A 57,671-nucleotide genomic window follows, 5' to 3' on the forward strand; every position below is an offset into this window, starting at 1 on the left:
CTATACTCATATTACTTATAAAAGAATTGCTGGTTTATGTTAATATCTTCTGTTTAATTTTCAAAGACCATTTCGTTATCGCCCTTAAGCGACTTTCTCATTTTAACATCTTTAAGAAACTTTGTCAACAACTTTTTTCAAATTTTTATTTGATATTTTGTTGCCGTGTCTCTTGCTGACGAAATTTATCTTACCATTTTAACCATATTTAATTTAATACTTTTCTCCGTTTTAGATAAAATATATTATTATTTCTATATTTTTCTTTAAAATACTTACTTTTTCCTATATAGATACACTAGGTAAAGTGTTTTAAATAAAATTTACATTCAATATACTTTTCTGTAGAATATTGTATTATTTTATACTATATTTTTAGATTATATAAAAAATACGCTTACATTTTGCATACAAAAATAGATTTTCATATTAATTTATATATAATTTTCTCTATGTTTTTTAATTGATTAGTAAAAGTATATTAAAGTGATTAAATATAACTTACTAAATAATAAATAAAAAACACTTATTTACTATTAAATATAATCACATAGATCTATTCTCCAACTAAGTTTAAATTATTAGCAAACTCCTCTAGACTATATTGAGTATAGTCTGTGTTAATTGCTTTTTTACCTATATCAGTGTAGTAAGAAGCATAAACTGATATTATTAAAAATGCAAATAAAGAAAAAACTACACTTTTCCTAAAATACTTTATAAAGACTACTCCTACTAATACAGATATGGCTAACCATAAAATTTCTGAAGACACATCTATCTTTAATGAATTTATAACTACCATGCATTGCATTATGCAAAAAAATAAAATTATACCAGCTAATAATAAAAATACTGTTATTATAGCTGAAAATAGATATGCTATGACCATATTAAAATAAGAATTACCTGTAAAGTCCTTTTTAGTTAATATATAAGAAGCAACAAATACATTTATTATTGCAAGCAAAGTTATTCCTTTATATGTTTCTAATATGAAGTTACCAAAAAAATTAACAAGACTCTCTAAAAATAGTGTTGCTGTAATATCTCCATTGTAAATTCTAGCCTTAGATAATTCATCAAACTCTATCCCTGATATTTCACTCATAAAGTTTAAAACTACCATTCTCATTATTATCATAATTAAAACAAATAGTATTATTTGAGCATTTGCCTCTTTTAAATATTTTTTAGATGATTTTCTAGCCATAAGAAATTCCCCCTCTTTTATAATTCACTTTAATTATTGACAAGCAGTATCAATCTTAATCACTAAAACATATAATCCAAAAATATATTTATATTGATTAATAAAACTCTAAATTAATATTTAGGTAACTATTAATGAACATATCCCTAATTTAAAATAGGCATATTAAGATTATTTAAAATTAATCTTAATATGCCTGTATAAAATAAATTAATATGAGGTAGCTTTTAATCAATTATCTATTTGCCTTTCTTTTTTTGTGTTGATATTTAAAATTTCTAATAGTCTAACAATAATTTAATTATATTAAATTAAATTTTATCTTAAACCAAGTCTTAGTTATTATTCTAAACAAGTTAAGAATAAGATATATACTTAAAAATCATCCATATATTTAAATTTACATTTTGCATTTATATTTAAAATTTGCAAAAAACCTTTACATAAATATTATATTGATTTCTTTAATAATAAGAAATATCTTATTTATACTTATTGATGTATTAATTTTACATATATTGTTCCTTTTGTAATATAATAATCTTTTTTTACCATTTGTTAACCCTTTATTTAAAAGTTAACTTAAAATTTTCATTTTTTTTGTGGATATTACTAAGGGTTTTAAGGTATAATTTGTTGAAATTACTATAAAACTCTCGAAAAATATATTAAAGATAGGTGATTAAATGAACAAACTTAAAATTGTATCTTTGTTTATGAGTAGCTTTTTAATGATTAGTGCTTTTTCAGCACCATTAATAACCAAAGCAAATCCCGAAGTTAATAAATTACAAGAGGAGAAAAAACAAATTACAGAAGAAAAAGAAATTAAAAAGGGAAAGCTCGATGAAATTAAAGATAGCATTGACGCTAAACAAGCTGAGCTTAATTCAGCTCAAGCAAAAGTTACTGAATATGAAGAGAAAATAAAAACTTTAAATAATGAAATTTCTTCAACTGATTCAGAAATAAATAAAGTAAAAAAATCAATTGAAGAAAATACTACTGAAATTGAAAAAGCTAAAAAAGAACAAGAATTAAAGCAAGAAATATTAGGTGAAAGACTTAGAAATATCTATAAATCTAATTTAAGCGATAAGTTTCTATATATGATTCTTGAGTCTAAAAACTTTGGAGAATTATTCTCTAATATAGCAAATATAAAAACCCTTGTTAAAACAGATAACAAGCTTATTGAAGAGATTGAAGCTTTAAAAAATGAACTTGAAGTTAGACAAGCTGAACTTGAAACTTCTAAATCTACATTAGATAGAAAAAAGGCAGAACTTCTTTCTAAAGAAAAAACTCTTAATGAAGTTAAATCTGAACATGAAAATACATTAAATACTTATAAGTCTCAATTAAGCGAATTAGAGGAATTAGAAGCTGAAAAAAATGCTGAACTTAAAGCATTGGCAGATAGAGAAGATGAAATTGAAAAGGAAATTCAATCATATTTTACTAAAACTCCAAGCACAGCATCTACAACCAGTAATTCATCAAGTGGATTTATAAGACCAGTTGCTTCTTCTTCCATAACTAGCTCATATGGTCCAAGAGTTCATCCTGTAACTGGTCAGTATAAAGTTCATACAGGTGTAGACTTTGCTGCTTCAACAGGAACTCCATTTGTAGCTGCTAAAGACGGGATTGTAACCGCTGCTGAATATCATCCTGCTTATGGAAATATGGTTATAATAGATCACGGTGGTGGATTCAGTACTCTATATGCTCACGCATCTCAATTAAAAGTTTCTGTAGGTCAAAAAGTAAAACAAGGACAAGTAGTTTCTTTAGTTGGCTCTACAGGATATAGTACAGGCCCTCATGCTCATTTTGAAATAAGAATTAATGGACAACATGTAAATCCAATGGATTATATTTAATAGAAAAGATAGTCATTTGACTATCTTTTTTTTTATTTACATAATTATTAATTAAATTTCTATAAGAATAATTTTACATATCAATTATTGATTATTAAAAGATATATATTATTGATTAAACACTTGATTTTAATGGAAACATAAAATATAATGAAAGCGTTAACACATTGATAACTATTTTAATATTCTATACATTTTTATGTAACAAACGAAAGGATGAGGTTATGAGAAACTCAAAAATTACAGCAATTATATTATCAGCAATAATAGGTATTGGTGTTGGAACTGGAGGTACCTTAGTTTACGAAAATAATCAAGAAGCAAAACAAATATCTAAGTTAGAACAAACAACAAAGGCTAATGCAGTTGAAGAAATTGTTAAAGGAAATGTTTTAGCAACTTTATGGCAACAAAATTCTGGAGAAGTAAAGGCTTTAAGATATGAAGCATACAACTCTGGAAAGAGATATGTTGATGAATTAGTAAAAGAACCTACTGCTAAACCCTATGCAGTTACCTTAGATATTGATGAGACAATAATAGATAATTCACCTCATGCAGGGTATGAAATAAAACATAATGAATTATTCTCAAAGGAAAACTTTGGTGAGTGGGTACAAATGGCTGATGCAGCCGCAATAGATGGAGCTAAAGATTTTACTGATTATGCTAAAAGCAAAGGATTTGAAGTTTTCTATGTTTCAAATAGAAGTGAAGAAAAGGAACTTGATGCAACTATAAAAAACATGCAAAAATTAGGTTTTGTAAATTCAGATAAGGATCATATACTTTTAAAAACAGATACAAATAGTAAAGATGCTAGATGGAATAAGATAAAAGATAATTATAATCTTGCAATTTATTGTGGAGATAACTTAGGTGACTTCCCTGATGGATATGATAATAAGTCTAATGAACAAAGAAGAGAAATAGTAGATAAAGAAGCTCAATTCTTTGGAACAAAATACATAGTGCTTCCAAATCCAACTTATGGTGATTTTGAAAATGCCGTTTATGGATATGACTTCAAAAAATCTCCAGAACAAAAACTTGAAGATAGATTAAATAGTATAAAATCATTTAAATAAACTTTAATTAATTTAAAGAAGTTTAATTATACATATTATGAATAAAAAATCTATATTACTGATGTAATATAGATTTTTTTATTATAATATATGTTAACAAAATCAAAGTCTTAAGGCCCTTAAAATTAATTGTAATAATCATAATTCAATTGTTTTTCATAATTTAGAGTTAATAATATTTATATGCTTTATAACTTTTGAAATTAGATATTATTTTTTCTTGATTTATAATATTCTTTTAGTCTTTCTCTTTGCTCTTTAACTATAATTTCATCAATTATATTACTAAGTTGAAGAACCTCTTGAGTACATCCATATTTCTGATATAAACCTGCTAATAAATCTTTTAACTCATTTGTAAACATCTTATCATACTCTCCCTTTTTAATCTTTAATACCATCTCCTATTAAAACATTATATTTCTTACCTATAAAATTTTAATTATTTAGATAATTTATTAAAATCATTTATATTTAAAGAGAAACCATAACTTAAGATAATAAATCATCCTTTAACTATATTCTAAAATCATTTAACTAATTAGTAAATAATTTTAGAATTACAAAATTCGACCATGAATATTTATTAACTTATTATGAGTTTTTGTACTATTTATCCTTTTTTAACCATAACTTATTAATAAAATATTAAATTACTCTTTCACCTTTTTAATTATATTGTATATTTTCCCAATAATAACCACATTTTTATCATATAAAAAAGTCTTAATTTTAAAAAACCACTTAACATTGTAAAAAAAATACACTTTTAATTTAAAATTTTAAAACATTTTCTTTACAATATTAAAATCTATATAAAATTAGTACGAACTTTTAAAAAAATAAATTTTTATATAATTATTCTTATACTAAAATACCATTATAAATTAATAAAAGACCTATACCAAATTAATTTGGTATAAGCCTTTCTTGCTTAATCTAACTTAAATATTAATCATTAAAAATTTTGTTTTTCCAAGAATTTATTGTCTTTCTAGCCTGTCCAATAGTTAAATCTAATTCATCAAATACAAATCCATCCTTTTCTTTTAAAATCTCCATAAGATGTCCGATTCTAGGTAATCTTAAATTAACTTTTCTTATAACTTCTTTTTCAGCGAATACCTCTTTAGGATTTCCTTGTAATATTACTCTTCCTTCTTTCATAACAAAAACATTATCACAATATAAAGGAACAATATCTATATCGTGAGTTGCTATTATTATTGTTATTCCAAGCTCCTTTTGCATTTCTACTAATAACTTCATTATCTCTGAAACGCCCATTGGATCTAAACCTGCCGTTGGTTCATCTAGTATTAAAACCTTTGGCTCCATAACTAATACCCCTGCAATGGCTACCCTTTTCTTTTGACCAAAGCTTAAACAATGAGTTGGCTTATTTTTTAAGTGTTCTATACCAGTTCTTTTTAATGCATTATCTACTCTTTTTCTTATTTCATCTTCTGGTAGTTTCATATTAACAGCACCAAAGGAAACATCTTGGTAAACACTTGCTGAGAAAAGTTGATTATCAGGATCCTGAAAGACAATTCCTATAGATTCTCTAAGCTTCATTATTCCTTTTCTTGAATAATCTATAGGTTTATTGTCAAAAAGTATTCTTCCTGAAGAAGGTTTTAATATACCATTAAAGTTTTGGAACAAAGTTGATTTTCCAACACCATTTCCACCTAATATAGCCGTAACCTCTCCTCTTTTTATATTCATATTTATACCTTTTAGAGCATGAGTTCCATCTGAATAATTATAATTAAGCTCTTCTACTTTTAATATATAGTCTTCCATAAAATCCTCCTACTCTACTTAATAAATATAGCTATTCCTATAAAAATAAGATTAATTATTATAGTTATAATGTAAATGTAATTTCTTTTTTGAACCTGTTCTTCTAAAACTTTAAGTTCTCCATTATACCCTCTGGCTTCTAAGGCAGTATATAAATCATTAGCTCTCTTAAATGAACGTATAAATAGTGTTGATGCAAGAGCACCTAAGGATTTATATGATGTTTTTATATCTCTATATCCAAGTCTTGAATTTTGCGATATAAACATCATTTCTGAAGTTTCTAAAATTATAAATATAAACCTGTACACTAAGCTTATTAACTCTATTAAAAAACTTGGTACTTTAAGCTTAGCTAAAACTGATATTACATCTATAATTGGAGTGGTTAGGGATATAAAGTATAAGCAACTTAAAGATCCCATTACCTTAAGGAACATATTAAGTCCTTGAATAATTCCACTTTTTGAAACTCCAATCCATCCATTAAAAAGCTTAAATGATACTAAAAATGTATCCTGTTTTAATGAATAACTCACAACAATTGTTAGGATACCAATTATTAAAAAAGCTATTGGCACCATCATTAACTTTATAAAAACTCTTATTTTTGTTCTTCCTACTTTGGTTATTAAAAAAGTCATAATACTTATTATAAGCATAGAAACAATAAAATTATTTGCCCAAAGACAAACGCACAAAGTAATTAAGGCAAAAAACATCTTTTCCGCTGGATTAATATTTTTTAACTTAGATGCATAAGCATATTTATCTATGTTTATCATTTACTTCGTCGTTCACTTTCTTTTTGCCTTTTAGATATCCTAATCCAAAGCCAATTACCCCTGCACCGATTGCAGCTTGAAGAGCAAATAATAAACTTTCTATTTCTCCACTAGCTGGTTCAAATAATGGTGAGAACCATGGTTCATAGTTTTCATCAATTTGTGTTATTGCTTCTTCTGCTTGATCATCAGATCCACCAAACTCTCCATTTTTAGCTACAAAGAAAGGTATTATTGTAATAAATACAACTAATAATAGTAATATCACATTAGTTAACACTCTTTTATTTTTCATTATTTTACCCCCTTTGAAAAAATGTTAAGTTCCATTAAATCTTCTTTTGCATAATTTTCTATTGTATTAAAGATTATGACTGTTAATATTCCTTCACTTATAGCTAGAGGAACTTGAGTAACAGCAAATATACCCATGAATTTCATAACTGATGCCATAACTCCTCCAACCTCTGCTGGGAAGGCTAGTCCTAATTGAACTGAAGTAACCATGTAAGTTGCTAAATCTCCAAGAGCAGATGCTAAAAATACACCTAACCATGTTGGCCCATTAAGTTTTTTTACTAATTTATAAAGACCATATGATACTAAAGGCCCAACTACAGCCATTGAGAAAGTATTAGCTCCAAGAGTAGTAAGACCACCATGAGCTAAAAGTAATGCTTGGAATAAAAGTACGATAAGTCCTAAAACTGATGCTGCTGTAGGTCCAAATAATATTGCCGCAAGACCAACCCCTGTAGGATGTGAGCAACTACCTGTAACTGATGGAAGCTTTAATGCTGAAAGAACAAAAGCATAAGCTCCTGCCATAGCTAACAAAATCTTTAGTCTTGGATTATTTCCAACCTTGTTTTTAATAGAGAATAATCCTAATACTATAAATGGTATAGTTATAACTCCCCATGCTATACACCATTTAGGTTGTAAAAATCCTTCCATGATATGCATAGCTGAAACACTTCTTGGTATTAATAAGAACATTAATAAAAATCCTATAAATACTTGATTCTTTTTTGACATAATAATTCTACTCCTTAAATTATATTTTTATTTTGTATTCCCATTTATCATCTTTTTATTTTAAGATAAAATTTGATTTAACTATTTCCGCATCAAATAAAACAATATGTACTAAAAATATTTCCCTTTATAACACTTAATCTAAATATGAATAACTTTAATTTCTAGTTAAATCAGAACTTTAGTCTTAGAAATAAAAAACCCCTAGACATTGCGTCTAGAGGTTATAAAAATTCTAAAAAAATATAACTTACCAAAGCACAACACCTCCTATTTCCCGTAGGATTTTGATGTTTTAAAAATAGGCAGGTCTTCTGGCTCAAGCATCATCACTTTTTGTGGCCTTCCCAAAATATTATATTTCAGTGACTTAAAATACAAAAAGCTCCTCTATTACAGCGGCGGGACCGCGTGGGATTTAAACCCAACTTCCCTTTTAATATATAGTTACAAATGTAACTATTTAACCTATTTCTAAATATTTAATTTTACAATACTTTAACATTATATAGCATATGCATTGCATTTACAATTAAACTCTATAGATTTCTCTAGAAAATATGCTATATATAAGGCTTTCAGTAATTTTTAAACATATACTCTATGTTCATATATTATTATAAAATATTAATTATTAAAAACTTATCTGTTTATCATATAAATTTAATCTTAGAATTTATTTTAAATTAATCTGACTCTAATAATATTTTAAAAAATTTTTATTAAGCTATGTTTTAAATTAAAAGGAATCATATTAGATACAAATAATCATTTTAAAATACTAATCTTTAAAATTCTTAGTATTTTAAATTTGATGTTAAGCATCTTTATGATTCCTAAAAAATTATAAATCTAATTTATCCTTATTAAATTATCTTAATTTAGTATTCTATGATTTATAAAGCTTATCTCATATTCATCAATAGAGCCATCTTTATTTAAATCAAGAGAAGTGTTAGTAGTACTTCCATAGTTTTTAGATACCATTGCTAAGTCTCCTATATCAATCTTTCCATTGCCATTAAAGTCTCCTGTACTTTCTTCTATTAATAAAGAGTTAAATCTTGCTATTGCACCCTCTAAAGATTCCTTAGCTAAATTTATTTCCTCTTCAGTAGCATCTTCCTTGTTAAATACTTCTTCAACCTTATTAATTTCAACTGTTAATCCATCCTTAGCGCCTTTATGGTATTCACCAACATTAAATCCTTCTACAGATTCCTCTAGTAAAGATTTACCTTGATTTATTAATTCACCTAAATTTGTCTTATCAACCTCTGGTGTTTCCTTTACTAAAGCTTTGATTGAAGCATCTAAATCAATTACTATTTGATTTATTTGATCTTGAGTGTAATCAGCTTTATTTTTGTTAGCTTCATTAGCAACTTCTAACACTTCACTAAATAAAGCCCATGACTCAGCTGTATATTCTTCTTCAACTAAAGAGTTTCCTAAAGTTAAAACTTTATTGAAATCTTCAAAATCAGTTGCCCTTAAAGCTAATCCTTCTTCTGACTTATTTAGCTTTTCTAAAGCCTTATCTATTTTCTTCTGAGATGAGTTAGAATCATCTAAAATACTCTTAGCTTCATTTAATGCTTCTTTTAAAGTTTCAAAGCTACTTAAAGTGTATTCATCTCCACTTAGATTTATAAGCTCATCATATTTTGCCTTTAAGGAATCATTTACTGGGAATTCAAACTCTTGGTTTAAAGTTATTATTTCATAAATATTTGGTGCAACATCTGTCCATTCAATTTTTATCTCATAGATATTATTGTAATCACGATTAATAAATTCATTTAAACTATTGCTTAATGTTCCTAATTGAACCCATTGATCAGTTACACTTTCACTGCCATCACCAACTCTAGCCATAACCTTAGCATTTGAAATTGAACTTCCACTTTGAACTATTGTAACCTTTCTAACATCTGTTTTTTCTGATAAACGATAAGTTATACTTCCTTCAGAAACCTCACCATTATTAGTATTAGGCTTATATGAAGTTGTTAAATTTCCATCTCTTAAATTACTTGGGGCAAAGCCTCTTTCCTCAATTGGATTTGAAATATAAGTTGGATCATTTACTGTAGATATATATTCTCCATTGTTTATCATAAGTTCATTTATAACTGTCCAACGATGTCTATATGGTGCAGTAAATAATATTCTTACATATCTAGCCTTTTGATTTAAATTATCTCCTTCAACATAAGCACTATCTATTGGAACTATTCCACCTGATTGGTTTCCATGTTTATATCCATTTTTTAATGGTGTAGAGAACATGTCGTCTACTCCATTTTCTACTCCATCTCCAATACTAATAGCGTCTGTCCAAGTTTCTCCGTCTAAAGATAATTGAATTTTACCATCTCTTACATGGTCAACTTCAGTATCTAATACAACATATTTTAAATTATCCACAAGAATTTCTTGTCCTAAATCATAGACTATAGTATCACCTGTACTAGGTGCACCTAAGAATTTAACTCTTGTTTTTAAATCTCCATCTACAGCTTTTTTAGCTCCATCATCTCCAACATAAGCATCTACTAATGATGGTTCATAAACTTCATTAGAATTAACTTCAAACTTAGTTAAATTAAAATTAATAGTTTCATTGCTTGTATTAATTAGCCTTACATATCTACCGTCTTCTAATGTATTTTTATCTGTTATATCAATCCACTCAACACCATTCATAGAGCTTTGAAGTTTTAAGCCTGTGTCATTTGAAATTTCAAGATTAATATTACTTAAATCTTTAATACGATTTAATTTAACCCCAATATATTCTCCATGATTTAAGCTTATGTCATCTATAGGTATCAACTTAGTTACATCTTCTTTAGCTAAAGATAATAAATCTAATTCTGTATTTGTATATACATTCTCTTTATTTCCTGCACTTTCTAATTCATCACTAACTATTGCAAACTCTGAGAAAGTAAGCCACTTATTGATATTTTCCATATTAGTAAGTCTTATATATTTAGCTGAAATAGGAGTTTCAAAGGATTCTTCTATAATATCTTTTCCTGCTGGAGCGCCTGTTTTATCATATTCTTTTATAGTTGTCCAACTTTTATTATCTAATGAATATTCTAGTTTGAACTTATTCCATTTATCAGAGCTTCCTCCTCCATTTTTACCTATTACAAATCTAATTCCATCAAGTTTTATTTCTTTTCCTAAATCTAAACCTATGAATTCTCCTGCTAAAGATGTATCTCCATTAAGAGTTTTATACCATACACCAGTATTATCATCTCCATCTAAAAGATTAGCTTCATTTCCTTCATAAACTTGCCAAGATTCACTTCTTATTAAACTTGGATTAAACTCTACACCTGAGTTTGAATCCTCTTTCTTATTTACATTAATATCTCTAACACCTAGCCAAGTATTCTCTCTTGCCTCTGTAGCTATTAAACGAACTCCTCTAACCTTTAAATCTAAATTTTCTACTTTTATAGCTCCAGGCATTGTATATTCAACACCCTCTTCTAAATCAATCCATTCTCTTCCGTCAACTGTATATTGAATCTTAGCCTTTTGCATTGTATCGTTAGGATTTGAATTTGCTCCCATTAAGAATTCAACATTATTTAAAGTTATAGGATTACTATATTTAACTCCTACATAAGTTCCAACATCTATTCTATTTGGATTTTTATAAACTAATTCAGTACTAGCATTATTATCAAAAATATTGTCAGGATTTCCTGTTGGGGCATCTTGTCTATTACTTATATAAGTTGCTATTATTCTATTTGGATCAACAATAGAACCTATAACAACTGATAAGTTTTGACCCATACTCTTTATAAATGGAACGATATGTTGAACTCCAACCTCTGCATACTCAGTATGGTCTACATAGTGAAAACCATAAGTTTTTGATTTTTCAAAGGCACTTTGTGCTTCTGAATAATTAGCCCAAGCAGCTTCATCATCTCCTTCTTCTATTGCAATTGCTGATTTTAAATATCCAATAGCAGCATCCATAGTGTCTTCCCAGCAATTTAACCAATAAATTATTTGATCTCTTGTTCTCTCATTTCCTGGATTATTTTTATAATACTCTGCAGCCTTTTGAAGGTTTGTAAACTCTTCTATTAATTCTAAAGCATCTTCCTTAATACTTGCCCCACTATCATACTTTTGCTTAAATGCATCTAATTTTGGTGCTAATTCAACAGACTCTTGTAGTGGTCTAACTCTGCTATCCATATTTTGATTTATCATATGCTTACTTATTTCTCTTAAAGCAAGTGATGAATTTGTTTCCTCAGCGGTTCCATGATCCATATACTTAAATGAGTCATTCCAGTTTTCATCGGCTTCTTCTTTATTGTCCCATATATTCCAAGCATAATCTGCTATAGCGAATAAAGCTGACTTATTAGCTTCTGCTTGTTGCATTGGGTTTAAAACTATACCATCTATCTTACTTGGATCAACTCCTGGATGTAAGAATGTATCATTTCCTCCCATTATTAAATGTTGTTTAGAGTTATCTGAACAAGGCCAGTTAATCCAGAAGAATGGAGCTCTTCCTGGGTGACCCTCAGTAGAAATATTATTCATGAAATTATTTGCAAAATTTTCATCTACTTCTCCCCAAATTCTACCTCCAGTCATAACTATACTTACATTATCTTCAGCTTTATTTAACTCTTTTAATTGTGCAGAACTTCCATTTCCATAGTAATCTGATGGACAGAACATTAAATCTGTTTTTAAATCTGGATAAGTTGATTGTTGTTCTTCTAACCATCTTGTTAAATCTGTAAGAAGCTTAACATACATACTAGCCCCTTGAGCTGGTGCTGAAGCATCATCAGCTAAAATGGCAAACTGTCTAACATCATTCTCTAAAAGTTGAGTAAACTTTGCCTTTATTACTCCTAAATCATTTTGATAATTTTCTTCAGTATCAAACCTAACTGGATTATTCATAAATGGATGTAAGGCATATACATATCTATTTTTAGTCTCATTCCCCACCTGAGCTAACTTTTTAATTTCAGATAATTTTTCTTCTGGATATAAATCTCTCCACTTGCTATTATGATAAGGATCATCTTTAGGTGCGAATACATATTGATTTAGTTTGTAATCTCCACCAAATTTCATAAGTTCTGCCCTATCTTCATTAGACCAAGGATTCCCATAATATCCTTCTATAAATCCCCTATGAGCAACTTCTGCATAGTCATCAGCTCTGAAATTCTTAATTTCATTTCCCTCTTCTAACTGATTAAACACATGTTTTAAAGTAGTAACTCCATAGAAAGCACTATCTGTATCTTCCCCAATTACTCCAATTACCCCATCCTTAATACTTACTATATTTGCATCCATTTTTTCATCAAAAAAACTTTCATCATGAGGAATATTTTTATTAAAATAATTATCAACAACTCCTCCTGATTCATTAATACCTACTAGAAAATTTGTCTTTCCTGGCACTATTTCATTTGAAACAGTGGCTTCTAAATTACTAGCTTCTAAAACTTCATCAACCCGCTTTTTAGTGTAAGTATCAATTCCATCATCATATACAATATTTATTTCATCACTTATTTGAAATTCTCCACCACTATAGCTTATTTCTTGTGGCTTTGGATATATTTCATAAAAGTTTTCTGTAATACCATCTGTGGCAAAGACAACTAAATTTGATGGCAAAACACTAATTGTCATAGCTGCTAATACTGTAGATGTAATAATCTTTCTAATATTCTTATTCATAAACCTTCCCCCTAAAGCTCCCCATATTACATATTATACTTAAATTGTAATTGTTTCCCAATAAATAGTACATGTATTTTATTTACTTCTTATTAATTAATCTAAATTTTTAATAAAAGTCTTTATTTTTTCTTTAGAAAGATTTTAGATAAATTTAATGTCTTTGTAACTCACATGTCATCCACTTAAACTATTTAATTGTTAAAATTTTGTGTATAATCATATTATAGGAAAGATTAAAACAGGGGGGATTAAATTGAAAAAAGGAAATGTACGTACTTTAGATGGAATCATTTACTCCTTATTTATTTTTATGACTATAGTTACACTCTTCATAATATATAGGGATATTCCAAGTAAGGCAGTTCTTAATTTTGTTACAGCTTACGCCATATTTGCAATACTTATTCCTTTATACATATTAGTAAGAGTCCTATTTACAGTTAAACATTTTACTTTTGAAGAGGTAAAAAAAGAAGGAGTTAAATTCTTAATGTTTTTTATAGGAATCATGATGCTTAATTTAGTTGGTGATTTTTTATTACCATTGCCAGACTTAAAATTAAGTAAAATGTTACCTTCCTCATTAGGCTTTGCTTTTGGAATAACTTGTTTTGATATAGTTTTATCTAAAAGAACAAAGTAAAATAGGTCACAGCTTTATTACTGTGACCTATTTTTATTCTTATTTTTAATTAAATTAACTTTAATTAATATCCAACTAAACTTTTTATTTAACTTTAAATAAAAAACCTTGTATCTCTTATAAACTATAGCTGTTACTAAGATACTAGCCCTCTTACAAGCTTATCTTAAGTTCTTAATTCTTTAATAAGATACAATTTTAATCATTAAGAATTGCACTGGTAGTTTTTATTTTCTTTTCAACAGCCTCACTAAACATTTCTTTAATCACTTCTGTATATAATAAATCTAATAAAAATATTTGTGGTATTTTTGATGATATTGATCCTGTTTCAAAAATTGTTTCAGCTGATGTATATGTCAATTCATAATCAGATAACATTCTTAATGGATTATCACTATCTTCTGTTAAAGTTATTATCTTTGTACCATTTTCTTTAGCTTGTTTTACAGTTTTTATTACTTCTTTAGTAGTACCTGAGTTTGAAATAGCAACTATTACATCATCATCATTTGTTATAGATGACATAATAACCATTGTATGGCTATCAGTTACTGGTACTGTTGTAAATCCAATTCTCATAAATTTATAGTTTATATCTGTAGCAGCTATTCCTGAATAACCTATACCTATGAAATAAACTCTCTTAGCATTCATTATTAAATCTCTGCATTTGCACATTAAATCTAAATCAATCTGCTTAACTGTTTGCTCTAATATATTAATAGATGATTTTAACATCTTATTTGCAGTTTCTGTTACACTTTCATCCCTATGAACATGCAAATTTATAATACTTGTATTTTTTTTATTTGAAATCTCCTTTGCCAAAGTAACCTTAAAGTCTTGGAAGCCATTAAAGCCTAACTTCTTAGTAAACCTTGTTATGGTAGCTTCTCCTACTCCTGATTCCTTAGCTATTATAGATATTGATTTGTATATAATATTGTCTAAATCTGACTTTATATATTCAATTAATGTCTTTTCTGACTTAGTTGCTTTAAATTTTGAATTTTCTAATTGTTCTAATATTCCCATAAAGTACCTCTTACTGTTTTAATATTTTGACTCAATTCTATGGTTATATTAAATACTTATAAATAATTTAAAACACTCTAAAACTAAGTCAAATATAATATTTTAAGTATATCATTCTTGTCATATAAGCTCCATAATTTATATAAATTATATTATTATCTATGATTTTAAGTAAGATTACAAAAGATAACTACTTATTAAAATTCTCTTTAAAGTTATAATAAGCGCCCTTCATTCCAGCAGTATTTTTAAGCTTTGCAAAGGCTATTTTAGTATTATTATAAACTGACTCTATTAAGTATTTTCTTAAGCTATTTTCTATTAAAGGTCTAAACACCTCTTCTCTAGCCATTATTCCCCCACCTAAAACTACCACTTCAGGATTTATTAAATAAACAATATTTGAAATTCCTAAAGCTAGATTATCAGCTAATTTTTCAACTTCCTCCTTGCATATTAAATCACCATTTTCATAGTTATCTAATATATATCTTCCATCTATACCACTAGGTTCAACACCTTTTCTAAGTGCTACATTTCTAACTAAAGCACTTGCTGATGCAATATCTTGAATATGCTCTCCATTAACCATCATATATCCAATTTCTCCAGCCGAATTACTAAAACCATGTAGTACTTTTCCATTTATGATTAAAGCTCCTCCAATACCTGTTCCTATTGTTAAACAAGCCATTGAATGAGTGCCTTTACCAGCCCCCCCAAAGAATTCTCCTAAGGCTGCACAGTTTACGTCATTTTCCACAAAACAAGGTAAATTAAATTCTTCTTCTAATATTTTCTTAACTTCAACACCAGTATAATTAGGTATTGTTGGACCAGCATAAACAATTTTACCTTCCTTAGGACATACCATCCCTGCTGTTGATACCCCTATTCCACTTATGTCATTATTAATCTTAAGCTCATGAATTATATCTTTAACTTTATCTATTATACTAAGTCCACCTTTATATGCTTCAGTGTCTCTATCATTAGTCTCTAATAATGTTCCATCTTCATTTATAACTCCGTATTTTATACTAGTTCCACCTATATCTATAACTGCAAATAAACCCATACATATCACCTCTAATAAAATTATTATTCTCTAAGTCTATTATAAACAATAAAGGTTGCATCAAAAATAACTTAAAATAAAAATTACAAACCTAAATAATTCTAACTCCTCGGTTTATTACTTTAAGCTTTGATACAACCTCATAAAATAAAATACTATAAAATTACTTTATAAATAGCTTTCTTTACATCTGAAGGCTCATTATCAGCCTTTAAACAAGTCATGTGTATATCTTCTGGATAACAGATAAGGAAATCTCCCTCTTCTAAAACAACTGTAGAATTTTCTTTACCATCAAAAGATAAGAAATCATCTTTTTCAACGAACTCTTTAAACTCTAAATTTTCTTTAAAGTTAAGATCTATTCTTTCTCTTCCACTAAAAACTACATGAACATCTATATATTTCTTATGACCTTCCCAAAAACGATCTTCCTTATTTTTTGTAGTGTAATTAACTCTATTAAAGAACAACTCTTCGCCTTTTATTTCATGAGTACCTGGTTCAAACTCTATTACATTATTATTTTTTGCATGTAGTAAAGCTTCCTTAACAAGTTTTGGTAGATAATCATAACTTTCTAAGTTTATTAAATTGCCGAATATCATTTCATTCACCTCTAAAACATTCAATTTTAAAGTAGTGCTGATCTTCAGATAATTTTAAATCTATCTAAAAATCAACACTTACTCTAATTAAACATTATTTTTTATTTATATTAACTATTAGCTATTTCACTTTCATTGTAGTAAACTGTTGCTTCATTTAAAGTCTTCTTATCAACTAATTGAGATTGAGTCATTAGTGAAACTATCATTCCAACTATAACTGAAACACCTATTGATATGATTGAGTATGACCAGATACTTACATCGAATCCGCCATATTTACATACTACAACAGCTATTGCTGATGCTATAAATCCAGCATATGCACCTGCTTTTGTAGCTTTTTTGAAGAATATTCCTAGTACGAAGATTCCTGCTAAAACTCCAAGAACAAGTCCCATAAATCCGTTAAACCATTCGTAAGCTGAGTTTACTCCACCATTTGCAAGGATTACTGCCATAATTATTGAAGCTATACCAACACCTAATGATATATATTGAGCAACTTTTGTTTGCTTTTCCATTGACATATCTTTTGTTATAAAGTTTTGGATATCTAAAGTCCAGCTTGTTGCAACTGAGTTTAATCCAGTTGAAAGTGTTGATTGAGCTGCTGCATATATAGCTGCTAAAACTATACCTGTTATACCAACTGGTAATTGGAATGCTATATATGATGCAAAAATTTGGTCTTGTTGAGCAGTTTGTAATAACTGTGGATTTTGATTATAGAAAACATATAAAGCTGTTCCTATTAAATAGAATACAGTTGCTACAAATAATGATAATACTAAGTTACCATAAGTCATTTTCTTTAATTGTTTTATATCTGTAGTAGTAGTAAACCTTTGCACTATATCCTGACTTGAGATATATGATGAGAAAGTATTTAATCCTCCTCCAACTATTAATAGGAATACACTTGTTTTAAATATATTTGCATTGAATATTGGCTCTTGTGAAGATAGGAATTTTCCTCCTTCAGTTAATTCGCTCATAATAGCTCCAAATCCACCATTGATTGTTGAAATTAAGAATATTAATGAAAAAACGATACCTGCTATAAGTACACAACCTTGAATGAAGTCTGTCCATAAAACTGACTTTAATCCACCTGTGTATGAGTAAATTATTGCTATTACGCCCATTGCTACTATAAGTAAATAAACATTTATTCCTGTAAGATTTGCTAATACCATTGATGGTAAATACATTATGATTGCCATACGTCCTATTTGATAAATAATGAACATTATAGCTCCAAGAATTCTAAGCCCTTTATCTTTATATCTTATTTCTAGATATTCGTAAGCTGTATCTATATCTAGTCTACTATAAACTGGTAAGAAATATCTTATTGTAAGAGGTACTGCTACAAACATACCAAGTTGAGCAAACCACATTATCCAAGTTCCCTTATAAGAGTTACCAGCTAGTGATAAGAATGAAATTGGACTTAATAAAGTTGCAAATATAGAAACTGAAGTAACCCACCAAGGTATAGTTCCGTCACCTCTGAAGAACTCTTTACCTTTCATTTCCTTCTTAGAGAACTTTAACCCTGCGTAAAGAACAGCTCCTAAGTAAACAACTAGTACAACTAAATCAAACTTCGTAAACCCTTGCATACCAATTCTCCCCTCTTTAATTTTTTATGTAGGCTAACTTTTTAAGTTAGCCTACTATTACATTTCTCTTAAAAACTCACTATACTTTAAAACTTTTAATTCTTAGAAATATTTTTTATTAATTTCCTTAGCTTTTGCAATCATTTCTTCAGTAGCTTCTTTCATAGGTTGTCTACAATATCCTGCATCAACACCTTGCTCTTGAAGAATTAATTTTATTGTTTGGTAAAGACCATTATTTAAGATATCAGTTATTAAATCATTAGTTACATGTTGAACTTCTAAAGCAGTTTCAATGTCACCTTTTTGAGCAGCTTCAAAGATTTGTCTTGCTCTAACACCGTTTACGTTGAATGTTGATCCTATAGCTCCATCAACACCAAGTACTGTAGCTGGTAACATCATTTCATCGAATCCAGCAAATATTAATTTATCTGGGAATGCTTTTCTCATACGTTCTAATAAGTAGAAGTCTGCCGCTGTGAATTTAACACCGATAATCTTATCGTTTTCAAAAAGTTCAGCAAATTGCTCTATTGACATATTTACTCCTGTTAAGAAAGGAATTGAGTAAATTATAAGTTTATTGTCAACAGAATTTATTATTGTTTCATAGTAATGTTTTATTTCATTAAAATCGAATTTATAGTAGAATGGTGTAACTGCTGAGATTGCATCATATCCTAAATCTGTAGTAAATTTAGCTAACTCTACAGCTTCTTTTAAATTAACTGATCCTACTTGAGCTATTAATTTAACTTGTCCTTTTGCTTCGTCCATAGCAATTTCAAATATTCTTTTCTTTTCATCAGTTGAAAGCATGAAGTTTTCTCCAGTACTTCCTCCTACATAAAGCCCGTCTATTTTACATACATCAATATTGTGTCTGATTATTTCTCTTAATCCTTTCTCATTGATGTTTCCATCCTTGTCAAATGAAACTAATAATGCTGAATAAATACCTTTCATTGTTTTTCTCCTCCCAAAATCCTTTAAATATTTGATTTATTTTAAAATATCAGTAAATCTCTTAGTTATTTGTTGTGGTCTTGTTATGGCCCCTCCAACCACTGCTGAATATGCACCTAAATCAAGTGCTTTCTTTAGTTCTTCTGGAGTGTTTATTCTTCCCTCACAAATAACTGGAATTTTTACCGTTTTTACTAACTCTTCTAAAAGTTCAAAGTCAACACTGTTACTTTGCTTAGAATATGGTGTATATCCTGAAAGTGTTGTGGATACACAATCAAATCCTAATTTTTCTGCTTCAATACCCTCTTCTAAAGTTGATATATCAGCCATTGCTAATCTTCCTTTTGCGTGAATAGCATCAACTAAATCCTTTACATTTTCACCATTAGGTCTTTTTCTTTTTGTAGCATCTAATGCTATCATCTCACAATCTGTTTTTAAAAGCTCGTCCACTTCCTTCATAGTTGGAGTTATATAAATTTCTGAATCATCGTAATTTCTTTTTATTATTCCAATGACAGGAAGCTTAGTAACTTCTTTTATTTCATTAATATCATTAACGCCTTGTGCTCTTATAGCCGCTGCTCCACCTTGCTTAGCTGCTATAGCCATCCTTCCCATAATAAAAGAACTATGCAAAGGTTCATCTGATAAAGCTTGGCAAGAAACTATTAAATTTCCTTTTACCACGTCTAACATTTTATCACCTTTTTCTGAAAATTATTTTCTTTATGTTTTTATTGTAATCCTTTTCCCACAAAATTTCAATACTTTTTGAAAATATTTTTCTATTTTATGGTTCTTAGTTTTTCCAAATATGCCTACAACCTATGTTTTAAGCCATTTTTATTCATATTTTTTTCACTTTTATTCCTATAATTTTTATTTTTGAAAATTTATTTCATAAAAAAAGAGCATGTATCAAAATTTTTTTATTAATATATATTGATACAGCTCATTTTAATTTAGAAAATTATATACTTTATTCTACCCATTGAATTACTTCACTTTTTGGAAGTCTTGATTTCTTTCTGTTAGGTTCTTCTTTTCTATATCCAAAGGCTATTAAATATGTTAATTCATATTTTTCTTTATCTAAAAGCCCTTTTTTAACTAATATTTCTTCCACCTTTTCTTTATCAAATCCCTCAATAGCACATGAATCTATTTCTCTCATAGCAGCTGCTGTCATCATATTTCCTAATGCTATATAAGTTTGTCTTTTTGACCACTCAAGTAATTTTTCATTTGTTTCATCAGCTTCTAACTTTCCAACTTGGAAGTTTTTTAATACATCTTTTATTCCTTCAAAAAATTCTTCTGAAACACCTTTTGTATTAATCCAAAGATTCCTAATATAATCTGAATCATATTTAACTTCACTTCCTGCCTTTGTTAAAGCAATTACAATATGACTTGTTGTTGAAGCTTGTCTTTGAAATCCCCAAGATACTTCTGAAATTTCTTTAATTAATTCTTTATTTTCTACAATAAGAAACTTCCAAGGCTCTAATCCAAATGAACTTGGAGATAATCTAGCTGTTTCTGCAATCATCTCCATATCCTCTTTAGGTATTATTTCTCCTGTAAATTCCTTTGTAGCAAATCTAAAATTAAAAATATCTATAATATCTTTTCTATCCAATTTCATTATTATATCCTCCTATTCATGTTGATTTATTATTTTTATGTAATATTATTATTTTCTAATTATTAAGATATTATTATTTTATTTATTATACCATAATTCTTATCGATTTACTCAGGTATATAATTAAAAATACAATATCTAAATCATAGTGTATTTCTATTTAAATCTCTTTAAATTTCAATTGTAATTTTATTGAAAAAGAACTAAAATATAATAAGTATAATTGGTTAATCGTATTCAAAAGAAAAAAATTTTGCTTTTAATCAATATGCTAAGGGGAATTATTGAGAACTTTTTAGGAGGTGATTTTTTGATAAAAGTTGAAAATTTAACTAAGGAATTTAAGATTCGTAAAAAAGAAAGTGGACTTAAAGGAGCCTTTAAATCGCTTTTTTCTAGTGATTTTGATTCAAAAACAGCAGTATCAAATATTTCCTTTGAAATTAAAAGTGGAGAAATCGTAGGTTATATAGGCTCTAATGGTGCTGGTAAATCCACAACCATTAAAATGATGACAGGAATACTAACCCCATCCTCTGGTCAGGTGTTAGTAAATGGACGAGTTCCCTATAAGGAAAGAGAACAAAATGCTAAAGATATTGGTGTTGTTTTTGGTCAAAGGACTCAACTTTGGTGGGATTTAGCATTATCTGAGACCTTTACAATATTAAAAGACATTTACTCTATTCCAGATGAAGTATATGAAAAAAACATGAAATTTTTAAATAAGGTTTTAGATTTAGAAGAATTCATGACAAGGCCTGTTAGAACCCTTTCTCTTGGACAAAGGATGAGAGGAGATTTAGCTGCCTCTTTGATACATAATCCTAAAATACTATATCTAGACGAGCCTACCATTGGACTTGATGTAGTTGTAAAAGAAAAAGTAAGGACAGCCATAAAAGAAATAAATAAAGAATTTGGAACAACTGTCATACTAACTACTCACGATTTAAGTGATATTGAGGAATTATGTAAAAGAATAATAATCATAGACAAAGGTACTAAGATATATGATGGAAGCTTAGATGACATTAAGAAAAAATATGGTTATATGACAACCTTAGAAATTCAAAGTAAGAAAGATTTTAAAACCTTACTAAACATTAAGGAAATTTTAAAATCTGAAAGTAATATACCTATTGAAACCTTCTCTAGTGATGATTTAAGTGAACATATTGAATCTGGAAAGCTTATTATAACCTTTAATAAAAACAAAATAACATCTTCTAAAATTATTTCAAAGGTTATTGAAAGAGTTGATGTTTTAGATTTCTTATTAAAAGAAAGTAGCATTGAAGATATTATTAAGAAAATCTATAGAAATGAGGTGTAGCTATGGATTTCTTTAAAACAATACGAGTTTATAGTTCCTTTGCTAAGGGTACTTTTAAAGCTCTTTCATCTTATAAAGCCAATCTACTTATGGGACTAATAGGACAATTAATTATGATAAGTGTTACTTACTTTCTTTGGATAGCTATTTACAGTAGTTCTCAAGAAGGAATTATGAATGGATTTACCCTAAAGGAAATGCTTACTTATGTTATGATTACACTTTTAATCGGAATCGTTACCAGTAATGATATAAGCCAAGAGATATCCTTTGAGGTTAGAGATGGATCAATTTCTACAAATCTGATTAAACCTATAAATTATAGACTTAGAATAATCTTTATAGGCATAGGGAACTTTATATTTTTCTTTTTAACACTATTTTTGCCTGGCGCAATTTTAATTAGCACCTACGCAATATTAAATGGAATAAATATTAACTTAGCTTCAATATTAATATTTTTAATTAGTATTATTTTAGGATGTTTAATAAATATTTATTACTCTTATATTTTTGGACTACTATCTTTTAAGTTTTATAACATATGGGGAATAAGTCAAATTGCTAGAGCTATTATAATGCTTGTTTCAGGGGCAATGATCCCCCTTACATTCTTCCCTGAAATAGTTCAAAAGTTATTTAACTTTTTACCTTTTAGTTCAATTATATATACTCCAGCTATGATTTATCTTAACAAATTAAGTTACGCTCAAATAGCTAAATCCCTTGGATTACAACTTATATGGGTAGTAATTCTTATGGTATTATCTAAAATTATGTGGAATAAAGTAATTGATAAATTAACTATTCAAGGAGGTTAGAATTATGAAAAGATATGCTAGAATATATGTGCAATTTTTGAAGCAATACCTAAAGACATTACTTGAATATAAAGAGGATTTCATATATGGTATTTTAGGATTTTTTCTAGTTCAAGCTACCTCTATAATTTTTATTTCTCTTATATTTAATAATGTACCCACCCTTTCTGGATGGAGTTTTTACGAAATAATCTTTATATATGGATTTTCTCAAATTCCAAGGGGAATTGATCACATATTTACTGATTATTTATGGATTTTTTCTGGTAGAAGCATAGTTCGTGGAGAGTTTGATAGATATTTATTAAGACCTTTAAACCCACTATTTCAAGTAATAGCTGAAAGATTTCAACCTGATGGTTTTGGAGAACTTGTAGTTGGTTTTATTCTTGTGGTTTATTCTGCAATAAAGCTTAGTGTAAATATTACTCCCCTTTGGATCATAGGCTTTATAATTGCTGTTATGGGAGGAACCTTAATCTATACAGGAGTTAAGCTTGCTACAGCCTCCATAGCTTTTTGGACTAAGACAAGCTTTAGACATGTTCAAATGGCCTATGGATTAAGTGATTTTTCTAAGTATCCTATAAGTATTTACCCTGGTGCTATAAAATTTTTATTAACCTTTATAATTCCCTTTGCTTTTACAGGATACTACCCTGGAACATATCTCCTTGGTAAGGAAAGCTTCTTCATGGGAGTTATACTAACTTTAATAGTAGGTGTTTTATCAATAATTGTATCATACAGAATATGGCTTAAAGGGGTTTCATCTTACGAAAGTTCTGGAAACTAAAGATACTAAGCTATAGTTTAATATATAGATCTATAACTCTTATAAATAGACTAGGAACTAAAGCCAATATACTAAGCTCTATTGTGATTATACGCTATTTCATGCAGTTAATAACATAGTGCAAAACTTAAAAATAAACTTTAAGATTTTAAAATATAATTTATGTATCATACTTAAATATAAACAAGTAGCATAAGCTACTATATAAATTAGTTATTTCTCATATGATGCTTAAATAAACATAAAAGATAACTTTCAATAAAATTATCTTTTAGTATTCATATAATAAAAAGAGGCTTACCTTATAGCACATAACATGCTTTAAGGTAAGTCTCCTTTTTATCTCCATCCTAATTAAAGTTAAATCTATATTAAAAGCAAACTTAATTCATACTTTTACTATTATCATTTAAAAATTCAATTACACTTTTAAAGGTTTCTCTAGCTTCTTTAACTGAAAATTTAAATTGATATTCATGCCAAAGTCCTTTATTTTCAAAAAATCTTGAAACAACCTTTACTCCTAAAGCTCTTAAAGAAGATGCTAACTCTTTTCCTTGATCTACAAAGGGGTCAATATCTCCCACAGTTATAAAGGTACTTGGATAATTAGGAGTTATATATTTAATAGTAGCTAATTCATCTATTCTTTCATAATTTTCAAAATTGCTCTCTCCAGTTAATGCTTCCATATAAGTTTTTATACCTGGAAATTTAGTTGCCCTTAGAGAATCCATATTATATAATCCACAAAATAATATTACTCCCCTTAAAAACTTATTTGTTATACTTGGTTTTAAATTCATTTTATTAGATAGTTCCTCATTGCTTATAATTGCAGCTAATTGACTAGCCATCTGAGCTCCAGCGGAATCTCCTCCAATAAAAATATTCTCTCTATCCCCATTAAAGTTCTCTGCATTTTCAAAGACATATTTTAAAGCTTCATTACATTGAACTATTTGACTTGGATATTTATATTTGGGAGCTAAGGCATAATCTATATTAAACACAACAAAGCCTTTATTAGCCAAGGTCATCATATAATTCTTAACAGTCTCCTTACTATTAGCTATATATCCCCCACCATGTATCCACATTAATATTGGTGCCTTTTTATTAAGATTCTTAGGATAATATACATCTAACTTATTCCCCTCTAAAATTGATGATTCATAAGTTATATCTTTCTCTACTATTAAGTTCCTAGCTATTTCACTGAAGTTCTTTGGTCTTGGAAAAACTCCTAATTGAAAAACTGTTTTATAAATTTTACATGCTAAATCACATTTAGCTACTTTTTCCACAATACCTGATAATAAATCTATAGTACCTACATATAATTTCTTAAACCACATGTTAATCACCTTCTTAAGTTGCTTCTTACCTTGTAACATGTTTTACTTGCTAATAAAACACATATTTATTGTATTACATAATCAATTAATTTTAAATTTTCATTTTTACTCTTTTATCATCTTAAGGGCAAAATAGCTTTTATTTCTTTAGTAAAAAACTTAAAACATTTCAACTTAATTATAAAAAACTATATGTAACATAAATAATAATAAATAACTTTAAATTATAAATAGTAATTACTTAAATAATTAATCTTTTTTACTTATAGAAGATTCTAATATTTTTAAAAGGCTATATCAAAACAATTTAGTAGTTTTAATATAGCCCTTTAAATTTAAAAATATTATGTTTACTCTACATAAAATTTATCACTTATTCCATTTTCTAAAACCTGTTTTGCATGACTCTTAGCTAACTCTAGTGAATGTAACTTTGCACTTCCACATTGTAATTCATTTGCTGCTGTTATCTCTTCTTGCTCTAAAACCTTAGATAGTGAATACTCTAAAGCTTCTATAATATCTTTAACATCAATATCTCCAAAACTAGTTAAATAAAAACCTGTTTTGCATCCCATTGGTGATATGTCTATTACATCATCTAATTTTTCTCTCATAAAGCCTGCTAAAAAATGTTCTAATGTATGCATTCCTTTATCACTTAAAAGTTCTTTATTAGGTTGTACAAATCTCAAATCAAACTTTGAAACTATATCTCCTTTAGGTCCAATCTTTATTCCTGCTTTTCTTACATATGGGGCCTTAACCTTTGTATGATCTAATTCAAAACTTTCAACTTTAACCACTTAACACATCTCCTTCAAACTATTCTGTTTATATTTTTACTTATTTTATTAAACAATTTAAAATTCTATTTTCTTTAATATCTATTAAAAAAGATCTGTACTAAAATACCTATCTCCTCTATCTGGAAATATTGTTACTATATTGCCCTTATCTATTTTCTCAGCTAACTTTAAGGCTGCTGCAAATGCTGCTCCTGAAGATGAACCAACTATTAATCCTTCTTTTTTAGCTAATAATTTTACTGCATCAAAAGCTTCCTCATCATTTACTTTTATAACCTCATCTACTAAGCTCATATCCATAGTTTCTGGAATAAAATTGTTTCCTATTCCTTCTATTTTATAAGTTCCACATTGTCCACCACCAATAATAGAACCTACTGGATCAGCTAATATTCCCTTTACTTCTGAAATATTTTCTTTTAAGAATTTTAATACACCAGAAATTGTTCCTCCGCTTCCTGCTCCAGCAACAAAATAATCAATTTGTCCATCTAATCCATCATATAATTCTCTACCAGTAGTCTCGTAATGAGCTAATGGATTTGCCTCATTTTTGAATTGATTTAATGATAATGAATTAGGAATCTCACTTAATAATGAATTTGCTAAATTTATAGCACCTTCCATCCCCTCTTCTTTAGGAGTATTTATTATTTCAGCACCTAAAGCTTTCATTATCTTTTGCTTCTCTATAGAAAATTTATCCGGAACTATAAATATTATTTTATAACCTTTATTAATAGCTGCCAAAGCTATGCCAATGCCTGTATTTCCAGCAGTAGCCTCTATAATAGTGCTTCCAGGTTTAAGTTTGCCTTCTTTCTCAGCTTTTTCTACCATATATATTCCAACTCTATCTTTACAACTTCCCCCTGGACTAGTACCTTCTATTTTGGCATAAATATTTACTCCTTTTTTGGTACTTATATTATTTAATTTTAATATTGGAGTATTTCCTATTAAATCTCTTATATCATTATAATATTTCATTTTTATCACCAGCCTTTACTAAAGCTTTTTGTATATCTTCTAAAATATCCTCTTTATCTTCTATACCAACTGAAATTCTTATTAACCTATCTGTTATTCCTATACGTTCTCTAAGTTCTAATGGCATAGCTGCATGAGTCATAGAAGCTGGGTGACATGCCAAAGACTCCACTCCACCTAAGCTTTCCCCAAAGGTTATAAGTTCTAAATTATTAAAGAACTTCTCATAATTATATTTCTCATTTAGAGTGAAAGAGATTATTCCACCAAAGCCTGAAGCTTGTTTCTTTTGTATATCATGTCCAATATGAGTTTTAAGTCCTGGATAATATACATTATCTATTCCCTCTAAATCACCTAACTTTTCAGCTATAAAATTAGCATTTAATTCATGTCTATCCATTCTTACTGATAAAGTTTTGATTCCTCTTATTAGTAAGAAGCTATCAAAAGGTTGAAGTATTCCACCAGTAGAGTTTTGTATAAAGTGTATTTTCTCTCCAAGCTCTTCATCTTTCACAACTACAAGCCCAGCAACTAAATCACTGTGCCCCCCAAGATATTTAGTTGCTGAATGAATAACTATATCTGCCCCAAGATTTAATGGATTTTGAAAATATGGAGTCATAAATGTGTTATCTACTATTGTTAATAAATTATACTTTTTAGCTTTATCTGATGCTATTTTTATATCTATGACATCTAACAGAGGGTTTGTAGGCGTTTCTATATAAATAGCTTTAACACTCTCATCAATTTTTTCTTCAATATTTGTAAAGTCATCAATTATTTCATATCCTATCCCAAAGTTAGAGAATATCTTATCAATTACTCTAAATGTTCCACCGTAAAGATTATTAGTAATTAACAATTTATCTCCACTTTTAAATAAACTTAATACTGCAGTGATTGCTGCAAGGCCTGATGCAAAAGCAAATCCTCTTTTTCCATATTCTATATCTGCAATTAACTTTTCTAATGATTCCCTAGTTGGGTTTCCTGTTCTTGAATATTCATATCCACTATTTTCCCCAAAAGATCTTTGCTTGTATGTGGATGTTTGATATATTGGAATATTTACTGCCCCAGTTTTTTCATCTATACTTATGCCCCCATGTATTAATAAAGAATTCTTCTTCATAACTACATCTCCTTTTATTTATTGCTCTAAATAATATATTTAAATTAATTTTTTCACATACTACTATTTTTTAGCTATTGCCATAAAAATACCTGGTTCTATCACTTCCCCAAAGGATGATTCTCCACGGGCAACTAATCCTGTATTTTTTATACTTATATTTTTAAATCCCGCTTTTTCAAACCAATTTATTAATTGATCATAGTTAAAACCTAACCAAGTATCAAACATTTCCTCTCTAGCCCACTCTCCCTTGTGTTCTAACACATCAGTTATGACCACTTTGCCATTAGGCTTTAATACTCTATTCATTTCCTTAATAGCCTTATCAGGATTAGCTACATGGTGTAATGCCATATTCATAAAAATTAAATCTATGGAATCATCAAAGAGTGGAAGATTCTCAAGTTCTCCTTTTATGGGATAAATATTATTTATCTCATTTTCCTTGGCAGAACTATACAATTCTTTTAGCATGTTCTTAGATGAATCCAAAGAAAAAACTAAATTAGCTTTCTTTGCAATACCAAGACTTATAAAACCTGTACCTGCTCCTAAATCAGCAATAACTTTATTACTAATATCCACAGACTTTATTGCCATTTCTCTTAATTCATCCTTAAAATAGTCTACTCTCATTTTATTCCATTCTTTAGCTATGGAATTAAAATATTTTACTGAATTCATTTTATTAGCCCCCTAATTAAAATTTAAATAAACTATATTTTTTTAAATTGATTAATTTTCAAATAATATACTAGGATATATTTGCATTAAAACAACTATATAAAGCAAATTTAAAATAAAAAAACCTCGTCTCTATAAAAATCTATAGAGACGAGGTAACTCGCGATTCCACTCTAATTCAGATATAAAAGATATACCTGCACTCAAAATTTAGCACTAACATGCCTAATCACTATAACGGGTGATCCCGGAGAACCCTACTAAAAATTTCGGATTTCTGCTCCAAAGTGCACTTCACATTTCTTCTAAATAGAAAACTCTCACCATCATTTTCCTCTCTGTGATTTTCCAAAATGCTACTTTACTTTTTCAATGCATTTATATCCTAGTAATTCTATCTGAAAACTAGCAATTTTTATTAAATTTTAATATAATTCATGTTAAAAATCAATACCTTTTTGAATTTATTTTTAAAAATCTATTAACTCTCTTAAAATAAAATCTCTTATGCATAGATTTTTTATTATTACACAATATAAAATCTATATTTAATACTTTCTATAATCACTCTTTTAGAATAAGTTAACATAAATTATTAATAATTGACTTTCTATATCAACGTCTGTTACACTTTGTTTAATATTTTAATATTTTTTTAATTTTATCTAATAAATATCAATAAATACTTTATATTATATTAAATTAAAAAGGAGGAAAGAAAATGTGGAAAGAATTTAAAGAATTCGCTATGAAAGGCAATGTAGTAGATTTAGCTATAGGTGTTGTTATAGGTGGTGCCTTTGGAAAAATTGTAACTTCACTAGTAAATGATATCATAATGCCTATAGTTGGTAGATTAGTTGGTAAAGTTGACTTCTCTAACTTATACATAAACTTAAGCGGACAACAATTTAACTCATTACAAGAAGCTCAAGCTGCTGGTGCTGCCACTATAAATTACGGACTATTTTTAAATAACTTAATTAATTTTTTAATAATAGCATTTTCTATATTTATAGTAATAAAACAAATAAACAAACTAAAAGATTTTACTATGAAAAAAGAAGATGCTCAAGCTGAAGCTACAGAAAAGGATTGTCCTTATTGTTATACTAAAATAGACATAAAAGCTACTAGATGTCCTAATTGTACTTCTATTTTAGAAGAATCTAGTAATCAATCTTCATAAAAATACATAAAATATATTTTAAAATAAAATTCAAGGCTGTATCAATACTCTAAAACATAGAAATTATAAAACTATTATTTATGAAATCTATATTTTAGTTTTGATACAGCCTCTATTTATACCATTTTAATTATTATGTTATTTACTTTGTAAATTCACTGTGTAATTTCCAGTACCAGAGTTTTCAAATTGGTAAACACATAAATAATATTTACCTGGATTTAACTTGCAAGTGTTACTTAATTTATTTCCATCTGTATTAGCATAATCCACATAATTGCTTAAATCATCAGCTGAATATAATAACCAGTTCATCTTTATATTGTCTAAGTTTTCAACCACTATGTTTAAGTCACTTGGATTTTGTACATCTATGCTATAAATATCCTTAACATCATCATTGCTTAATGTTCCAACTATTTTGCTATTACTATCTACTTTCATAGCTTTATCAAAATCATTGTTATTTTCAACTTCTTTTATAGCATCCTTTTCTGTTTCTTTAACTTCATTTTTAAGGTTTCCTTTTACATTTACTGTATAAGCTCCTGATTGATTATCATAAGTATATACACTTAAATAGTATCTTCCAGGTTCTAAAGTCTTTTCACCCTTTAATTCTGTTCCATCATTTCCAGTTGCATATAAAACATAATTGTTTAGGTCTCCCTCTTTATAAAGTGTCCAAGTTATTCCTACTGAATTTAAATTATTAAGAGTTATTTTAACATTGCCTTTTTTAGCTACGTCAAAATAATATTTATCTGAATAATCCTCTTCTGATAAAGTACCCTTAACTAACATATTAGATTTAGCTATTTGGTTAGCCTTTTCAAAATCATTGTTAGGCTCGCTTTCATTTATAACTTCAACAGGTTTATCTTCTACTACTTTTATCTTTTTACTTTCAGTATTTATTCCACCGTTATTATCTGTAACTGTTAATTTTACTTCATATTCTCCAGTTTTATTATACTTATGAGTGGCTTTAGCCTCATTAGATTTTTCTCCATCTCCAAAGTCCCATTCATAAGCTTTGATTTCACCATCTTCATCCTTTGACTCTGTTCCATCAAAGCTTATTTCTTCTTCAACTATTACTGAAGAATCAGATTTTATAACAGCCTTAGGCTCTTTATTAACATGAACATCAGTATTTGTATCTGTGTTCATTCCATGGAATACAACATCATAAACATAGTTACCATTTTCATCTACTTTATGATTTACAAAGTATGCAGTAACAGTTTTATACCCATTCCAGCTCTTTTTAGATAATTCTTTTAATATATCATTTAACTTAGAATTCATATCTTTCCAGTCATTTTCTTCCCCTTGACTTCTTCCCCCTACATATGTTCCTCTCATATCGTAAGTAGTAAAGAATTGAGACTTTTCAACATTACTAGAAAGATCTTTTATATTTGAAACTTCTTTTATATCCTTAGTTATTTCATTTATATCCTTAGCTTCGTGTCCATTTACATATTCATCTGAAACTAAAGGAACATCTAAGTTATCAATATTGTTTAATAAAGAATCCATATAGTCTTGATATCTATCATTTAAACCGTAATCACTACTCATTGATGCAATATAATCTTTATAACCAGATACATCATTATTCTTTATGTAATTTGTCATCTTATTAAACATTCCCATGTTATTGTTGTACATGTAGTTTGATAGAGCAAATCCATAATTATAGAAATCCCATGAGCCATATTTAGCATGTAATACACCATATAAAGACATTCTATTATTTCTATCGTAAGCTAACCCTTGTGTAACTGATTTTCTTGGTTTTATTCCATCAGTTCTAGTTGAACCTGCAAAGAATTCTGCTGTTCCTTCTTCATACCAAGTTAAAACTCCCTCTTGATAGAATTCTCCTTGTCCCCACATTCCAGGAACTACATATCTACCTTGAAGATAGTGAGTAAATTCATGACGGAATAATTCTTCTAATGTATATATACTTTCCTCTGGTGTTCTTTCATAAGTAAAGAAAGTTCCTATGTTTTCAATATATATACCACCATTATCAGTACTAAATCCATTTATTATACGATTTAACTTATACTCTTCTGGTGAGTTATAAATAACAACAGTTAAAATATCATCTGGATTTCCCTCTTCTAAAGCCTTATCATTTTGAACTACTCTCATGAATTGAGCCTTAACTTCCTTTGAAGCCCAGTATAATCTTTTTATCTTCTCTTCTGTTACTTTATCACCAGCTTTTACTACAAATTTGCCATCATCAAAAGTATATGTTTTTGGAAGATATTTTTCCCTTGCATCTGCTTTTATCTTATTGAAATCTATATCATTTCCTGATGAATCTTTACCACCAAAATTTAAATCTAAATCATTGGCAGCTTCAATATATTGATATGATAAATAAGGATACTCTTTCATAGCTCTTTCTAAAGCTTCTTGAGATATTGATGGGTCTTCTCTAAACTTACCCATTCTACCTGTGTAATATAAGGCATTATTTACAAGCCAAGCATTATCATTATTTAACTTATCACCTATTGTACATAAACTTTCTAATCTTTCCATATATGGATCTATTCTATTATAAAACTCAGTGTTTTTAGCATCATATCCCTTAGTATTGTATATTACTGAATTAGTATAATAATCAATACCTTTCATAAGGTTGAATACTGCATTTCCCTTGCTATAGTTAGAACCATACTTATCTATATTATCTTTAAAATCACTTAAAACATATATGCAATTATTAATAACTTCTGGATCTGCTGAAGCATTACCTATAAGTCTTCCTAAAGCCTCAATAACTCCATCTTGAGCTTTTGTTCCTAATCTAAAATTACTATTATATTGAATCGCTTTCATAGCTGGTAAACACTCATTTTTTAACTGTGGTGTATTTAGGTATGATAATTGTTTATTGTAAAATCCTAAATAATATCCAGCTCTTAAAAACTCAACTAAAGTTGGAATTCCCTTATCATCATCTGCTGTATAAGTTCTTCCACTATCCTCTAGACCATATATTATAGCTTGTACACGATCTCTATTACTAAAGAAAGTATATGAACCATCATTAAAATTAAATAAGTCTGGTACGTTTTCATAACTTATTGTTTTTATTAATTCAACTAGATCACTATAATTCATTCTGTTAAGTTCATCGAATGTATAGATCTTGTTGTTTCTTGCTCTTGATGGAGCAATACTAGGTCCTAAGGGTCTATTATTGTCTGTAGCTACCTCATTATTTAATTCTGTTTTAGAAATCTGATCAGCATTAATTTCTCTAGTAATCTGTCCATTATTACTATTTTCTACTTTTTTATCAGCTGCAAATACTTTAAATGAGCTATTCAATGAAATAAATGCTGCTAAAGTAAAAATAGCCGACCATCTTTCAACTAACTTCAGTTTTGTTAGCTCTCCCCTTTTTAAGTTTTTCTTCATGTTTAAATGCCTCCTATATCTTAAATAATATTTATATAAATAAAACTTTGCTTATTTAAGCTGAAGTTTTCTTATATACATAATTTAAAATAACCTTACACATTTAAAAATCATTCACCATTTGTTATTAATTTAGTAACTTTTTTAATTATAACATAAAATTTGTAATTTTTTATATGTCATTTCTAAATAATCCTATTATTTTTCATTTTTGTAGTTATTTTTTTAATACATTAATAACTCAAATTAAATGTATTATTATTCCAGTTAATCACACAAAAAAAATATTACGGTAATTCAATGTACTTTATTGGCAACTCAGTAAATTACACTCTTCACCGTAATATTAAAAAGGTATTTTTTAGGTAATTGTTTAAGACTTTTTATAAACTAAAATATATTTGTATTCATTACCACTGTTAAAGTGTAAAAAATATAAAATATTTTAGTCTATGAATTTTTTGTATAATAATTAATTATACAATGCAACATTTAAGCTATTAATATTTATTATTAACTCTTTATAGAGTTAATTGCATTTAATTACACTCTTAAGTAATCTAACTCTTTGAATATCTGTTGTGTAGCATTAACACTTCTACACAAAACTAGAATATGATTTTTTTTTGCTACTGTTCCAGCTATTCTTCCATCACTAAGCCTGTCTATAAACTCTCCAATCAAACTAGCCATACCATCTAAGGTGTTAACTGATATGAAATATTCTTGCATAGATATACTTATTACAGAACTCTTGAATATATTTTTAAACTTTTTTATAAAACTATCTTCCTTTGTAACTATATATCTATGCTCATGATTTTCAAAACTTTTTCTAATTATATTCATTTCATGAAGATCTCTTGATAAAGTAGCTTGAGTTACATTTATTCCGCATTCTTTTAACTCAATTATTAATTCTTCTTGTTTACCGATACATTTGCTCTCTATTATATCTAATATTACTTTCTGTCTTAAAGATTTCTCTAAATTACTCATAATATCTCCTTTGCTACCCTTTAACCCTGTATGTATGCTATATAAACAATGAAATTAATATATATGGGCAATTCTATTTAACTATTTTTGTTCCTGATTCTCCTCTTAAAGCAGCTTTAGCATTAGTTAAAGATGCAATGATAGCTACTTTTTTGTCTCCGCTTAGTACAAACTTCTTACAAGCTTCAACCTTTGGAAGCATACTTCCTGGAGCAAATTGACCTTCTTCTATATATCTATCTACTTCTTCTAAATTGATTTCTTTTAAAGCCTTTTGATCTGGCTTGTTGAAGTTTACACAAACTCTATCAACTGCTGTTAAGATTAATAATGCATCTGCATCTAATATTTCAGCTAATTTTTCAGCAGCAAAGTCCTTATCTATAACTGCTGGAACTCCTTCTAATCTATCTCCATCCTCTACTACAGGGATTCCACCGCCTCCGCAAGCTATTACAATAAAGCCACTATCTACCATAGTTTTTATAGCTTCTTTTTCTACGATATCTACTGGCTTTGGTGAAGCTACTACTCTTCTGTATCCCCTACCAGCATCTTCTTTCATAGTATATCCTTTATCTTTTTCTAACTTTTCTGCTTCCTCTTTTGTATAGAAAGAACCTATTGGTTTAGTTGGATTTTTAAAACCAGGATCATTTTTGTCAACGATTACTTGAGTTGTAATTGTATCTACTGATTTTTCAATTCCTCTTTTTAATAGCTCCTCTCTAATTGTGTTTTGAAGGTGATAACCGATATAACCTTCTGAAAAAGCACCCACTACATCAAATGGGAATAATGGATTTCCATTATCAACTTGATGAGCTAATTCAATACTAGCTAATATTTGCCCAACTTGAGGACCATTTCCATGAACTATTGATACCTCATGTCCATCTTCTATTAAATCAGCTACTGAAATAGCTGTTTGTCTACATGTTTCTAATTGACCTTCTGCGCTTTTATCCTTTGAATCCTTTTGTAATGCGTTTCCGCCTAATGCTAAAACAATTTTCATCGTCTTTTCCTCCTTCATCTTTCTAACTTTAATCTTTAAGTTTTCATCTTGTTTTTATATCTAAATAGTTATTGTTCCGTTAAATAACATTACTATTGCTATAATTGCTATAACTAAAACAATTATTGCTAATACTTTTTCTTTTCCTACAAATACTTCTGCATCTTTATTATTTTGTTTCTTACCAATGTAGAAGAATATAATTCCAACTGCATATAATATGAAACATAATAATAAATATTTAAGTCCAGCTGCATAGCATAGCCATATAGCGTAAACGGTTGCTATTCCGCCAAAAATTTTATCTCTAGTTCTTCCTGTAGGATTTTTATCGTAAGTTTCACCTGTTAATGCTAACTTAAATCCATACATAGCACTTAAAAGATATGGTACCAATATAGCTGTACTAGCTACAGAGTATAAAGCTTGATAAGTACTGCTTGCTACTAAAGTTAATATTAAAAACGCTTGTACTAATAAATTAGTTATTATTAATGAACCACTTGGTGTTCCCTTTTTATTTAATTTAGCAAAGACTTTAGGTAATACCCCATCCTTCGCTGCTACATAAGGAATTTCTGCTGCAAGTAATGCCCATCCAAGAAGTGATCCAAATAATGAAATTATTAAACCTAAATTTATAAGAACTGCTCCCCATTTACCAACTGCAAATTCAAGAACATATGCCATTGATGGGTTTTCAAGACCTGAAAGTTTAACTCTGTCCATAACTCCAAGTGCCATTAATGTTATTAACATATATATTATTAATGTTCCTATAAGACCAAGTACTGTTGCCTTACCTACATCACTTTGTTTCTTAGCTCTTCCTGAAACAACTACAGCTCCCTCAATTCCTATGAAGCACCATAATGTTACTAGCATAGTACTCTTTACCTGTGTTACAATTCCGCCTAAATCACTTGTACCCCAAAATTGGAAAGTAAATTTATCAAAATTAAACATAAATAATGAGATAACTATAAATAAGAATATTGGAACTAACTTAGCTATAGTAGTTATAAGATTTATAAGTGCCGCTCCACTTACCCCATTTAATATTAGTAATGTAAATGCCCAAAGTAATACTGATGCACCAATAATAGATGCTACGTTATTTCCTGCACCAAACATAGGTAGGAAGTAACCTACTGCTCCAAATAGAAGTACTGAATAAGATACATTTCCTATCCATGCACTTAACCAATATCCCCAAGCTGAATTAAATCCTATGTATTCTCCAAACCCTGCTTTCGCATAACTATAAACACCACCTGTTAATTCAGGCTTTCTGTTAGCTAATGATTGATAAACAAATGCTAAAGCTATCATACCAATACCTGTTATAATCCATCCTATTATAACCGCTCCAGTACCAGCTCCCCTTGCCATATCTGATGGAAGGTTGAAAGCTCCGCCACCAATCATAGAACCAACTATTAAGGCTGCTAATTGAGCAAATCCTAATTTTTTTGGTTCATTATGTTGCTCTGCCATATAACTTCACCCACTTTCATATTATTAAAAACAGGGCAGCATTTATAATACAATGAAAGGAAAATTCAGTTATTAAAATTAAATAATTTAAATGCTAATTATTCCTTAGATGATATTATAAATACAGCCCCTTAAGAAAATTTATTATCTTCCAGCAGTTGCTACCATTACTGCTTTGATTGTATGCATTCTGTTTTCAGCTTCATCAAATACAACTGAATTTTTACTTCTAAATACTTCATCTTCAACTTCTCTTATATCAAGACCTAATCTATCCATCATATCTTTACATACTTCTGTATCTTCATCATGGAATGATGGTAGGCAGTGCATGAATAAAGTATTTTTATTTCCTGTTTTATTCATCATTTCTCTAGTAACTTTGTATGGAGTTAATAATTTAACTCTTTCTGGATATAAACTTTCATCTTCACCCATTGATACCCAAATATCAGTGTAGATAACATCTGCATCCTTAACTGCTTCATCAACGTTTGAACAGAATTCTATAGTTGCACCAGTTTCTTTTGAGTATTCTTGCATTTCTTTAAGAATATCTTCATCTGGTTTTAAGCTATCTGGTCCAAGAGCTACAAAGTGCATTCCCATTTTAGCTGCACCATACATTAATGCATAACTCATGTTATTTCTTGTATCACCAGTAAATACTAATTTGATTTCACTTAATGGTTTATGTGCATGTTCTTCTATTGTTAAGAAGTCTGCTAATATTTGAGTTGGATGGTCAGCATCAGTTAATCCATTCCATACTGGAACACCTGCATGTTTAGCTAATTCTTCAACAGTTGATTGTTTGAATCCTCTAAATTCAATACCATCATACATTCTTCCAAGAACCTTAGCAGTATCTTCTATTGATTCTTTTTTACCCATTTGTGAGTTAGTTAAGAATGTTACATGAGCACCTTCTTCAGCAGCTCCACATTCAAAAGCACATCTTGTTCTAGTTGAAGTTTTTTCAAATAGTAAAACTACATTTTTACCTTTTAAGCTATCTCCTAATATTCCAGCTCTCTTTTTAGCCTTTAAATCATGAGAAAGATCTAATAAATATCTGATTTCTGCTGGTGTAAAGTCTTTTAATGTTAAAAAGCTTCTTCCTTTTAAGTTAACTGCCATTTTGAATTCCTCCTAATATTAAATATTCTTATATACATTCTTTTGTAGGTATGAGAATATTAACTTTTTTTAAATTTCTAATAGTAAATTGCTAATTAAATATTATTTTATAAATCTTCTCTTATTAGAGGCATTGACATACATCTAGGGCCCCCTCTACCTCTTGATAATTCAGATGAAGGTATAACATGTAACTTAATTCCTTTCTTTTCTAAGATTTCATTAGTTACATAGTTTCTTGAATAAACTACAACCTCTCCTGGAGCAATAGCAAGTGTATTTGAACCATCATTCCATTGTTCTCTAGCAGCTATTATTTCATCTCCGCCACCACATTTTATTAACTCAATATCTCTCTTTAAGTATTTCTTTAATATATTTTCTAAAGTATCACATTCTTCAACTGCAATTAGTTGTCCATCATTTTCTGGATCCTTAGTTATGGCATAAACTTCTAAAGGTCCTACTATACCTGGATGAACTGTAAACTTATCATAATCTACTTGAGTAAATACTGTATCTAAATGCATAAATGCTCTTGATACTGGTATTTTAAATGCTAATACAGTTTTAAAACTTGTATCTGGATAGTAAAGTAACTTTTTAGCTAATTTTTCAACTGATTTTGAATCAGTTCTTTGTGATATACCAACTGCTAAAATTTCTTTTGAAAGTATTAATTCATCTCCACCTTCAAGAGAAGTCTTTTCATCCCTGTTGAACCAGAACGGAATATCCTTTCCTTCAAATCTTGGATGATGTCTAAATATGTATTTAGCAAATATTGTTTCTCTATTTCTTGTATCTGTTCTCATATGGTTTAATGTAATACCATGTCCAATTGTTGCAAATGGATCTCTTGTAAAATAAAGATTTGGCATTGGATCACATACAAATGGATATACATTATTTACTTGGTCATATAATGATTCTCTGTGGTAATCCTTAAGTTCTTCCTTTCTTACCCCAGCCATCATCTTATCAACCATTGCTTTATTATCACTAAATGAGTTGAAGTATTGAATTAATGCTTCTTTTAATCTTTCGCTTTCAACTCCAGCCTCATCAATAAATTCACTTATAAATTGTTGTTTAACCTCATCATTAGTTCCTATTGCCTCAGCAGCAAGAACTTCTAAATAAAGCACCTCTACTCCTGCTTCTCTTAAAGTTTGTGCAAAAGCGTCGTGTTCTTCTCTTGCAACTTTTAAGTATGGAATGTCATCAAATAGTAATCTATCTAATAGATCTGGTGTTAAGTTTTCAATTTCTTCTCCAGGTCTATGTAGTAGAACTGTTTTTAATCTTCCTATTTCAGAAGTAACATTTAATGCTCTGTCATCTCTCATAATATACCCTTCCTCCTTTTAACTTTTATGATTTTGTAGGTCGTTGTCCTTCCCACACCTATGTTATACACCCCTAACAAAACGATTTCAAACCATAAATTGGAAACAATTGTATATAACTTTTTATTTTTATTCAAAAAAAATACTATCTAATAAACCGGTTAATCAAGTAAATTTTGTAAAATCCATATATTGCAATTAATATTAATAATTACTTTTTATTGAATATATTATGTATAATTGATGAATAATATTTTAAAAAAAATTTAATGTTATGCTGTTTTTCTATAAAAGTTAGCTTTAAATTCAATAAAAATATTTTAAAATCTTATTGATTTTTCTATAAATTCTTATCTTAATAAGTAATAAAAGTTATAATTCTTTAGTTTAATTTCTGTTTTAAAAACTATTTCCAAAATAAAAACAGGCAAGTTTTCACTTGCCTGCTTCATATAAAAAATTCAATTTTCACTAAAAGTATTCAGCATTATTTTTTTCTTATTAACCTATTAAAGCAACTATAAATTATCTTTATAAGTTAATAATGCTTTAATTATCTTCTAACTATTCTAACTCCATAAGGCTCTATTTCCATTTCCTTAGTTACCTTTTCACCAGTTAGCATATCTGTTAAATCAAGATCTTTAATATCTATTGTTTTTTCCTCTGATGAGAAGTTCATTAAGAATACAAACTCGTTCTTTTCATCCATACGAACTTGAGCGTTAACTCCCTTTGGTAAATCAATTTCTATAGCTCTCTTTAAAGTTAACTTTTTAGCTAAGCTTGAGTAGAAATCTGATAAGAACTCATCATTATTTCTAAATGCTATATAGTAAGCTTGTCCTTTTCCAAAGTTATTACAAGTTAAAGCTGGCATTCCTTTGTAGAAGTCTGTTTTGTATGTTGCAAGAACTTCAGCTCCTTCTGAATGAATTAAGTCACAGAATATTCTAGCTTCATATTCACCTTTCATTCCTAAGCTATTGCCTTCTTCAACAGAAACATAGTTTACATCTTCATCATAAAGTGCATCTAATTCCTCTGCCCAGATTCCTGTAACTTTCTTTAATGGGCCAGGGAATCCACCTAAGAAACAAAGATCATTCTCATCAACAATACCACTCCAGTAAGTTGTTACTAAAGTTCCTCCATTTTTAACAAATTCCTCTAATCTTTCTCCAACACCTGGTCTTACCATATAAAGCATTGGTGCTACAACCAACTTATATTTTGAGAAATCGCAATCCATGTTTATAACATCTGTTGGAATTGACATATCCCAGAAAGCTTTGTAGTGCTTTTGACAAGTTTCAAAGTAATCCTTTTGCTCTATTCTAGGACCTTGAGCATCATTTATTGCCCAGTAATTTTCCCAATCGTAAATAACAGCTACTTGTGGCTCTACAGAAGTTCCTATTACATCATCAAGTTTTGATAAAATTTCTCCAACCTTAGTTACATCTCTAAATACTCTTGTATTTTCATGTCCACAGTGATCAACAACAGCTCCATGGAACTTTTCTGATGATCCTCTACTCTTTCTCCATTGGAAATATTGAACTGTATCTGAACCATGAGCTACAGCTTGAAGAGAAGATAAAACATGCATTCCTGGACGTCTAAGTTTTGCAACTGGTTGCCAGTTTGTTGAACTTGGTGAACTTTCCATCATCATAAATGGCTTACCATTTAAAATTGCTCTATTTAAGTCATGAACAAATCCAATTCTACTTCCTTCGTGGTCATCTGTTCTTTCACCATGCCAGTAAGGATAGTTATCCCATGATACAACATCTAAGTAAGGAGCAAATTTCCAGTAATCTATTCCTCTGAATAATGAAATATAGTCATGGAAGTTAGTAGTTACAGGAATATATGGTGTGATTTCCTTTAATATGCTTCTTTCATGCTTGTAGTAATCTAAAGTTTGGTGAGTAACAAATCTCATCCAATCTAAGTTTAATCCATGAAGAGCTGGCTCTCCATGAGGGGCTGGTGCCTCTATTTCATCAAAGGAAGCATATGTGTGGCTCCAGAACTTAGTCCACCAAGCTTTATTTAATTTATTTATGTCATTATCATATTTCTCTCTTAAGAAATCTCTAAAAGCTTGTTCACATAAAGGACAGTAACATTGACCTTCAAACTCATTTGAAATATGCCATAAGATTAAAGCTGGGTGATCTTTATATCTTTCTGCTAATAATCTGTCTATTATAGCAATTTTCTCTCTATATATAGGAGATGTATAGCAGTGGTTATGACGCTCTCCATATAAGTTTCTTACTCTGTTTGGAGCAACTCTTAAAGTTTCTGGGTACTTATGAGCCATCCATATTGGCTTAGCTCCACTTGGTGTAGCAAGTATTACGTGATTTCCATTTTTGTGCATTAAATCCATGATTTCATCTAACCATTCAAAGTTAAACTTACCTTCTTCAGGCTCTAACATTGTCCATGAGAATATACCTACAGCTACAACATTTGTATGAGAAAGCTTCATTAATCTAACATCTTCTCCCCATATGTTAGGCATATCAATCCATTGCTCTGGATTATAGTCTGCTCCATGAAGCATTTTTGTTATTTTAGAACTTATTGGTCCATAATTTTTCAAAATAATCCCTCCATTTTACCAAGTTAATCATTTTTTTCTCTTATTAATCTATAAAGTAAATTGTGTATTTCTAAATAAGTTTATAGTTATAGGAATAAGCTATATTTTTATAGCTTATTCCTTAATTAATATCTTTTAAAACCCTGTGATTACTGTAATTAAGCTATTTCTGAAACCTCTTCTTCGTTCCATTCATTAGCTACAGCTTTTCCAACTTTCTTTTCATATTTTCTCCAGCATATTTCAGCAAAACCTAAGAAGAATACTAATCCTAATACATTGTATAAAAGTATAAATACAGGATTTGTTGCTCCTTCTGCTAATGTTCCATTAAAGTAAGCTGCAAAGTCTTGTGGAGCTGGAATTGAAGATATTACAAATACGAATACGAATAAAGCAAGTAATAGTACTCCAATTGCTATTCCAAAGTTTTTAGATCCAACTTTAAATGATCTTTCCATATCGTCTTTCTTGGCTCTTAATACAATGTATCCAACTAAGAAGAATAATACTGGAATTAATGAAGTTGAAGCAGTCATGTTTATTAACATTTCAAGTAAGCTATCAACTGAACCTATTCCTAAAGCTGGTACTAATAGTAATACTGTTACTATTACAGCTTGTACATATAAAGCATTTACAGGAGTTCCTTTTTTATCTGTTTTAGCAATCCATTTACCAAAGATTCCTTCAGGAATTTCAGAGAATAATACTTTAACAGGAGCAGCAGTCCATAGAACTAATGAACCTAAAGAAGCAAGCATCATTATGAATCCAACTATGTTAGTTATTATGTTACCTACTCCATAGTTTGCACCTAATATTGCAAAGGCATCAAATAAACCATTTGAGAAGTTACCTTGTAATACTTCTGAAGGTACAACTAAACCTACTGAAACAGCTCCAAGTGCATATAAACCACCAACTATAGCAGTTGAAATTACCATTGTTCTTATGAATGTTTTATTTCCACCCTTTACGTCTTTAATATATACTCCTATACTTTCAGCACCACCTACTGCTTGTAAAATCCAAGCTAAAACCATGAAATATGACCAGTTAAACTTAGGCATAATAGTTTCTGCTGTAAATTCTTGAGCTGGAGCTTTTCCTAAGAATAAAATAACTCCGAAAGATAATACTATGAATCCTAAACCTAAAATTATTCTAGCTACACCAGATATACTTGTTATTTTTGAAATCCAAGCTACACCCTTAGTAGAAATTATAGTTACTGCCCAGAATAATACTATTGATATAACAGAAATTAATACTGTTTTTCCATCAAATACGTTTCTACCAACAAAGGTATAAGATGCGTAAATTAATATCTTAGGTAATAGTGAAGTAAAGAAGAATAAGTTAACAAAGAAATAAGACCATGATCCTAAGAAAGCCCATCTTGCCCCTAAAGATTTCTTTATCCAACTATTAATACCTGATTCTGAATCTGAACTAGCTGAAGCAAACTCACCAATCATCAAAGCAAATGGTAAAAAGTAAAATACTGTACCAAATATGTATGATGGTATTGTAGCCAATCCAATGTTTACACTACTATCAATTATGTTTCCGAATGAAAATACCGCTGTAAAAGTCATAAGCATTAAAGCTCCTGAACTAAGCGACCTTTTTCTCTCACTCATCTTAAAAATCCCCCTCATATTTCATATTTTAAGTATAAAGTTTCCTTAGGAAACGTTTTCTGACATTATAATATCATTTTTTGTAGAAATGTTAATGTACAAAATTTGAATATTTAGTAAAAAAACTATAATTTTACTAAATTATTTTACTAATTTATCCTTAGTTAAAATATTTTTAACATTAAGCATTAACCATAGTATTTATAAAAAGCTGCATTTTTTGATATATCAACCAAAAATACTATTATTTTTTAATGTTTTCTTAGTATTTTTTAAAATTAATTATATTATTAATAAAATGATAAAGAATAATCTTTTACTTCTTTAATTTTTTTAGTTAAAATTTACTCTTTATTATTTATTAGTGCATAAATATCATTTCTGTGAATTATATTGAAATTTAGTTTTTTATTTATTATTATCCTTAATAATTTATTACAATTTATATTTTTTGATTTTATTGGAAAATAATTTTGAAGAAACTTTATAATTAATTGTTTTTGAAGAGTTTATATAGAAGTATATCCCTATTAAACGATTACTAAAATTTTTACTTATTAAATATTTGCTATAACTAAAGAACAAACTTCTTTAAAAAGTATTTTTCTGGACTTAATGTGGAGAATTATTAGTAGACTAAAGATAGTTAAAAGTGAATTTTTAGAATAAAATTATATAAAAAAGATATGCATTAACTTTAATTAGGTTTTACTTACTTTAATTAAAATAAGTAAATAAATTTGCAATTTGAAATAAAAAAATAAAGCTATAAATTTCTATAAGATATCATAGCTCTATATTCTTTAAATTATCTCCCCTTGCCCCATCCTCGCTTATTATTAATAGTCATATGGTTGTAAATTGTAATTCTTAAATAGTACCCATGTAACTTGTTTGAGCATAAATTATAAAATAAGTATCTGCTCCTAGATACATATGTAACATAATTACCTTTTTCCCCAGGTTAGGATTTATGACCTCCTTAATAAAAGCTACCAACATTTAAACCTCTATTTAGTTAATCTATTGACTAGTTTAAACTAGGAATAATTAACTTTATAAATTAGCTACTTTTATTCCATTAAATCTATTGTCCAGTTTAAACCTTGTAACTTAGTGTCTAGTTCTCTATATTCCTTAGAATATTTATTTATTTCCCTCTGTAATTGATCTACTTTCATTGCAGAAAATATTTTTATTTCAGTTTGAGAATATCTATTTACTTTTACTGTAGCTTCCTCAGCTATTTCTTTTAATATACTTATCTTCTTTCCAAGCATATCTCTTTTTACAATTAAATCAGAAATACTTTCATTATTACTGGTTATGTAATTACTATTAGTTTTATTAATCTTTAGAATTAATTCCTCTAGTTCACTTACCTTTAACAGTATCTCATCATATAGTGTATATGGGTCCTCAGATGGTTTCTCACCTTCTTGAACTAGTAAGTTTTGATTTATTCTATTTTTTAAACTCATTAATTCTTTTTGTAAATCTGCTCTTAAAATCAATGCCTCAGCTAATTTCATTTTAATTCCTCCAATAAAAATTTTATTAAACTCGGCTTCATAAACACTTTTTAATTCAATACATGTAAACCAAATTTATTGTGTAGTAATATTTAAAATAAATCTAATATTTATTTTATTATAACTCTAAAATTTTAAATAAAAAACTGATTTTAGATAGACTAAAATTAGTTTTTTGCTTTAGTTTAATTGTAAGTAATACTAGATCTAGGGTATAAAGTAGTTCCCCATATTGAAACATTTATATTATTTGTTAATGGAACATCATATTCACTTATAACATCTCTCCACCATTCCCAAGCAAGTCCTGTACATTCTCTTGCTTTTATTCTTATATTTCTTGCATTAGCTTCAAGAGGTATAACTGTTGAATAATGAGCTGTTTTATCTTGATAATTTCCATTCCATGTTTTATGAGTTAAAACTTCATTTCCTTCTTTATCATATGAAACTTCATCCCATGCTACTTCAAACTGTGCAACATAGGCTCCGCTATGATCTAAGTTTATTTTCCCCTTAGAATACTCTGTGGAAGTTGTTTCTATGTAATCTGTTTTATTGTGAACAGCAGCAACTGAGTTATCTTTTAAGAAAACACTAGTATAAGATATTGGATATGCTGGATTTTTTGTGCTAAAAGTTGCATTCTCTTTAATTACTTTTCTTATTTCATCAAAGTCTTTAGTTACAACTTTATTATGTTCTTGTGCATCTCCCCCTAAAACCACTGCCGTAAATGAACTATTTTCATAAATATCTTTATATTGTTGACTATTTTTTATATCAGTGTTCTTTATAAGAGCTTTGAAAGCGGCTTGTACATCTTTACTGCTAGAAGTAGTTTCTAGTTTAACATATATAGTTCTTCCATACGCTACATTTGAAACCATAAGTGGGGGTGCTTCATTGCTTACTCCCTTTTGTTTTAATTCATTAAATGTAACACTGTCATCAAAAAGATCTGATGGATTCTTAGGTAAATCTGCACTTACTGTATAGAATATTTGTTTATATGCTAAAATCATAACTTTTTTCTCATTGTTTGCTACTGCATTAAAGTCTACTCCAAGTGAGTTTTCAAGGACTTTAGCATTAACATTAAGGGCACTTGATATTTGTGATTTACTATAAACCATAGATTCTGAATATTGAGTTCTTGCTGGTAAAGTATGTGTAGATGAATATTTTTCATTCCACTTAGATACTAATTCATCAATTGCTCCAGAAACTTTTCCATAGGTTGGATCATCAACCTTTATACTATTTTCACCCTTTAATCCTGGTAAATCTATATTAATGTTAATAGGCTTTCTTTTTACCATTAAGATTGTAGGTCTATTTTCCACAAATGCTTTATCTGCAAGTTGTAATGCTCCTGGATATGTACGGTCATTTACAGAATCAATTATTGATATGTCTACTGGTGATGTTGTAAGTGATCTTTTTTGACGTTCTACAACTATAAATTTATTACCAGTCTTTTTACCTTCCTTTGGAACAAAACTTTCAATTTTATCTCCATTACTAGCTAAAACTTCATTTCTATTGTAACTTAAACTTGATATTCCAGAATCAATACTTTGATTATTATCTGTTATATCTTTTGAGAAACTAATTACTGGTTGAGAAAACAGACATAAAGCCATTGCAATACTTGCTATTAATTTTGTTTTCTTAAATCTTATCATAATATAAATCCCCCTTTTTTTATTTTTCCCCTCATTTGTTAAGTTCATAAATCCTAAAAACTTTATACTGCTTTTAAGTTTTAAAAACTTAATAGGGTTTAAAAGACTTATTATTTTGAACTTCAAGTAAACATTTTCATTTAACTTTTTAGTAAATCTTAAGAGTTAAGAGTATCTTAAGAACATTATTTTTTGAGTAAACATAGCTTAAATAAACTCTAATTTTTTCTTTTCCCTAAACTCTCCTTAAACTTAAAATCAAGTTCAGAAAATATTCACTTAATATTCATTTGTAATAAGTAACCTTAATATATCAGAGGAAATAAGCTCATTCAATACTTTGTGCAGAACTGGGCTTTAATCGTGAACAACTGGGATTCTAATTATAATATGAGTTCCATTTATGGAATTTGAATCCACCAAAGTTTTTTCTATTAATTAAAAAAACCTTCAATTTTTCTGTTATATATATTAATAAAAAAATTTTTAAATTTTATTTTTTTTACTAAATTTAAGGATTAAATAAAAAAAGGGGTGAACCAAAATATATAAAGTTATTTTGATACATCCCTAATATTATATTTTTAATTATTCTAACTCTAAATCATTTCCACGTATCTCATCTACTGTATGTATTTTGTAGTTTTTAAATAATAAATACCCTAGGTATCCACTACCTGCACTTACAACTACACAGGCTAGAGAAGCCATTAATACCTTAAATGCTGGGTTATATGCAAACATTACAGCAAAACCAGCAATAGGGGTAGCTGTCCCTGGAGACATATTAGTAAGTCCCATTAAAACTATTATAATCCCACATAAAGCACCACCAATAAAATTAGTTACATAAATAGGTATAGGGTTAGCTGTTATTATATCAGCTTGCGTTAATGGTTCTATGGCAACTGATATTGTATCTTTTTTGCTTCCAAACTTCATCTTTTGGAATAAAACAAAATTTAAGAAGGATGAACCAAAAACTGATAATGCGCCTATTGCCATTGGTACTCCCGTTAGTCCAAGCATAGCTGTTAAGGCCATTGAACTTAAAGGTGCCGTAGCAACTACAGTTATAATTCCTCCAAGTATTATTCCCATTGTTATTGGATTAGAGTTTGCTGAGGCTATTAAAACCTGTCCTATTTTTAATAAAGTAGAATCAACTACTGGTGCTGTAAAATCACCTATTATTCTTGTAAGAGGCGTAGCCACAACTATTATTACAATTAAATCTAAACCACTTGGTAATTTTTCTTCTAAAAATTTAACCACAAATGACATTAAATAACCGGCTATAAATCCTGGTAATATTCCTAATCCTGAACATGATAGTCCTATTAAAACTGAATAAACTGGTGAAACTCCTAAAGCTAATGGTACAAGAATTGCCGCTGCAACTCCTCCTAAACTTCCATTGGCATCTCCAACCTTCTTTAAAAATTCTATATTTAAAACATTTCCAAAAAATGATGAGTGGAATGCCTCAACTAAAAAGCTTGCACAAGCGGCTCCTGCCAATGCTCCCATAGCCTTCATTCCATGTGGTGCCTTATAACTAAATAAGGTAAACAATCCTAAAACTATTAATAAAAGTCCTGCCCCAATTAAAACTTGCATAAATTTTCCTCCTTAGTTTTTAAAAACTTTTAAACGTTTACTAATTGATTTATAATAAGATTTATTATTAACTATTAAATTTTTAATTTTTCATAGATTATTTACTTTAACTTCTAACAATATTATTTTATAAAAATTAATTTTTAATATTATTTTACAAATTATTAAAGTTATTTTATATTTTATACTAAATCACAAAAAAATCAAATATTTTTTAATAAAATAAAATTTTAAATTATAATAGGATAAAAAGTAGTAACTTTCTTATATTCTATTATTTATCCTATTATTTAATTAAAATCTACTTGTATAATATTATTTATTTGAATTAACAAAGCACAAAACTTCTCTATTAAATTTATCTCTTTCATCATAGAATAATCCATGTCCACTATTCTCAAATCTTTTAAGCTTGCTATGTTTTATGAGCTTTTTCTGCTGTTCTGCTAATTGGAATAAACATACTTTATCATGAATACCATGAGTAATTAATGTTGGTTTATTTATTTCTCTCATATCTTGGAATAACTGCTCTTCACCAAGCCAAGTCTTAGCAATTTCTGCTGTTGACCACCCAGCAGCTTCAAAACCTAACTGCAAAAACCATTGTGAAAATGGATGGCTAACTTTCTTATAGAAAAAAATTTTTCCAAAGTTCTCTAGCATTTTAGGTCTATCATTATATGTTCCCTTAATTATATCTTCTACCGTTTCTCTTCTTATACCATACGGAAAGTAAGAACGTTTAATTAGGCTTGGGGCCGCTGCTGCACATAGTAAAAGTTTTTTCACTCTAAAACCTTTGTGTCTAGACATATATCTAATAGCTATTGCCCCACCTGTAGAATGTCCTAATAATGTAAAATCACTAAGTCCAAGGGCTTGAATAACACATCTAAGATCATCACTTAATGTATTATAATCATATCCATGTAATGGTCTGTCAGATTTTCCAAATCCTCTCTGATCTATTCCAATACACCGACAACCATTTTGTCCTAAATAGTCAAACTGATACTCAAAAAGCTTATGACTTCCTGGCCATCCATGCAAAAAAACTATGGTTTCCTTTCCTCCTTTATTAAGATCCTCTACATACAAATTTACTCCTGTTTCAACCTCAATATAATGTCCCATTATTTATCTCCTAAAATTATTCTTATTAATAATATATATTTCTATTCATTATTGTGACATTTTTAGGTATCTTAATAAAAATATTTATATGAGAGTAGGTATAACTAATCCTGTAACTTCTTTATAGTATAAATAAAAAAATACTCAGCAATTATAATACTTTCAATTATAAAATAAAAACTGATTTTGACTTATGTCAAAATCAGTTTTTAACTTTAAATTAATTGTAAGTAATACTTGATCTAGGATATAGAGTAGTTCCCCATATTGAAACATTTATATTTTTTGTTAATGGTACATTATGCTCATTTACAACAGTTCTCCACCAATCCCAAGCAAGGCCTGTACACTCTCTTGCTTTTATTCTTATGTTTCTTGCATTAGCACTTAAAGGTATTTCAGTAGAAAAATGAGCTGTTTTATCTCTATAATTTCCATCCCATGTCTTATGAGTTAAAACTTCATTTCCTTTTTCATCATAAGAAACTTCATCCCATGATACATCAAATTGTGCAACATAAGCTCCACTATGATCTAAGTTTATTTTTCCCTTAGAATACTCTGTAGAAGTTGTTTCTATATAGTCTGTTTTGTTATGAACAGCAGCAACTGAGTTATCTTTTAAGAAAACACTAGTATATGATATTGGATACGCAGGATTCTTTGTGCTATAAGTTGCATTATCCTTGATTACTTTTCTTATTTCATCAAAGTCCTTAGTTACAACTTTATTATGTTCTTGTGCATCTCCACCTAAAACTACTGCTGTAAATGAACTACTTTCATAAATATCTTTATACTGTTGGCTATTTTTTATATCAGTATTTTTTATAAGAGCTTTGAAAGCAGCTTGTACATCTTTACTATTAGATGTTGTTTCTAATTTAACATATATAGTTCTTCCATAAGCCACATTTGAAACCATAAGTGGTGGTGCTTCATTACTTACACCTTTTTGTTGCAATTCTTTAAATGTAACACTGTCATCAAAAATATCTGATGGGTTATTAGGTAATGCTGCACTTACTGTATAGAATATTTGCTTATATGCTAAAACCATAACCTTTTTTTCATTGTTTGCTACTGCATTAAAATCTATTCCAAGTGAGTTTTCAAGAACCTTAGAATTTACATTAAGTGCACTTGCTATTTGTGATTTACTATAAACCATAGACTCTGAATATTGAGTTCTTGCTGGTAGAGTATGTGTAGATGAATATTTCTCATTCCATTTAGATACCAATCCATCAATAGCCCCAGACACATTGCCGTAAGTTGGATTGTCCACTGTCACAGTATTATCACCCTTTAATCCTGGTAAATCTATACTAAGATTAATAGGTTTTCTTTTTACCATTAACAATGTTGGCCTATTATCAACAAATGCTTCATCTGCAAGTTGTAATGCTCCTGGATATGTACGATCATTTACAGAATCAACTATTGAAATATCTACCGGCGCTGTTGTAAGTGATTTCTTCTTACGTTCTACAACTATAAATTTTTCACCTGCATTTTTACCTTCTCTTGGAACAAAACTTTGAATTGTGTCTCCATTTACGGCTAAAACCTGATTTCTATTATATTTTAGACCTAAAATTCCAGAGTTAATACCTTCTTGATTAGTAGCATTTGATGAGCTCTGACTTGATTTTACAACATTTTTAGCATTATTTAATATTGTAATATTATCATGCCCATTTAAACTAGATGCAAAAGTATTAACTGGACTTAAAATACTTATTCCAACAATACCTGACATAGCTAGTATTGTTGAAGCTAGTTTTAACTTTTTCATCTAAACCAGTCCTCTCGCGCATAATATTTTAATGAAACTAATTATATATTAATATTAATTTATTTTTTCACTTGCTTAATCTCAACTTTTTTTTATTTTTTTAAAATTTAAGAGTTAATTTTGAACTTAATAGAAACTTTTTTAACTTTTATATAATTCACTTTGTAAACTATTAAAAATATATATTTTAGTTACATAATAATCTACCTAATAATAATCTTTTTATTTTAGTTGAAATGCCTATACTTTTAAGTTATATTTTAAAATGTAATATTTACATATTTTATTGACAAAATACTTTGACACCTTGGGAAAGTTTGTAATATATTAAACAAATTTTAAATAGAAAGGTTTAAACATGTTTAAAGAAGACTTATTGGAAACATCTGAGAAAATTCAATATAACATTTTTAAAAAAGTATATGTAAATAACGGTAAAATCAGCAAAAATAATTTATGTAATGAATTGAATATTTCTTTACCAACTCTAAAAAATCACTTAAAAAAAATTGAAGACTTATTAGATAAATGTTATAAATCAAAAGTAAAAATATCTTATTCAAAAGATTTTATTTTTTTGAAATATAATACTGGAATAAGTCTTCATTGTTTAACAACTTGTTATATAGAAAGTTCTCTTAAATATAAACTTTTAAAATTTTTCTTTATTAAACACACCAAGAAATTTACTGGAATACAAATTTGTAATTACTTCAATATAAGTTTAGCTACTTTAAATAGAAAAATATTAGAATGTAATTCACTCCTTAAAGAGTTTGATATATCTATTAAAAACTATGAACTTACAGGCTCTCAACTTCAAATATCTTATTTTTATTATTTATTATTTTGGAATAACAGAATAGATATATCTTCTGTGGTATCAGCTAATCACAACATAACTGAAGTAATTGAAAAAACTTTTAATATCACCTTAAAAATTAGTGAAAAGTATCCCTTATATACTTGGTTAAAAATCTTAATGATAAGGAAAAAATTTTTTGTTGAAAATTTCTTTAAGGATGAATTCACCAAAAAGAATTTAAGAATATTAGAAAACACTGAAATTTTTATAGAACTTAAAAATTTCTTTGAAAAAGATTCCTTAAGTAAGTCCTCTAGTACATACTTAGCATACTCTACCCTTTGCTTTATTTTAAGTTTTAATATAATCCCATATAAAGTTATTAAAAAAATTTCTATTGTTAACGAAAGTACTCCTTTTAAGATTTTTACTTTAATGACTAGTGAAATGAGCAATTTATACACTACTTCACCTAGCAATTTTAATGATGAATTAAAGTTACATTTATTAAGTTTATGCTTTAAAAGTTACTTCTTTAAGGGAGTTTTTTATTCAAATAATAAAATTGTTACAAATTATTATTTAAATGAATTTACAAGTGATTCTAGAGAAAAATTTGTTAATAACTTACTATTAAAAATTAATTCTTTATATAAAGTAAAATATTCCTTTGACCCAGATTACTTTAAACTTTGCATAATATTAACCTTAAATTATCTTAGTGGAGTATCTAAACATTCACTTACTATAGGTATTTTATCTAGAATAGATAGTTTGATTCTTAACACCACTATTGATTATTTAAGAAAGTTTTTAAGAAGAAAATTTGATGTTATTGTAGAAGTTTATAATGAATATAAAAAAGAAAATTATGATCTTGTAATTACAAACTTCGATCCTAATTACATACCAAAAAACTATAATAATATTTATATATTTTCAAATTTAGCAGTACAATATGACTTAGGTAATATTGTGAAAATACTAAATGAAATAGAAAAAACTAAATTTGAAGGCTAAAAGAAAAAGGGCTTTATCAAAAACAATAAGAAAAATCACAAAAATATTTAGAGAATCCTTAAACCTCTCTAAGAATTTGTAATTTTTATTGAAAATTGTTTTGATACATGCCCTTTTTAAAATTAATATATTTTCATAATTTTAAAACACACTATTTAAACTTTAATAAATGAATATATTGAAATTTATCTTGTCATAACTCTCGCTACATTCTATTTAACAAGTCTCTTACATCCATAAGAGCAAAACCTAAGAGATTTTCTCCCTTCCAAGCTGTAGGGTCTTCTATATTCTCATCCTTTGCACCCATTCCTATTCCCCAAATAGAGTCATATGGACTTGCTTCAACTATTATTTTATCTCCTGTGCTTAATAAAAACTCTTTAATATCTTCATTTTGAGAAAACTTAGCTAAATTTCCTCTCTTAACAATTTCATATTTTTCTCTATTCCAAAGCTCTTCATTGAAGTTTTTAATCTTTCTTCCTAAGTCTTTTATTTCTTTTTGATTTTCAGCAGATAATATTTCTTCTAAGGTTTCATAATCCTTAAATAACCTTGCCTTTTCAGCCATCATATACTTTTCTGCACAGTTATACAAAAATCCATGAACTGTGAAATCAGAAATATACCATTGACTAAAACAAGCCTTAGTTACTTTTCCATTCTTATTTTTTGTATGTCCCCAGAAAAATAAAAATTCTAATTCCTCTCCACTTTTAAATCTATCACAAATCCCTTCTATAGAATATCTCATAATACCTCCCCCTTATCTTGCTTATACTCTAACCTAACTATAAAACTTTAAATAGACTTTTTTCTTAAAATCACTTCTACTCAACACTTATATTAAAGACTTCTGAAGCCTTTCCATTGAACATATTATCATAAAATTCTAATTCTAAATTATTTGATTCATTGTTTAAGGCAAAGGACATATTAGCTGTACACTTTTTCCCCTTACTAATAGATTGAGGATATTTTTCAGCACCAGCTGGGTATGTTTCTAAAACATTTCCTGAAGCATCATAAACTTTAAAATTACTATCAAATACATATAAGTTTTCTTCGTCTGCTATATTCTCGTAAGTATATTCTATTACAACAACCTTTTCTGCTTCTTTTTCAGAAAATTGATTTCTTTCATCTGTAAGTTTTACATTATCTATGGTTATGGCCATTGATTTAACTCCATTTTCATCATTTATATAAGCTGTTTCTCCAATACTTAATGGTCTTTTATCTTCTTCAGTTTTTTCATTTATTTTATTGTCTAAATTTTCTTCATTTAATTCTTCATTAAGAGTTTCAAGTGAGTCACCCTCTTTTTGAAGAGCAACCTTTTCAAACTCTAATAATTGGTTATATCTTTCTTTAGTTATATTAACCCCTGAACTGCTGTTTCCTAAAGCAATTCCTCCAATAATAAAAGAAATTATTCCTATGGCTATTTTACTTGTAAATAGTGATTTTAACTTTTCTTTATTCATATTACCTCCAAGATTAAATCATAAATTTATATTTTAACACTTCTATTTACAATATTAACCATTTAATTTTTCTTTAATACATATAAAACCCCTATCATTAAAATATTTTTATATTTTAAAAACTTGAATTTCACATAATAATTATAATTAATAAGTTCTTATAATGTTTCTTTAAAAATAATTATTAACTTAGAGTAATAAAAAATAAAAAAATGGAGTTATTTAAAAACTCTCATACAAAATTATAAATTTTATATATGAATTTTTATAAATCTCCATTTAAATAAAATATTAAAGTTTTTCCATGTACTTAAATACATCTTTTCTAAATATAACTCCTAAAGCACAAGCTATTAAGGCTATTACTCCAATAATCGCTACCCCTACAATATTGCCTTCTGCTAAGTTTGCTCCCATAAAAGAGGATGCAACTAAGGCTGGTATTCTTCCTATCATAGAGAATATTATAAAGTGTCCTATTGTTATGTTACTTAAAGCACAAACCATAATAAGTGAATCCTTAGGTGCCCCTGGTAAAAAGAATAGTATTACCAATATAAGCTTAAACTTAGGGCTATTTAAAATCTTTTCTAATTTATCATACATGTCCTTAGGTACAAATCTTTGTACTAGCTTCTTTCCAAACTTTTGACATATGTAAAATAATATTGCAGATCCAACTGCTATGCCGAAAAATGAAAGTAAAGTTCCTCCTAAGGCACCAAATATATATCCTCCAGCAGCTTGTATAACCTCTCCTGGAATAAAGAATATAACAACCTGTAATATTTGAAATACAAAAAATATTACTGCTGCCCAAGGGCCAAACCTTTCAAGGTAACTCTTTACAACTTCACCATTAGTAATTAATTTATAAAAAACCATTATATGCTCTCTAGTTAAATAAAGAGTTATACATGCAAATATTAAAACTATTATACTTAAAATTATTAAACTCTTCTTCTTCATAAATAAACTTAAATCTTCGATTTTCCTCCTTAAATAGTTTTTAAATTCTATTTTAAATAAGTGTTTATTATATCTACATTTTTCTAAAATAAAGACCTATTTAAAATAAAATTATTTTCTAAAGTTAATATAAATTAAAAATTATATATAATCTAACTTTAACCATATTAACTCTTTTTTATGTAAATCATTTGCAATTTTTCACATACATTATAACCTATAATTCTGAACTTAGATATTATAATAATCTTAAATTTACATTACATTTTTATTTAAGAGCAATTTATTATAAAAAAAAGAAGATATATCAAAATATCTTTTAATAAAACCTACAAAAATATTTATAGAACCCTCTGGCTTCATAGTTTTGTAAGTTTTATTATTAACTTTTGATACATCTTCTAATAATTCTATTTAAATATATATGATAAAAAACTTTAAACTCTTTAAAGCATAATTCTTATACTAAAAAATTTAAAAATCTATTTTTCATAGCATCTTAATATTCTTATATAATGATTTGCCTCTCTTAAAACATGATCAGAAAGAAGTGGTAATATTAAGGATTTTATATTGCAATTCATTATTCCCTTTGTACCATCTTCCTTAAAATCTCTTAATCTAATTGTTTCTTTTAAGGTTTCATGAGTAACATTGTCTATTGTAACCTTGGTAACATTATTTAATTGTTGAATTAATTCATTAAACTCAAGGGCAAACTCATTTGCAGTATTTATTAATTCATATTCACTTGGATCTAGTAATCCTCTGATAAATAAAGCATGTTCCATCATAATTTCATTCCAAAAGGCCTCTGTTTTGCTAATGTTCACCTCATCTATATCCCTATTGCACTCAATATCATCTATATATGAACGATATAACTTAGCTTCTTCTATTGTATGTTCAACAAGTGATGGATAATTACTTGTGAAAATTTTGCAACATAATACATCATCTAAAATTTTCATCTTAAGATCTATTAATTCATCTAATAATTTAATAGCCTTATTATTAATATCTTTTACACAGCTTGCTACTTTAGAATCAATACTCTTTTTAGGAGCACACATTAAATCTTTTTCCATTGTTGTTATCTTAGAATTAATATTAATTCCTGTATAATGCTCTGTTTTCTTTTCTGTCTCTAAAGTATAATCAGTAAATACTTCTCCTGAATCTACTATGGATTGTCTAACTCTTCCTTTACTTAGCTTTACTACATCCAATAAAAGTTTTTCAAGATTTCCCTTACACTTATCAAGTTCCTTAGCCATTTTTGAATTTTTAGGTCCTAGTCCTGCCTCTAAAAATATGGCATGCTCTTTCATAACTCTCATAAAAAAAAGATGTAATTCTAATGATGAGGTAACATATTTTTCTCTAGATATCATAATATTCTCCAATTTAATTTTTTATATATTATACTCTTAAAAGAACAATTGTGTTCTTAAGTGCATAGTTATCTTGACTTATTTATACCTATTAAAATCTTAATGAAATTTACAAAAAAATCACCAAACTTATTTAAAGCTCACCTTAGTAATATGGATGTTTAAA

At 28.1% G+C, this 57,671-nt stretch carries 44 protein-coding genes, 1 riboswitch and 1 other annotated feature; of the genes, 8 read left to right on the forward strand and 36 right to left on the reverse strand.

Annotated elements, in window-relative coordinates; genetic code table 11:
* Positions 1-556: 556 nt before the first annotated feature.
* Complete coding sequence (locus QP548_RS13665) at positions 557-1,213, reverse strand: hypothetical protein (RefSeq protein WP_061426161.1); 657 nt, start codon at positions 1,211-1,213, stop codon at positions 557-559.
* A gap of 686 nt (positions 1,214-1,899) precedes the next feature.
* On the opposite strand from QP548_RS13665, the gene QP548_RS13670 reads away from it, so the two are divergent.
* Both QP548_RS13670 and QP548_RS13675 read left to right on the forward strand, forming a co-directional pair.
* Positions 1,900-3,099: a murein hydrolase activator EnvC family protein gene (locus QP548_RS13670; protein ID WP_061426160.1), complete on the forward strand. Its 1,200-nt coding sequence runs from the start codon at positions 1,900-1,902 to the stop codon at positions 3,097-3,099.
* A 224-nt stretch (positions 3,100-3,323) separates the two neighbouring features.
* Positions 3,324-4,187, forward strand: coding sequence for a 5'-nucleotidase, lipoprotein e(P4) family (locus QP548_RS13675; protein WP_061426159.1), 864 nt, complete (start codon positions 3,324-3,326; stop codon positions 4,185-4,187).
* Positions 4,188-4,390: 203 nt separating this feature from the next.
* Here the strand turns inward: QP548_RS13675 and QP548_RS13680 are convergent, their stop codons facing one another.
* The 6 genes from QP548_RS13680 to nagH form a co-directional block, all read right to left on the reverse strand.
* Complete coding sequence (locus QP548_RS13680; RefSeq protein ID WP_061426158.1) at positions 4,391-4,588, reverse strand: hypothetical protein; 198 nt, start codon at positions 4,586-4,588, stop codon at positions 4,391-4,393.
* A gap of 550 nt (positions 4,589-5,138) precedes the next feature.
* Positions 5,139-5,996, reverse strand: coding sequence for an ATP-binding cassette domain-containing protein (locus tag QP548_RS13685; protein WP_011591332.1), 858 nt, complete (start codon positions 5,994-5,996; stop codon positions 5,139-5,141).
* Positions 5,997-6,010: 14 nt separating this feature from the next.
* Positions 6,011-6,781: a cobalt ECF transporter T component CbiQ gene (cbiQ, locus tag QP548_RS13690; protein WP_061426157.1), complete on the reverse strand. Its 771-nt coding sequence runs from the start codon at positions 6,779-6,781 to the stop codon at positions 6,011-6,013.
* The gene (locus QP548_RS13695) at positions 6,765-7,076 is read right to left on the reverse strand and encodes an energy-coupling factor ABC transporter substrate-binding protein (RefSeq protein ID WP_003452599.1); all 312 of its coding nucleotides are present in this window, start codon (positions 7,074-7,076) and stop codon (positions 6,765-6,767) included. The genes cbiQ and QP548_RS13695 overlap by 17 nt, the downstream gene beginning before the upstream one ends.
* A complete protein-coding gene (locus tag QP548_RS13700) occupies positions 7,076-7,819 on the reverse strand; it encodes an energy-coupling factor ABC transporter permease (protein ID WP_003457455.1) in 744 nt (247 codons plus the stop codon). Before QP548_RS13700 ends, QP548_RS13695 begins: the two co-directional genes overlap by 1 nt.
* Positions 7,820-8,105: 286 nt before the next feature.
* Positions 8,106-8,306: riboswitch (cobalamin riboswitch) on the reverse strand.
* Positions 8,307-8,695: 389 nt separating this feature from the next.
* The gene (gene nagH / locus QP548_RS13705) at positions 8,696-13,582 is read right to left on the reverse strand and encodes a hyaluronoglucosaminidase (RefSeq protein WP_061426156.1); all 4,887 of its coding nucleotides are present in this window, start codon (positions 13,580-13,582) and stop codon (positions 8,696-8,698) included.
* 256 nt (positions 13,583-13,838) lie between these two features.
* Here nagH and QP548_RS13710 point away from each other — a divergent pair, with 256 nt between their 5' ends.
* A complete protein-coding gene (locus QP548_RS13710) occupies positions 13,839-14,228 on the forward strand; it encodes a hypothetical protein (RefSeq protein ID WP_003462809.1) in 390 nt (129 codons plus the stop codon).
* Positions 14,229-14,426: 198 nt separating this feature from the next.
* Here the strand turns inward: QP548_RS13710 and QP548_RS13715 are convergent, their stop codons facing one another.
* The 7 genes from QP548_RS13715 to QP548_RS13745 all read right to left on the reverse strand — a co-directional run bounded on the left by QP548_RS13715 (position 14,427) and on the right by QP548_RS13745 (position 21,203).
* Positions 14,427-15,266: a MurR/RpiR family transcriptional regulator gene (locus QP548_RS13715; RefSeq protein ID WP_061426155.1), complete on the reverse strand. Its 840-nt coding sequence runs from the start codon at positions 15,264-15,266 to the stop codon at positions 14,427-14,429.
* Between the two features lie 190 nt (positions 15,267-15,456).
* Complete coding sequence (locus tag QP548_RS13720; protein ID WP_061426154.1) at positions 15,457-16,344, reverse strand: ROK family protein; 888 nt, start codon at positions 16,342-16,344, stop codon at positions 15,457-15,459.
* A 155-nt stretch (positions 16,345-16,499) separates the two neighbouring features.
* Positions 16,500-16,952, reverse strand: a complete 453-nt coding sequence (locus QP548_RS13725) for a YhcH/YjgK/YiaL family protein (RefSeq protein ID WP_003457506.1) — start codon at positions 16,950-16,952, stop codon at positions 16,500-16,502.
* 110 nt (positions 16,953-17,062) lie between these two features.
* Positions 17,063-18,580: a sodium:solute symporter gene (locus QP548_RS13730; RefSeq protein ID WP_003452654.1), complete on the reverse strand. Its 1,518-nt coding sequence runs from the start codon at positions 18,578-18,580 to the stop codon at positions 17,063-17,065.
* A 102-nt stretch (positions 18,581-18,682) separates the two neighbouring features.
* A complete protein-coding gene (locus QP548_RS13735; RefSeq protein WP_003457546.1) occupies positions 18,683-19,549 on the reverse strand; it encodes an N-acetylneuraminate lyase in 867 nt (288 codons plus the stop codon).
* A 36-nt stretch (positions 19,550-19,585) separates the two neighbouring features.
* On the reverse strand, positions 19,586-20,251 hold the full coding sequence (locus QP548_RS13740; RefSeq protein WP_061426153.1) for an N-acetylmannosamine-6-phosphate 2-epimerase: 666 nt from the start codon (positions 20,249-20,251) through the stop codon (positions 19,586-19,588).
* A gap of 283 nt (positions 20,252-20,534) precedes the next feature.
* On the reverse strand, positions 20,535-21,203 hold the full coding sequence (locus QP548_RS13745; RefSeq protein ID WP_003474207.1) for an NAD(P)H-dependent oxidoreductase: 669 nt from the start codon (positions 21,201-21,203) through the stop codon (positions 20,535-20,537).
* A gap of 268 nt (positions 21,204-21,471) precedes the next feature.
* Between QP548_RS13745 and QP548_RS13750 the strand changes: the two genes are divergently transcribed.
* From QP548_RS13750 to QP548_RS13760, 3 genes are read left to right on the forward strand one after another with little or no spacing between them, the layout of a single operon-like run.
* Complete coding sequence (locus QP548_RS13750; RefSeq protein WP_320410245.1) at positions 21,472-22,539, forward strand: ATP-binding cassette domain-containing protein; 1,068 nt, start codon at positions 21,472-21,474, stop codon at positions 22,537-22,539.
* 2 nt (positions 22,540-22,541) lie between these two features.
* Positions 22,542-23,360: an ABC transporter permease gene (locus QP548_RS13755; protein WP_003467648.1), complete on the forward strand. Its 819-nt coding sequence runs from the start codon at positions 22,542-22,544 to the stop codon at positions 23,358-23,360.
* Between the two features lie 4 nt (positions 23,361-23,364).
* Complete coding sequence (locus tag QP548_RS13760; RefSeq protein ID WP_061426151.1) at positions 23,365-24,156, forward strand: ABC transporter permease; 792 nt, start codon at positions 23,365-23,367, stop codon at positions 24,154-24,156.
* A 383-nt stretch (positions 24,157-24,539) separates the two neighbouring features.
* Here the strand turns inward: QP548_RS13760 and QP548_RS13765 are convergent, their stop codons facing one another.
* The 5 genes from QP548_RS13765 to QP548_RS13785 all read right to left on the reverse strand — a co-directional run bounded on the left by QP548_RS13765 (position 24,540) and on the right by QP548_RS13785 (position 29,141).
* Entirely contained in the window at positions 24,540-25,514 is a 975-nt protein-coding gene (locus QP548_RS13765) for an alpha/beta hydrolase (protein WP_061426150.1), read from the reverse strand.
* A 350-nt stretch (positions 25,515-25,864) separates the two neighbouring features.
* Positions 25,865-26,320, reverse strand: coding sequence for an S-ribosylhomocysteine lyase (locus QP548_RS13770; protein ID WP_061426149.1), 456 nt, complete (start codon positions 26,318-26,320; stop codon positions 25,865-25,867).
* A gap of 84 nt (positions 26,321-26,404) precedes the next feature.
* Positions 26,405-27,313 (reverse strand): cysteine synthase A, encoded by a 909-nt coding sequence (gene cysK, locus QP548_RS13775; protein WP_061426148.1) that lies wholly within the window; start codon positions 27,311-27,313, stop codon positions 26,405-26,407.
* Entirely contained in the window at positions 27,300-28,454 is a 1,155-nt protein-coding gene (locus QP548_RS13780; protein WP_061426147.1) for a trans-sulfuration enzyme family protein, read from the reverse strand. Before QP548_RS13780 ends, cysK begins: the two co-directional genes overlap by 14 nt.
* A 63-nt stretch (positions 28,455-28,517) precedes the next feature.
* Positions 28,518-29,141, reverse strand: coding sequence for a class I SAM-dependent methyltransferase (locus tag QP548_RS13785; protein ID WP_003467732.1), 624 nt, complete (start codon positions 29,139-29,141; stop codon positions 28,518-28,520).
* A gap of 143 nt (positions 29,142-29,284) precedes the next feature.
* Positions 29,285-29,523: a binding site (T-box leader), on the reverse strand.
* Between the two features lie 339 nt (positions 29,524-29,862).
* Here QP548_RS13785 and mscL point away from each other — a divergent pair.
* Complete coding sequence (gene mscL / locus QP548_RS13790; RefSeq protein WP_061426146.1) at positions 29,863-30,330, forward strand: large conductance mechanosensitive channel protein MscL; 468 nt, start codon at positions 29,863-29,865, stop codon at positions 30,328-30,330.
* Between the two features lie 138 nt (positions 30,331-30,468).
* Here the strand turns inward: mscL and colA are convergent, their stop codons facing one another.
* The 13 genes from colA to QP548_RS13855 form a co-directional block, all read right to left on the reverse strand.
* On the reverse strand, positions 30,469-33,783 hold the full coding sequence (gene colA / locus QP548_RS13795; protein WP_061426145.1) for a collagenase ColA: 3,315 nt from the start codon (positions 33,781-33,783) through the stop codon (positions 30,469-30,471).
* 543 nt (positions 33,784-34,326) lie between these two features.
* Positions 34,327-34,782 (reverse strand): arginine repressor, encoded by a 456-nt coding sequence (locus tag QP548_RS13800; protein ID WP_061426144.1) that lies wholly within the window; start codon positions 34,780-34,782, stop codon positions 34,327-34,329.
* Between the two features lie 73 nt (positions 34,783-34,855).
* Positions 34,856-35,800, reverse strand: coding sequence for a carbamate kinase (gene arcC, locus QP548_RS13805; RefSeq protein WP_061426143.1), 945 nt, complete (start codon positions 35,798-35,800; stop codon positions 34,856-34,858).
* Positions 35,801-35,860: 60 nt separating this feature from the next.
* Complete coding sequence (gene arcD / locus QP548_RS13810) at positions 35,861-37,297, reverse strand: arginine-ornithine antiporter (RefSeq protein ID WP_061426142.1); 1,437 nt, start codon at positions 37,295-37,297, stop codon at positions 35,861-35,863.
* Positions 37,298-37,441: 144 nt separating this feature from the next.
* A complete protein-coding gene (gene argF, locus QP548_RS13815) occupies positions 37,442-38,437 on the reverse strand; it encodes an ornithine carbamoyltransferase (protein WP_061426141.1) in 996 nt (331 codons plus the stop codon).
* 107 nt (positions 38,438-38,544) lie between these two features.
* On the reverse strand, positions 38,545-39,786 hold the full coding sequence (gene arcA, locus QP548_RS13820) for an arginine deiminase (RefSeq protein ID WP_061426140.1): 1,242 nt from the start codon (positions 39,784-39,786) through the stop codon (positions 38,545-38,547).
* A 553-nt stretch (positions 39,787-40,339) separates the two neighbouring features.
* Complete coding sequence (locus QP548_RS13825) at positions 40,340-42,406, reverse strand: beta-galactosidase (protein WP_081109925.1); 2,067 nt, start codon at positions 42,404-42,406, stop codon at positions 40,340-40,342.
* 158 nt (positions 42,407-42,564) lie between these two features.
* A complete protein-coding gene (locus QP548_RS13830; protein ID WP_061426139.1) occupies positions 42,565-44,052 on the reverse strand; it encodes an amino acid permease in 1,488 nt (495 codons plus the stop codon).
* Between the two features lie 1,073 nt (positions 44,053-45,125).
* Positions 45,126-45,584, reverse strand: coding sequence for a DIP1984 family protein (locus QP548_RS13835; RefSeq protein ID WP_061426138.1), 459 nt, complete (start codon positions 45,582-45,584; stop codon positions 45,126-45,128).
* 185 nt (positions 45,585-45,769) lie between these two features.
* Complete coding sequence (gene pfoA / locus QP548_RS13840; protein ID WP_061426137.1) at positions 45,770-47,272, reverse strand: cholesterol-dependent cytolysin perfringolysin O; 1,503 nt, start codon at positions 47,270-47,272, stop codon at positions 45,770-45,772.
* 588 nt (positions 47,273-47,860) lie between these two features.
* On the reverse strand, positions 47,861-48,892 hold the full coding sequence (locus QP548_RS13845; RefSeq protein ID WP_061426136.1) for a PTS sugar transporter subunit IIC: 1,032 nt from the start codon (positions 48,890-48,892) through the stop codon (positions 47,861-47,863).
* A gap of 315 nt (positions 48,893-49,207) precedes the next feature.
* Positions 49,208-50,029, reverse strand: a complete 822-nt coding sequence (locus tag QP548_RS13850; RefSeq protein ID WP_061426135.1) for an alpha/beta fold hydrolase — start codon at positions 50,027-50,029, stop codon at positions 49,208-49,210.
* 220 nt (positions 50,030-50,249) lie between these two features.
* Positions 50,250-51,827, reverse strand: a complete 1,578-nt coding sequence (locus tag QP548_RS13855) for a thiol-activated cytolysin family protein (RefSeq protein WP_320410244.1) — start codon at positions 51,825-51,827, stop codon at positions 50,250-50,252.
* Between the two features lie 358 nt (positions 51,828-52,185).
* On the opposite strand from QP548_RS13855, the gene QP548_RS13860 reads away from it, so the two are divergent.
* Positions 52,186-53,652 carry a helix-turn-helix domain-containing protein gene (locus QP548_RS13860; RefSeq protein ID WP_061426134.1) on the forward strand — a complete coding sequence of 489 codons (1,467 nt, stop codon included), beginning with the start codon at positions 52,186-52,188 and terminating at the stop codon, positions 53,650-53,652.
* Positions 53,653-53,857: 205 nt separating this feature from the next.
* On the opposite strand, the gene QP548_RS13865 is transcribed toward QP548_RS13860, so the two are convergent.
* The 4 genes from QP548_RS13865 to QP548_RS13880 form a co-directional block, all read right to left on the reverse strand.
* Positions 53,858-54,409 carry an NADAR family protein gene (locus QP548_RS13865; RefSeq protein ID WP_061426133.1) on the reverse strand — a complete coding sequence of 184 codons (552 nt, stop codon included), beginning with the start codon at positions 54,407-54,409 and terminating at the stop codon, positions 53,858-53,860.
* A 76-nt stretch (positions 54,410-54,485) separates the two neighbouring features.
* Entirely contained in the window at positions 54,486-55,142 is a 657-nt protein-coding gene (locus QP548_RS13870; RefSeq protein WP_061426132.1) for a DUF4352 domain-containing protein, read from the reverse strand.
* 291 nt (positions 55,143-55,433) lie between these two features.
* Complete coding sequence (locus QP548_RS13875) at positions 55,434-56,111, reverse strand: TVP38/TMEM64 family protein (protein ID WP_061426131.1); 678 nt, start codon at positions 56,109-56,111, stop codon at positions 55,434-55,436.
* Positions 56,112-56,593: 482 nt separating this feature from the next.
* Positions 56,594-57,505, reverse strand: a complete 912-nt coding sequence (locus QP548_RS13880; RefSeq protein WP_061426130.1) for a DUF2935 domain-containing protein — start codon at positions 57,503-57,505, stop codon at positions 56,594-56,596.
* Between the last annotated feature and the right edge of the window lie 166 nt (positions 57,506-57,671).

This window comes from Clostridium sp. UMB9555A (genome assembly GCF_030222355.1).
GTDB classification, from domain to species: domain Bacteria; phylum Bacillota; class Clostridia; order Clostridiales; family Clostridiaceae; genus Sarcina; species Sarcina perfringens.

Excerpts from the sequence above, each read along its gene's own strand:
- QP548_RS13665 (WP_061426161.1), bottom strand. The coding sequence starts at position 1,213 with ATGGCTAGAAAATCATCTAAAAAATATTTAAAAGAGGCAAATGCTCAA.
- QP548_RS13670 (WP_061426160.1), top strand. The coding sequence starts at position 1,900 with ATGAACAAACTTAAAATTGTATCTTTGTTTATGAGTAGCTTTTTAATG.
- QP548_RS13675 (WP_061426159.1), top strand. The coding sequence starts at position 3,324 with ATGAGAAACTCAAAAATTACAGCAATTATATTATCAGCAATAATAGGT.
- QP548_RS13680 (WP_061426158.1), bottom strand. The coding sequence starts at position 4,588 with ATGGTATTAAAGATTAAAAAGGGAGAGTATGATAAGATGTTTACAAAT.
- QP548_RS13685 (WP_011591332.1), bottom strand. The coding sequence starts at position 5,996 with ATGGAAGACTATATATTAAAAGTAGAAGAGCTTAATTATAATTATTCA.
- cbiQ (WP_061426157.1), bottom strand. The coding sequence starts at position 6,781 with ATGATAAACATAGATAAATATGCTTATGCATCTAAGTTAAAAAATATT.
- QP548_RS13695 (WP_003452599.1), bottom strand. The coding sequence starts at position 7,076 with ATGAAAAATAAAAGAGTGTTAACTAATGTGATATTACTATTATTAGTT.
- QP548_RS13700 (WP_003457455.1), bottom strand. The coding sequence starts at position 7,819 with ATGTCAAAAAAGAATCAAGTATTTATAGGATTTTTATTAATGTTCTTA.
- nagH (WP_061426156.1), bottom strand. The coding sequence starts at position 13,582 with ATGAATAAGAATATTAGAAAGATTATTACATCTACAGTATTAGCAGCT.
- QP548_RS13715 (WP_061426155.1), bottom strand. The coding sequence starts at position 15,266 with ATGGGAATATTAGAACAATTAGAAAATTCAAAATTTAAAGCAACTAAG.
- QP548_RS13720 (WP_061426154.1), bottom strand. The coding sequence starts at position 16,344 with ATGGGTTTATTTGCAGTTATAGATATAGGTGGAACTAGTATAAAATAC.
- QP548_RS13725 (WP_003457506.1), bottom strand. The coding sequence starts at position 16,952 with ATGATATTCGGCAATTTAATAAACTTAGAAAGTTATGATTATCTACCA.
- QP548_RS13730 (WP_003452654.1), bottom strand. The coding sequence starts at position 18,580 with ATGCAAGGGTTTACGAAGTTTGATTTAGTTGTACTAGTTGTTTACTTA.
- QP548_RS13735 (WP_003457546.1), bottom strand. The coding sequence starts at position 19,549 with ATGAAAGGTATTTATTCAGCATTATTAGTTTCATTTGACAAGGATGGA.
- QP548_RS13740 (WP_061426153.1), bottom strand. The coding sequence starts at position 20,251 with ATGTTAGACGTGGTAAAAGGAAATTTAATAGTTTCTTGCCAAGCTTTA.
- QP548_RS13745 (WP_003474207.1), bottom strand. The coding sequence starts at position 21,203 with ATGAAATTGGATAGAAAAGATATTATAGATATTTTTAATTTTAGATTT.
- QP548_RS13750 (WP_320410245.1), top strand. The coding sequence starts at position 21,472 with ATGCTAAGGGGAATTATTGAGAACTTTTTAGGAGGTGATTTTTTGATA.
- QP548_RS13755 (WP_003467648.1), top strand. The coding sequence starts at position 22,542 with ATGGATTTCTTTAAAACAATACGAGTTTATAGTTCCTTTGCTAAGGGT.
- QP548_RS13760 (WP_061426151.1), top strand. The coding sequence starts at position 23,365 with ATGAAAAGATATGCTAGAATATATGTGCAATTTTTGAAGCAATACCTA.
- QP548_RS13765 (WP_061426150.1), bottom strand. The coding sequence starts at position 25,514 with ATGTGGTTTAAGAAATTATATGTAGGTACTATAGATTTATTATCAGGT.
- cysK (WP_061426148.1), bottom strand. The coding sequence starts at position 27,313 with ATGAAATATTATAATGATATAAGAGATTTAATAGGAAATACTCCAATA.
- QP548_RS13780 (WP_061426147.1), bottom strand. The coding sequence starts at position 28,454 with ATGAAGAAGAATTCTTTATTAATACATGGGGGCATAAGTATAGATGAA.
- QP548_RS13785 (WP_003467732.1), bottom strand. The coding sequence starts at position 29,141 with ATGAATTCAGTAAAATATTTTAATTCCATAGCTAAAGAATGGAATAAA.
- mscL (WP_061426146.1), top strand. The coding sequence starts at position 29,863 with ATGTGGAAAGAATTTAAAGAATTCGCTATGAAAGGCAATGTAGTAGAT.
- colA (WP_061426145.1), bottom strand. The coding sequence starts at position 33,783 with ATGAAGAAAAACTTAAAAAGGGGAGAGCTAACAAAACTGAAGTTAGTT.
- QP548_RS13800 (WP_061426144.1), bottom strand. The coding sequence starts at position 34,782 with ATGAGTAATTTAGAGAAATCTTTAAGACAGAAAGTAATATTAGATATA.
- arcC (WP_061426143.1), bottom strand. The coding sequence starts at position 35,800 with ATGAAAATTGTTTTAGCATTAGGCGGAAACGCATTACAAAAGGATTCA.
- arcD (WP_061426142.1), bottom strand. The coding sequence starts at position 37,297 with ATGGCAGAGCAACATAATGAACCAAAAAAATTAGGATTTGCTCAATTA.
- argF (WP_061426141.1), bottom strand. The coding sequence starts at position 38,437 with ATGGCAGTTAACTTAAAAGGAAGAAGCTTTTTAACATTAAAAGACTTT.
- arcA (WP_061426140.1), bottom strand. The coding sequence starts at position 39,786 with ATGAGAGATGACAGAGCATTAAATGTTACTTCTGAAATAGGAAGATTA.
- QP548_RS13830 (WP_061426139.1), bottom strand. The coding sequence starts at position 44,052 with ATGAGTGAGAGAAAAAGGTCGCTTAGTTCAGGAGCTTTAATGCTTATG.
- QP548_RS13835 (WP_061426138.1), bottom strand. The coding sequence starts at position 45,584 with ATGAAATTAGCTGAGGCATTGATTTTAAGAGCAGATTTACAAAAAGAA.
- pfoA (WP_061426137.1), bottom strand. The coding sequence starts at position 47,272 with ATGATAAGATTTAAGAAAACAAAATTAATAGCAAGTATTGCAATGGCT.
- QP548_RS13845 (WP_061426136.1), bottom strand. The coding sequence starts at position 48,892 with ATGCAAGTTTTAATTGGGGCAGGACTTTTATTAATAGTTTTAGGATTG.
- QP548_RS13850 (WP_061426135.1), bottom strand. The coding sequence starts at position 50,029 with ATGGGACATTATATTGAGGTTGAAACAGGAGTAAATTTGTATGTAGAG.
- QP548_RS13855 (WP_320410244.1), bottom strand. The coding sequence starts at position 51,827 with ATGAAAAAGTTAAAACTAGCTTCAACAATACTAGCTATGTCAGGTATT.
- QP548_RS13860 (WP_061426134.1), top strand. The coding sequence starts at position 52,186 with ATGTTTAAAGAAGACTTATTGGAAACATCTGAGAAAATTCAATATAAC.
- QP548_RS13865 (WP_061426133.1), bottom strand. The coding sequence starts at position 54,409 with ATGAGATATTCTATAGAAGGGATTTGTGATAGATTTAAAAGTGGAGAG.
- QP548_RS13870 (WP_061426132.1), bottom strand. The coding sequence starts at position 55,142 with ATGAATAAAGAAAAGTTAAAATCACTATTTACAAGTAAAATAGCCATA.
- QP548_RS13875 (WP_061426131.1), bottom strand. The coding sequence starts at position 56,111 with ATGAAGAAGAAGAGTTTAATAATTTTAAGTATAATAGTTTTAATATTT.
- QP548_RS13880 (WP_061426130.1), bottom strand. The coding sequence starts at position 57,505 with ATGATATCTAGAGAAAAATATGTTACCTCATCATTAGAATTACATCTT.